Raw genomic sequence first — 54629 nt, forward strand, 5'->3', positions numbered from 1 at the left:
GGAGAGTAGGACGCCGCCGAACAATCATTGTGGGAAAGCCCCGCACCAGCCCTTCACGGGCATGGTGCGGGGCTTTTCTGCGTTCACCGGCCGAAAGCCGTCGTAGGACAGATATGGGCGTGCGGGTGCATCGGCGTGCGTGATTGGATCCGCTGTTATGGACAAACACGTGATACGGCCGGTGCGGAGCGACGAGTGGGAGAAGGCGAAGGAGCTGCGGCTCATCGCGCTCCGGGATCCGGCGGCTGCCGTTGCCTTCCTGGAGACGCTGGAGCAGGCCGAGGCGCAGCCGGATGAGTTCTGGCAGGGGCGGACGGAGCGGGCCAGTCGGGGACGGGGCGCGCGGCAGTTCGTCGCGGAAGCCGCTGACGGGCAGTGGGACGCGTCGGTGACGCTGCTGGTCGAGGGGGCCGGCGTGCCGGACTACTTCGGTCAGATGGTCGAGCAGGAGCAGGGCCACCTGGTGGGGGTCTTCGTGCGGGCCGAGCAGCGGGGGACCGGCTTGACGGAGGCGTTGTTCGAGGCCGCGCTGGAGTGGGCGTGGTCGTTGGAGGAGCCGGCGGTGGAGCGCGTACGTCTCTTCGTACACGAGGAGAACGCGCGGGCCGAAGCCTTCTACCGGCGGTTCGGCTTCCGGGAGAGCGGGCAGACCGTGCCCATGCCGGGGGACCCGGACGGGGCGAAGGAGCGGGAGTACGTGTTCGCGCGGCCCGAGCAGCGCTAGTGGTGCAGGCGGGAGCCGGCGGGGGTGAACTCGGCGGCCTCCGGCCAGCGGGCGCGGGCCTGTTCCCGGCTCCGGCAGAGGGCGAGGAGGGGGAGCGTGTCGTCCTGGAGCAGCTCGGGGAGCTGCGGGATGGGGGCGACCGCGGCGACGTCCTCGAGGATGAGGGTGAGTGGTGGGTCGAGCCGACCGTGGGATGACCTGGCGGCCATGCGACGGCCGTGCTCGACCACGCTCGCGGCGAGTGCGGTCAGCAGGGGCATCGCACCCGGGTGGGTACGGGGGTCTTCCAGGGGTTCACCCACCACATAGAGGGTTCCCCCCTCGGTGACGAACGATGCCAGGGTCAGCGTGTCTGTTCGATTGGGATTGCACGCTTCGCGGATGTGGACCGAGCTGAGGCAGGCGAGGGCACGGGCCGTCAGGTGCTGGGCCTGCTCGCGGCGTTCGGGGTGGGCGGTGAGGGAGCTTTCGAGTTCGCCTGCGGCGCCGGGTGTGGCCTGCGGGTGAGTGCGGAGGATGCGGACCGGGTCCTGGGCGCTGCTGCCCTGGGCCCAGCGGTGGAGCTGCTTGAAGGGGCGGTCGTCGAGGGCGGCGGCGTGGAGCCAGCTGCGGAGGAGGGTCTCAGCCGTGTCGGCGATGGCGGCGTCCATGCGGGCCTGGGGGCGTACGGGGGCCAGCAGGGCGGTGGCGCGGGCGGCGGCGGTGTCGCGGTCGGTGCAGCCGTCGGTGGGGTTCCAGTGCATGCGGGCCGGGGTGTCGCAGAGGTGTGAGGGGTCGTAGAGGAGGACCGGGCCGAGTTTGGCGCGGGCGTCCTTGGTGGCGGACCAGAAGGTGGGGGAGGAGGTGACGACGAGGGCCGCGCCTTCTGTTGCGGCGAGGAGGGTGGTTGCCGCGATGTGGCGGGTGGGGGGTGGGGCGTAGGTGAGGCGGGGGGTGGGTGCCGGTGCCGGTGCCGGTGCGGCGCCGTTGCTGGGGGCGCTGCCCCCAGGCCCCCGCGCCTCAAACGCCGGCGGGGCTGGAGGGGGCGCCTCAAACGCCGGCGGGGCTGAAGGGGGCGCCTCAAACGCCGGCGGGGCTGGAAGGGGCGGCGGGGTTGGAGTTCGCGGGTGGGCCGCGCGGCGGCGGGTGCGGGTGCGGGTGATGAGGCCCATGGTGAAGATCGTGAGGACCAGCAGGATCAGGAGCTGGCTGATGAAGAGGCCCCAGAAGAGGCCCCAGCCGGAGAGGGCTGTGGGGTCGGTGTCGGGCCAGGCCGCGGCGATGTCGTGGGGTTGCGTTATCAGGGCCCGGACGGCCGCCGGGGTACGGGTGAAGGTGACCGTGTCCGGCCAGGCGCCCTTCGCGAAGAGGGCTGCCAGGCCGGTGGTCGTCCAGATCAGGACGGCGAGGCCGAGGAGGAAGGCCAGGAGGCCGACCAGGACCCCGTCGGGGATGCCGCCGGGGCGTGCGGGCGGGTCCGTACGTCGTGGGTCGGGCATGCCTACGCCACCGTGGTCGCCGAGCCGGGGCCGCCGTTGCGATGGCGTTCCATGCGCAGGGCGCGCTGTTCCGCTTCGAGTTCGGCGGCCAGCAGGTCGTCGGGGAGCTGCGGGACGGAGGATTCCGTCATGGCGCGGTCGGTGTAGACCAGGGGGCGTTCGGCTTCTGTGATCAGGTGTTTGACGACCTGGACGTTGCCGTTGACGTCCCAGACGGCGATGCCGGGGGTGAGGGTCGGGATGATTTCCACGGCCCAGCGGGGCAGGCCGAGGACGCGGCCGGTGGCGCGTGCCTCGTCGGCCTTCTGGGCGTAGATGGTGCGGGTGGAGGCCATTTTGAGGATGGCCGCGGCCTCTCGGGCCGCGGCTCCGTCCACGACGTCCGAGAGGTGGTGGACGACGGCGACGAAGGACAGGCCGAGGCGGCGGCCGAACTTGAGGAGGCGCTGGAACAGCTGGGCCACGAAGGGGCTGTTGATGATGTGCCAGGCTTCCTCGACCAGGAAGATGCGCTTCTTGCGGTCCGGGCGGATCCAGGTGTGTTCCAGCCAGACGCCGACGATCGCCATCAGGATCGGCATCGCGATCGAGTTGCGGTCGATGTGCGACAGGTCGAAGACGATGAGCGGGGCGTCGAGGTCGATGCCGACGGTGGTGGGGCCGTCGAACATGCCGCGGAGGTCGCCGTCGACCAGGCGGTCGAGGACGAGGGCGACGTCGAGGCCCCAGGCGCGGACATCGTCTATGTCGACGTTCATCGCTTCGGCGGATTCGGGTTTGGGGTGGCGCAGCTGTTCCACGATGTCGGTGAGGACGGGCTGGCGGTCGACGATGGTTTCGACGACGTAGGCGTGAGCGACCTTCAAGGCGAAGCCGGAGCGTTCGTCCAGGCCGTGCCCCATGGCGACTTCGATGATGGTGCGGAGCAGCGCGAGCTGGCCGGTGGTGGTGATGGCCGGGTCGAGGGGGTTGAGGCGGATCCCGTCGTCGTTGGCGGCGATGGGGTCCAGGCGGATGGGGGTTATCCCCAGCTGCTGGGCGATGAGGTTCCATTCGCCGACGCCGTCTTCGCCCTGGGCGTCGAGGACGACGACCTGGCGGTCGCGGAAGCGGAGCTGGCGCAGGACGTAGGTCTTCTCCAGGGCGGACTTGCCGTTGCCGGATTCGCCGAGGACCAGCCAGTGGGGGGCGGGGAGCTGTTGCCCGTAGAGCTGGAAGGGGTCGTAGATGTAGCCCTTGCCGCTGTAGACCTCGCGGCCGATGATGACGCCGGAGTCGCCGAGGCCGGGGGCGGCGGTGGGCAGGTAGACGGCCTGCGCCTGGCCGGTGGAGGTGCGGACGGGCAGCCGGGTGGTTTCGACCTTGCCGAAGAGGAAGCTGGTGAAGGCGTCCGTCAGAGCGGACATGGGATCTCGCATGGGCGGCACTTCCCTCCAGCTAGCGTCGGATGCCGGTGGCGAACGGCAAGGTGTTGACGAAGGCGCGGTGGTGCTCGCGGTCGCACCATTCGAGTTTCAGGTAGGACTTGCCGGCCGAGGCGCGGATGGTCCGCTTGTCGCGGGCCAGGGCCTCGGGTGAACGCGAGGACACCGTGATGTACCCGACGAGGTTGACTCCTGCCGCACCGCTGGCCAGATCTTCACCCCTCTGGTCGAGCCGGCCGTGGGCGGCGATGTCGCGGGGGTCGACGGTGCGGTTCATCTTGGCGGCGCGGCTGGCGTCGGCCTCGTCGTTGGTCTTTTCGGTGAGCATGCGCTCGATGGCCACTTCGGTGGGCTCCAGGTCCATGGTGACGGCGACGGTGCGGATGACGTCGGGGGTGTGGACGAGGAGGGGGGCGAGGAAGTTGACGCCGACGGGGGTCATCGGCCATTCCTTCACCCAGGCGGTGGCGTGGCACCAGGGGGCGCGGGTGGAGGACTCGCGGGTCTTGGCCTGGAGGTAGGTGGGTTCGACGGCGTCGAGTTCGGCGGGCCAGGCGTTGCGCTTGGTCATGGCCTGGATGTGGTCGATGGGGTGGTCCGGGTCGTACATGGAGTGCACGAGGGAGGCGAGGCGGCCCTGGCCGAGGGGCTGGCGGACGCGGATGTCGGCTTCGGCGAGGCGGGCGCAGATGTCGGTGAGTTCGCGGGCCATGACGATGGCGAGTCCGGCGTCGCGGTCGAGTTTGCGGCCCTTGTGGGGGGTGGAGGCGCGGGCGATGGTGTGGGCCTCGGCGGCGAGTTCGCGCGTGTAGTGCATGCAGGCGACGAGGTAGGCGCGGTGCTGCTCGGAGGAGGTGGAGACCATCGACTGGAGCTGGTCGTAGGAGTCGCGCAGCCAGGCGGGGGCCTTGGTGTCGCCGCGCTGGGCGACGTCCTTGGCGTGGGCGTCGGGGTCGGCGGGGAGGGTGCGGGCGAGCATCTGGAGGCGGGTGACGAAGCCGTCGCCGTTGGCGACGTGCTTGAGGAGGGTGCCGAAGCGGTCGACGAGGGCTTCTTGGTCCTCGCTGTCGCGCAGGCCGACGCCGGGTCCTTCGATCTCGATGGCGGCAGTGACGGTCCTGCGGTCGGCGTGGAGGAGGACGGCGATCTCGTCGGGGCCGAAGGGTGCGGCGAGCCAGTTGATGCGGCCGATGCCGGGGGGCGGGCCGACTTCGACCTCGCGGCCGTCGGCGGCGCGGACGCCAGCTTCCATGGCGCCGGAGCGGTAGGCGGCGCCGCGGCGCAGGGTGCGCTTGTAGCTGCGGTTGATCTCGAACCACTTGTAGAAGGTGCGGCCCTTGTAGGGGACGTACACGGCGGCGAGCGCGAGCAGGGGGAAGCCGGCGAGGCTCACGATGCGCAGGGCGAGGTCGGGGACGAGCAGTCCGCTCATCATGCCGAAGAACGCGCCGACGATGATCAGGGCGATCTCGCCGGTTTCGCGGTTCTTGCCGACGATCGCGTTCGGCCTGGCGCGGCCGATGAGATACGTGCGGCGGGGCGCGACCGGGTGGAGCTGGTGGGACTGGGTCGTCAACGCCCGTCACCTCCTGTGTTCCTCGTACTCGATCCAGTGCGGGGCGCGGGTGCGGCGGAGGGGACAGTTCCGCCGCCGGATCCGCCGCCGGAGGTGGGGCGGCTGCTGTGGGCGGCCACGCCTCCGGAGATGGGGTTGGCGGGGCGGGGGGCGCCGCCGCCTTCGCCGCCGCCGGCGCGGTGGGCGCCGCGGCTGCTGTGGGTCTTGATGCCCTGGGAGACGAGGGAGGCCGGGGAGCTGATGACGGCGGCTGCCTGGGCGCCGTCGGTGGCCTTGCTGCGGTTGGAGCGGGCGGAGGCGATCTCGTCGCCGAAGCCGGGGACGAAGCGGTAGATCATGGCGGAGGCGAAGATCGCCAGGAGGATGATGGCGAGGCCGGAGACGACGGCGGAGAAGGCGTCGGGGCCCTTGTCGCCGGCCAGGGCCCCGGCGAGGCCGAGGACGATGACGATGACCGGTTTGACGAGGATGACGGCGATCATGATGCCGGCCCAGCGGCGGACGTGGCCCCACATGTTGCGGTCGACGAGGCCGGCGTAGACGACGGTGCCGAGGAGGGCGCCGACGTAGAGGAGCGCGGCGCGGATGACGAGCTCCAGCCACAGGACGCCGGCGGCGAGGACGGTGACGAGGGCGACGACGATCAGCATGATCGGGCCGCCGCCGATGTCGTCGCCCTTCTTGAGGGCTTCGGCGAAGGAGCCGAAGAAGACGTCGCCCTGGCTGCCGGTGGCGGTGGCGATGACTTGGGTGACGGCGTCGGTGGCGGAGACGACGGTGTAGAGGATGAGGGGGGTGAAGGCGGAGGCGAGGACGGTGAGCCAGAGGAAGCCGATGGCTTCGGACATGGCGGTGGTGAGGGGGACGCCGCGGATGGCGCGCTTGGCGACGGCGAGGAGCCACAGGACGAGGGTGAGGATGGTGCTGGCCGCGAAGACGACCGCGTACTGCTGGAGGAAGGCGGGGTTGGTGAAGTCGACGGTGGCGGTGCCCTTGATGGCTTGTCCGAGTTTGCCGATGATCCAGGCGGCGGCGTCGGCGCAGCCCTTGGCGAGGGAGGCGAGGGGGTTGATGGCGTCGGGGGTGTTGGTGGTGAGACCGGTGTTGGGGCTGCCGGTGGGGCTGCCGCCGACGCTGCGCTCGCAGGATTCCTTGAGCGGGCCGATGACCCCTTCGCACTTGCCGGCGCCGGGGGCGGACGTGCTCGGAGATGGGGACGGGGAGACCGGGGGGCTGGGTGCGGCGTAGGCGCGGGCGGAGAGCAGGACCAGGCCGACCTGGAGGGCCGCCGCCACGGCGCCGATACGGCGGGCCGCGTGTGCGCGGGCCGCGGAGCGGGTGCCGGCCGGGGCCGTCAGGGAGGTTCCGGTCGAGAGGGGGGCGCGGCTACCGGGCATAGGTGAACCCTCCGAACTCCTTGACGGCCTTGCTGATGTCGTCGGACGTGGAGGCGGGGACGTCGCCGGGGACGGGGGCGGGGCCGTCCTGCTGGGTGTCGGCGTTGACCTTCCAGTCCTCGCCGGCCCAGGTCAGCTCGAACGTCCAGGTCTTCCAGGTGGTGCGCACGGGGTCGGTCGACTTGGGGCCCGACATGCCGAGCAGGCCCGTGTACCAGACCGCGACTTTCGCGTTGGTGGCGCTGTAGCTCTCGACGCGGGTGCCGATGGGGACCGCGCGGGTGACGAAGGTGCTGCCCTGGGGCGGGTTGCCGTCGGCGTCGAGGCCCAGGCCGGCGAGGAGTGCGGGCGAGTAGGAGGTGTCCTGGGTGCCCTTGCGGGCGGCGGCCGCCGCCGGGGTGTAGACGGTGTCCATGATCGCGTGGCGGAGGTCCCGCTTGAGCATGGCGTCGGAGCCGAGGGCGACCGTGTAGTTGGCGGCCGCGGACTGGGCGCCCTGTTCGGTGTGGGCGAAGCCGCGGGGGATGCCGTTGGTCTTGGTGTCCACCGGTGGGGTGCCCGTGGGGCAGGTGGGAGTGGCGGCCGGGGCCTTGTCCGAGGAGGGGGGTGGGGTGGTGTCCCCCGACTGGTTCGCGAACGCGATGGCGGCGATGAGGAGGACCACGACGCCGACGACCGTGATCAGCCCGCGGGAGGCGCGGGGCGCGCGGCGGGGGGCGCCGTAGGGGTCGGAGGGGGCGTCCGGGAGGCGGGTACGGGTCTGGCCCGTGCCGCCGACCTCGCCGTGGCCGCCGCCACCGTACTGGTCGTCGCTGCTCATTCCGTGTCCGCCCCCTCCGCGTCGTACGACGGTAGCGCTCGTGGCCGCGTCGCCGCGGTGTGTTGATTCGCCATCAGGTACGACGGCCGGCGGGCGGCACGGCTAGACGGCCATTCCGTAGACGATCGTGAAGAGGGTGCCCAGGGAGCCGATGATGAAGACGCCCGTGAGTCCGGCCACGATCAGGCCCTTGCCCTGTTCCGCGCTGAACGTGTCGCGCAGGGCGGTCGCGCCGATGCGCTGTTTGGCCGCGCCCCAGATGGCGATGCCGAGGCAGAGGAGGATCGCGACGGCCATGACCACCTCGACCATGACCTTCGCTTCGTTGCCGAGACTGCCGAACGGCCCCCAGTTCGGGGCGATTCCGCCGATGATGGTGGTGATGTCGCCCTTTTCGGCTGCCAGGATCATGTAACTCACCGCCCCAGTATGGGTAGTTCCGGTAGCCCGTGCCCGACGGCAGGGGTTACGCACTATCTTCGCTGATGAAACCGGCCTCGTCGTCGACTTGGCGGCTCTCTTTACCCGATCTCCCGGCCGGCCCCGCCTCGTTGCCCTGACCTGGGCGGGGGCGGTGGGTATACGGAAGAACGTATGGTCACTCTGTGTATCACGAGGGGTGACGCCGGGCAATGATTGCCGTCCCGGCGTGCGGCGGACCCGATCGAGTGGCGGCCGTTCGGCGGAGCGGCGCGAGGGGGGCGCAGTGGGGCGCGGTGGGGGCGGCCGGCTCAGGCCCAGTGGGCGGGGCGGGTCAGGGACGGGGGGATGCGGGTGGCGGGGGAGCCGTGGGCGGCGTTGAGCTGGGGCTGGGTGAGGAAGAGTGCCTCGCGCAGGTCGGCGTCGCGGAGGTTGGCGTCGCGCAGGTCCGCGCCGATCAGGTCGGCCGTGCGGAGGTCGGCGCCGGTGAGGTCGGCGGCGATCAGGTAGGCGCCGCGCAGGTTGGCTCCGCGCAGGTCGGCGCCCTTGAGGCGGGCGCCCATCAGGTCGGCGCCGCGGTGGTTCTTCTTCCGGCCGGGGACGGTGGCCCGGACCAGTTCGCTCGTCTTGAGGAGCAGGGTGTTGATCTCCTGGCGCAGGGCGCCGACGTCGAAGGGGGCGAGGGCGTCCGCGTCGGCGAAGGTGGCGTCCGTGGTCGTGGCGAGCGCCGCGCGCAGCTCCTCGTGGAGGGGGGCGGCCGCCGGGAGGGCGAGGGCCTCGGTGAGGTAGCGGAGCAGTTCGTGCAGCTGCCGCATGACGGGGAAGACCTCGAACATCTGACGGGCGGTGCCGGGGTGGCTGCGCCAGTCGCGGCCGCCGAAGGTGACCTGGGAGACCTGCTGGCCCGCGCCGAAGCAGTCGAAGACCGTGCAGCCCTGGAAGCCCTTGTCGCGCAGCGCGGTGTGGATGCCGCAGCGGAAGTCCTGGCGGAGGTTCTTGCAGGGGGTGCCCGCCGCCTTGTTCACGGCGAAGTCGGTGGACTTGGCGAAGGGCAGGGCGACGCAGCAGAGCGCGAAGCAGTTGGCGCAGTCGGCGTGCAGGGCGGGGGCGGGGTTGGTCGACACCCTCCCATTGTCCCCGGTCGCGGGGTAGGGGTGGTGCCGGTGGTTACCTCTGGGTAGCGTGCGGGGCATGGGTGCTGCTGAGGGGTTCTTCGAGCGGGTCGGCGCCGGGCGTTTCGTGGCCACCGCCTTCACCCGCGGGCCGTGGGACGAGCGCTCCCAGCACGCCGGGCCGCCGGCCGCGCTGCTCGGGCGGGCCGTCGAGGAGCGGCCCGGGGCCCGGGCGGACATGCGGATCGCGCGGATCACGTACGAGATCCTGCGGCCGGTGCCGATCGGCGCGCTGGAGGTGACCACCAGCGTGGTGCGCGCGGGCCGCGGTACCGAAGTGGTGGAGGCCGCCCTCGCCCCGGCGGGGGCCGCGCCGGTGATGCTCGCGCGGGCGCTGCGGATCCGGGTGGCGCCGGAGGCGGTGCCGGCGGTGGCGCCGGGGCCGGAGCTGCCCCCGCCCGGCGAGGTGGCGGAGACTCCCTTCGAGCTGCCGTGGGAGACGGGCTACCACACGGCCATGGAGACCCGCTTCGCCGCCGGCGCGTTCGCCGAGCCGGGGCCGGGCACCTGCTGGATGCGCATGAGGGTGCCGCTGATCGCGGGGGAGGAGACCCGGCCGCTGGACCGGGTGCTGATCGCCGCCGACTCGGGCAACGGCATCAGCGCGGTGCTGGACTTCGGCAGCTACCTCTTCGTCAACGGTGACCTCAGCGTCCACTTGCACCGCCATCCGGTGGGCGAGTGGGCGTGCGTGGAGGCCCGTACGAGCGTGGACGCGGCCGGGATCGGGCTCGCCGACGCGCGGCTGCACGACGAGAAGGGGCCCATCGGGCGCAGCGCGCAGAGCCTGTTCGTGGCGCCGAGGTAGGCCGAGGCGGGGGGCCGGGCCGGCCCCTGCGCGGGGCGGGGGAGCCGGCGTATCCGGATGATTTCGGCCAGCACGTGGCCGGGAAGACCTGGAAGGCTTTTCCGCTCGCCGACGACCCCGGAGACTGGACGGGGAGTTCAGCGGTGTCGGGGGACGGTCCGAACGGGTACGCGAGCGTCCGCTGTTCCGGCTTCCGGGTGGGTTAGTCAGGTTGTCGGCGCGGGAGACGGGAATGACCCGTCGAAAACGGGTGGTGTGGGGGAGGGTTGACGGGTGCGCAGATTCTGGATGGCAGGCGGGATCGGAATCGGAGTGGCCCTGAGCTTCCTCGTGCTCCTCGTCGTGGGGACGTACTCCGCGGCGGCGGGCCTGGTGGGCGCGGGGGCGGGCGGCAGGGCGCTGGGGCTGGCGAAGGGCGCCGTGCCCGGGAAGTACCAGGCGCTGGTGCAGAAATGGGGCACGTTGTGCCCGGCGATCAGTCCGGCGCTGCTGGCGGCGCAGCTGTACTCGGAGAGCGGCTGGAACCCCAATGCGGTCAGTCCGGCGGACGCCCGGGGGATCGCGCAGTTCATTCCGGGGACCTGGGCGGGGCACGGGGTGGACGGTGACGGTGACGGTGACCGCGACATCTGGGACCCCAACGACGCCATTCCGTCGGCGGCTTCGTACGACTGCGAGCTCGCCAAGGACGTGGCCGGGGTGGGCGGCGACGCCACGGGGAACATGCTCGCGGCGTACAACGCGGGCTCGTACGCGGTCATCAAGTACGGCGGGGTGCCCCCGTACAAGGAAACGCAAGGGTACGTAAAGGCGATTACCACACTGGCGAAGAGCTTCGAGCGGCCGCTGGGCCGCGTCTCGCCGTCGCAACAGGCGTCCGGGGCGCTGTATTTCGCGCAGAAGCAGCTGGGGACGCCGTATCTGTGGGGTGGCAACGGGACGCCCGACCAGGACGGGCGGTTCGACTGCTCGGGGCTGACCAAGGCGGCGTACGAGTCGGTGGGCGTCGAGTTGCCCCGGGTGGCGAACGACCAGTACAACGCCGGTCCGCACCCCTCGCGGGCGGAGCTGCTCCCCGGTGATCTGGTCTTCTTCTCCGACGATCTGACGAACTCTCGGGACATCCGGCACGTAGGGATCTACGTGGGTGGCGGCTACATGATCAACGCCCCCTACACGGGCGCGGTGATCCGCTTCGACAAGATCGACACGCCTGACTACTTCGGTGCGACCAGGGTCACGAAGGACGGCGCGGAGGCGCTTCCGGAGCGGGCGGCGGATGTCCGCGCGGCGTCGTGACGGTGCGTTAAGCATGGGCCCTGAGCTGCGACGATCAGTCACTCTTGGATAACGTTGGAGTGATCATCCCGTGGAGAGTGGAACGTACGTGCCACGACGGGCGTTCCATGGGCACAGGAGTTGATCGGCGGAGGTTGACGGAGCGTGCGCCGGGTGCGTCCGCACGGACCTAGGCAAGGGCAAGGGACCGCATCACCATGGCTGGACTCACGACCGGTGGGCCGAACGTGGATGTAAGCCTGCTGTACGAGATCAACGGCCTGGCCCGGCGCGCGCCGGACTGGATCGACCGCGCGGTGAGCGTCGTCGGCGACTACGGGATCCCGCTGGCGCTGGTGCTGCTGGTCCTGTGGTGCTGGCGCGGGGTCCGGCGGCAGGACGAGGCGAGCGCGGCCGAATCGCTGGCCGCGCTGGTGTGGGCGCCGCTGGCGGCGGGGATCGCGCTGCTGGTGAACGTGCCGCTGCGGGAGCTCGTGGGGCGGCCGCGGCCGTACCTCCAGCACGAGGGGCTGGAAGTGGTGGGCGGGACGGGGGCCGGCGGGGGGTTCGGCGGGGCCTTGTTCTCGTTCGTCAGCGGGCACACGACGCTGGCGATGGCGCTGGGCGTGGGGATCTTCCTGGCGAACCGGCGGTTCGGGCTGATCGGGATCGGGCTGGCGCTGCTGGAAGGGCTGTGCCGGGTGTACATGGGCGTGCACTACCCGACGGACGTGGTGGGCGGGCTGGCGCTGGGGACGGCGGTGGTGCTGGTGCCGGCGCCGTTGGCGATGGCGGTGCTGGGGCCGGTGTTGCGGGGGCGCGGGCGGGGGCGGGTGGTGGCGCGGCCGGTGGTGGGGGCCGGGGTTGAGGCGGGGGTACGGGAGAAGGACCTGGCGGCGTAGGCCCTGGCGCGGCTTTCGGGGCCCCGGCCCTGGGTGGCGGGCGGTGGCGTCTGCGGCGCCGTTGCGCGGAGCGGTCCCGGCTGCGCCGGGCGTTCTGGGGCTCCGCCCCAGGGCCCGCGCCTCAAACGCCGGCGGGGCTGAAAAGACCGCCTCAAACGCCGGCGGGGCTGGGTTGGCCCCGGCGGGGCTGGAAAGACCGCCTCAGACGGCCCGCCTAGCCGGGGTGTGGGGGCCAGAGGGTGAGGGCGGTGGCCAGGAGGAGGCAGAGGGCGGCGGCCGTGAAGAGGAGGCGGATGGCCACGGGGCGGCGGCGGGTCATCGGTCTTCCGGGTCGTCGCGGCGGTAGCGGGAGCGGAGCCAGAGGCCCGTTGCTACGGCCGCGGCCGTGGTGACGGCGATGGCGAGGGCCACGTCGGCCGGGCCGTCCGCCGAGCCCGTCGGGCGGGCCCATGCCGTGGCCGGGGTCATGGCGACGAGCGCCACGGCCCAGACGAGCGCCGCCAAACGGAGTCCCCGTCGAGGTGCTGGCATGAGTCAAGGGCAACCGGTGCCGGGCGGCCCGGCCAGCCGGGGCCGTCCGAACGGGCGACGCGCCGGGCTACCCCGCCGCGTGCCGGGTGGCGTCCCTGCGGGCCAGGTCTCTGGAGCGGCGGGCCGGGCCGGTCCAGCCGCAGCTGCAGACGGCCAGGCAGAACGAGCCGCGTTCGGCGGTGCTCGTGGTGTGCGCGGGCTCCCCCGGGTCGCGGGGCAGCGGCACAGCGGTAAGCGGAGGAGTCAGGCTCGCTTCGGTGTGCGGGTCCACCCCACCACGGTACCCGGCCCGGCCCCGCTCCGGTAACGCCGCAGCCCGTGACGGGAAACCCCCGACCTCGTTAAACGGAACGGGTGGGGCCTCGGGCAAACAGCGGGCACACGTTGGGGGTTGGCAGGCGATGGTGGTGCACCAGCACAGGCGGCGACGAGGGCGCGCGGGTGAGGCGGCGCTTGCCGTCGGCGTCGCGGTGGCCGTGGCCGTGACGGCCGGCTGCGGCGGCCCCGCGAGCGGTGACGACCGGCCCCCGCAGGACCCGGCCGCGGTGGTCCGCGGCGCCGCCGACGCGCTCACCGGCGCGGGCAGCGCGCAGGCCCGTACGGCGATGGAGATGGCGACCGGCGGGACCCGGGTCACCATCCGCGGCGAGGGCGGGGTGGACTTCAAGAGCCGGATGGGCCAGCTGCTGGTGATGCTCCCGGCCGATGTGACCGGGAAGGCGGAGCACCGGCCCATCACCGAACTCCTCGTTCCCGGCGCGCTGTACATGAAGAACCGGGGGGCGGGAGTGCCCGCCGACAAGTGGGTGCGCGTGGACACGACGAGCCTCGCCGACGGGAACCTCGTCACCGGCGGTGCCACCGACCCGTTGGCCGCCGCCGAGCTGTTGCGGGGCGCGCAGCAGGTCACGTACGTCGGCGAGACCGACCTGGCGGGCACCAAGGTGCGGCACTACCAGGGCACCACCGATATCGGGCGGGCCGCGCGGAGCGCCTCGCCGGGGGTCAGGGGCGCATTGGAAGCGGCGGCGAAAGGGTTCAGCAAGGACACGGTCCCGTTCGACGCCTATCTGGACATGGAGGGGCGGCTGCGCAAGGTCCGGCACCGCTTCAGCTATGTCAACAATGGCGTGATCGATGTGTCGTCGACCACGCTGCTGTACGGGTTCGGGACGCCGGTGACCGTCAAATTGCCGCCAAGCGGGGACATTTACGCCGGGAAGATCGCCGAATAGCCGGGCCGTGCGGCATCGGCCGCGCGATCGGGCCATGGCCCGGTATCCGGAAATGGTCCATCCGGGTCATGCGCGCCGCGAGGGGCGCTCCCTACGCTGGGAAGCCGGGCGGCAAGAGAGCGGCAGAGAGAGGTGACACGCGTGACTCCCGTGTGCGGTACGACGGTGCAGGACCACGTGGCGCTTGCCGAGATCGAGCTGTGCGGTGAGCTGATCATCGCGGCCTCGACGGCGGGCGAGGAACGGCTGAGTCAGGACCGGATCGACGAAGTGCTGATGGGCATCGGGCTCTGAAGCCCTCCCCGGACAGGGGCCGGGTCCGGGGCCGGGCAGCGGCCGCGGCGGCGGTCGGCCGCCGGGGCCCTCGGGCCGCGCTCGGGTGCTCAGGTGCGCAGCAGCCGGGCGATCGCCTTGGTCGCTTCCTCGACCTTGGCGTCGATCTCGGTTCCGCCCTTGACGGCCGCGTCCGCGACGCAGTGCCGCAAGTGCTCCTCCAGCAGCTGGAGCGCGAACGACTGGAGCGCCTTGGTGCTCGCCGAGACCTGGGTGAGTATGTCGATGCAGTAGACGTCCTCGTCGACCAGGCGCTGGAGTCCGCGGATCTGTCCCTCGATCCGGCGCAGCCGCTTGAGGTGCTCGTCCTTCTGGTGGTGGTAGCCGTGGACGGGCGCCGCGGCGACCCCGCCGGCTCCGGGGCCTTCCGCCTCGATGGTCGTCATGCGTCCTCCCGTGGTCCGGACGAGGGATGTATACCCCTCATGGGTATAGGGTACTGGGCCGCGCCCGAGGGGCAGGGGTCCGTTCTCCCCACTGTGCCTGATGGAGGACACTGGGGAACCGCCGGTTAGCCGTGGCCGGGGGATGCGCCTAGCATCAGCCTGACCGAATCCAATGCAGCCCGAGGACCTCACGTGCGATTTCGTCTGACCCCCAGGGAGACGAGCTTCTACGACATGTTCGCCGCATCCGCGGACAACATCGTCACGGGCTCGAAACTCCTGATGGAACTGCTCGGAGCGGACTCCTCCGCCCGGGCCGAGATCGCGGAGCGGATGCGGGCTGCGGAACACGCCGGGGACGACGCGACCCACGCGATCTTCCACCAGCTGAACTCCTCCTTCATCACGCCGTTCGACCGCGAGGACATCTACAACCTCGCCTCGTGCCTCGACGACATCATGGACTTCATGGAAGAGGCGGTCGACCTGGTCGTCCTCTACAACGTGGAGGAGCTGCCCAAGGGCGTCGAGCAGCAGATCGAGGTACTGGCGCGGGCCGCGGAGCTGACCGCCGAGGCCATGCCGCACCTGCGGACCATGGAGAACCTGACCGAGTACTGGATCGAGGTCAACCGCCTCGAGAACCAGGCCGACCAGATCCACCGCAAGCTGCTCGCCCAGCTCTTCAACGGCAAGTACGACGCCATCGAGGTGCTGAAGCTCAAGCAGATCGTCGACGTGCTGGAAGAGGCCGCCGACGCGTTCGAGCACGTCGCGAACACGGTGGAGACCATCGCGGTCAAGGAGTCCTGAACCTCGTGGACACCTTCGCGCTGATCGTGACCATCGGTGTCGCGCTCGGCTTCACGTACACCAACGGCTTCCACGACTCGGCGAACGCGATCGCGACCTCGGTCTCGACGCGGGCGCTGACCCCGCGGGCCGCGCTCGCCATGGCCGCCGTGATGAACCTGGCCGGTGCCTTCCTGGGCAGCGGCGTGGCCAAGACGGTCAGCAAGGGGCTGATCGAGACGCCGCAGGGCAACCGGGGCATGTGGATCCTGTTCTCCGCGCTGGTCGGGGCGATCATCTGGAACCTCGTCACCTGGTACTTCGGCCTGCCGTCGTCCTCCTCGCACGCCCTCTTCGGCGGGATGGTCGGGGCGGCGCTGGCGGGCGGCATCGGCGTCATCTGGAGCGGGGTGCTGGACAAGATCGTCATCCCGATGTTCCTGTCACCGGTGGTCGGCCTCATCGTGGGTTACCTGGTGATGGTCGCGATCATGTGGATGTTCCGCCGCTCCAACCCGCACAAGGCCAAGCGCGGCTTCCGGATCGCGCAGACCGTCTCGGCGGCCGCGATGGCCCTCGGCCACGGTCTCCAGGACGCGCAGAAGACCATGGGCATCGTGGTCATGGCGCTGGTCATCGCCGATGTCCAGTCGGCGGGCGCCCCCATCCCGGTGTGGGTCAAGTTCGCGTGCGCGGTGATGCTGTCGCTCGGTACGTACGCGGGTGGCTGGCGCATCATGCGCACCCTCGGCCGCAAGATCATCGAGCTGGACCCGCCGCAGGGCTTCGCCGCCGAGACGACCGGCGCGTCGATCATGTACACGGCTTCGTACCTGTACCAGGCGCCGATCTCCACCACCCACGTGATCACCTCGGCGATCATGGGTGTGGGTGCGACCAAGCGGGTCAACGCGGTCCGCTGGGGCGTCGCGAAGAACATCATCCTCGGCTGGTTCATCACCATGCCGGCCGCGGCCATGGTCGCCGCGGTGTGCTTCTGGATCGTGGACCTGGCCATCATCGGCTGACGCCCCCGCCGGCCGGCCGGCGGGCGGTACGAAAGCGGGCCGGCTCCCCCCACCCAGGGGGAGCCGGCCCTTTCGCCTTGCGGTGGCACCGCCATGCAGCACCGCAGGACGCTCAGTACATCCGCGGGGGTCCGGGGCTAGCCGAAGCGGCCCGAGATGTAGTCCTCGGTGGCCTGCACGGACGGGTTGGAGAAGATCCGGTCCGTCTCGTCGATCTCGACGAGCTTGCCGGGCTGGCCGACCGCGGCGAGGTTGAAGAAGGCGGTGCGGTCGGAGACGCGGGCCGCCTGCTGCATGTTGTGGGTCACGATGACGATCGTGAACCGCTCCTTGAGCTCGCCGATCAGGTCCTCGATGGCGAGGGTGGAGATCGGGTCGAGCGCGGAGCAGGGCTCGTCCATCAGCAGGACCTGGGGCTCGACCGCGATGGCGCGGGCGATGCACAGACGCTGCTGCTGGCCGCCGGAGAGGCCGGAGCCGGGCTTGTTCAGGCGGTCCTTGACCTCGTTCCAGAGGTTGGCGCCCTTGAGGGAGCGCTCCACGATCTCGGCGAGCTCGGACTTCTTGAAGTTGCCGTTCAGCCGCAGGCCGGCCGCCACGTTGTCGAAGATCGACATGGTGGGGAAGGGGTTCGGGCGCTGGAACACCATGCCGACGGTGCGGCGGACGGCGACCGGGTCGACGCCCGGGCCGTACAGGTTCTCGTCGTCCAGCAGGACCTTGCCCTCGACCCGGCCGCCGGGGGTGACCTCGTGCATGCGGTTGAGGGTGCGCAGGAAGGTGGACTTGCCGCAGCCGGACGGGCCGATGAAGGCCGTCACGGAGCGCGGTTCCACGGTCATCGAGATGTCATCGATGGCCTTGTGGGTGCCATAGAAGGCGGAGAGGCCGCTGACGTCGATTCGCTTGGCCATGAGGGGTCACTTCGCTTTCATTCAGTCGCACGCGGCGGAGCCGCTGATGGGCTCGCCGGTCAGCGACCGGTCTTCGGGGCCTTCCAGCGGGCGATGCCGCGGGCCACCAGATTGAGGATCATGACGAAGGCGATCAGGACGAGGGCCGCGGCCCATGCCCGGTCGTAGGAGGCCTCACTGCCGACCTTGTACTGCTCCCAGATGTACAGGGGGAGCGAGGACTGAGCACCTTCGAAGGGGTTTCCGTTGATCAGCTGCGTGCCGAAGACCAGCAGCATGATCGGCGCGGTCTCACCGGCGATGCGGGCGACGGCCAGCGTCACGCCGGTGGCGATGCCGCCGATGGCGGTGGGGAGCACGACCTTGAGGATCGTGCGCCACTTCGGCACGCCGAGGGCCAGGGCGGCCTCGCGCAGCTCGTTCGGGACGAGCTTGAGCATCTCCTCGGTGGAGCGCACCACCACGGGCATCATCAGGATCGACAGGGCCATCGAACCGGCGAAGCCGGAGGGGCCGAAGCCGAGCATCAGGTTCCAGGTCGTGAGGATGAACAGGCCCGCGACGATGGAGGGGATGCCGGTCATGACGTCGACGAAGAAGGTCACGGCCTTGGCGAGCGAGCCCCGGCCGTACTCGACCAGGTAGACGGCGGTCAGCAGGCCGACGGGTGCGGCGATCGCGGTGGCCAGGGCCACCTGCTCGATGGTGCCGAGCAGCGCGTGGTAGACGCCGCCGCCCTTCTCGAAGCTGGTGATGCCGTTCATCGAGTGGCTGAGGAAGTCGCCGTCGAGGGCGTTCATGCCGCGGCTGATCGTGGTCCAGATCAGCGAGAGCAGCGGGATGACCGCGAGGACGAAGCAGACCCAGACGACGGAGGTCGCGACGCGGTCCTTGGCCTGGCGGCGGTTTTCGACGACCGCGCTGGCGACGTAGGTGATGGTGACGAACAGCAGGGCGGCGATCAGGCCCCACTGGATCTTGCTCTGGAGGCCGAAGACGGCGCCGATGCCGCAGCCGAGGGCGATCGAGACGACGGCGATGCCGGCCGGCGCCCAGCGGGGCAGGCCGCCGCGGGTCAGCCGGGAGGGTGCGACGGACTTGGGGGCCCGGGCGGGCCGCTGGTCCTGGATCGTGTGGCTCATCAGGCGTTCGCCCCCGAGTACTCCTTGCGGCGGGCGATGATCATGCGAGCCGCTCCGTTGACCAGCAGGGTGAGGAGGAAGAGGACCAGGCCCGAGGCGATCAGCGCGTCCCGGCCGAACTCGTTGGCCTCGTCGAACTTCGCGGCGATGTTCTGCGCGAAGGTGCCGCCACCCGGGTTCAGGATGTGGCCGGAGATCAGGAAGCTCGGGGAGAGGACGGTGGCGACGGCCATGGTCTCGCCGAGCGCGCGGCCGAGGCCGAGCATGGAGGCGGAGATGACGCCGGAGCGGCCGAAGGGCAGCACCGACATGCGGATGACCTCCCAGCGGGTCGCGCCGAGGGCCAGGGCGGCCTCTTCGTTCATGCGCGGGACCTGGAGGAAGACCTCGCGGCTGACGCTGGTCACGATCGGCAGGATCATGATCGCGAGCAGGATGCCGACGGTGAAGAGCGAGCGGGCGACGCCGACCTGGGTCTTGTCGAAGACGTAGGTCCAGCCCAGGTACTGGTCGAGCCAGAGGTTCAGGCCGCCGAGGTACGGGACGAGGAAGAGCGCGCCCCAGATGCCGTAGATGATCGACGGCACGGCGGCCAGCAGGTCGACCACGTAGGCGAGCGGGGCGGCCAGCTTGCGCGGCGCGTAGTGCGAGATGAAGAGGGCGATGCCGACGGCGATCGGAACCGCGATGGCCATCGCGATGATCGAGCTGACGACGGTGCCGAAGAGCAGGACGGCGATGCCGAAGACGGGCGGGTTGGCCGACGCGTTCCAGTCGAAGGTCGTGAGGAAGTTGCCCTCGTTTTTCGACAGCGCGAGCGAGGCGCGGTAGGTGAGGAAGACGGCGATCGACGCCATGATCACCAGGAGCAGGATGCCGGAGCCCTTGGAGAGCCCGGCGAAGATCTTGTCACCGGCGCGGCCGGTGGATCCTGCCTTCGAGGAGACCGGCGGAGCCGTGTCTATCGGGGTGGGTGTGGTGGAAGCCATGGTCTTTCCGGTCTGGACGGGGGCGAGCCCCCTGGCGGCGGTGCACCGGATCCCCCCGGGTGGAGGGGGGAGGGTCCTCGGGGCGCGGGTCCGGTCCGGACGGGGACCGGACACCGCACCCCGAGGCTCACTCGTTCAGGATCAGCCCAGCGACTTGATGACTTCGCGGACCTTGGTGTTGATCTCGGCCGGGATCGGCGCGTAGCCGTTCTCGGAGAGGACCTTCTGGCCCGCGTCCGAGGCGGTGTAGTTCAGGAAGGACTTGACGGTGGGCAGGGTCTCCGCCTTGTTGCCCTTGTCGCAGACGACCTCGTACGTGACCAGGACGATCGGGTACGCACCCTCGGCCTTGGTCGTGTAGTCGAGCTTAAGCGCCAGGTCGGAGCCGGTCCCGGCGATCTTGGCGGCGGCGATGGCCTTGGAGGCGCTGTCGGCGGACGCCTTCACCGGGGCGGAGGCGCCGGTGTTGATGTCGACGGTCTTGATGTTCTGCGAGGTCGCGTAGGAGAGCTCGAAGTAGCCGATCGCACCGTCGACGGCCTTGACCTGGGAGGCGACACCGGCGGAGCCGGACGCGGCCTGGCCACCGGGGGCCGGCCACTTCTTCGCGGGCTCGTAGTTCCACGCGTCGGGGGCGGTGGCCTTGAGGTACTTGCCGAGGTTCTCGGTGGTGCCGGAGTCCTCGGAGCGGTGGAAGGCCTGGATGGCGGTGGAGGGAAGCGTGACGCCCGGGTTCAGCTTCTTGATCGCGTCGTCGTCCCACTTCTTGATCTTGTCGTTGAAGATCGAGGCGAGGGTGGGGGCGTCGAGGTTCAGCTTGTCCACGCCGGCGACGTTGAAGCCGATGGCGATGGGGCCGCCGACCATGGGCAGGTTGATGCCCTGGCCGCCGGTGCAGACCTTCTTCGATTCCTCGACCTGATCGGGCTTGAGCGCGGAGTCCGAACCGGCGAAGCCGACGGTGCCCTGGTTGAAGGCGACGATGCCCTCACCGGAGGAGGACGACTTGTAGTTGACCTCGACACCGGAGCAGGCGGACATGTAGGCCTTGACCCACAGGTCGACGGCGTTCTTCTGCGCGGAGGAGCCGGAGGCGAGCAGCTTGCCCTTGGCGTCGTCGCACTTGATGTCGCCGGCGGCGGGGGCGGAGGCCTTGCCGCTCGCGGTCGAGTCGGCCTTGGTGTTGTTGTCCGAGCCGCACGCCGTGAGGACCAGGGCGCCGGACACGACGAGCGCCCCGAGGGCGGAGGCACGAAGCATGCTCTTGCGCTGAAGCTTCACTTTCGGGTGTTCCTTCCAGAAGCCGCCGGCCGCTTTCTGTATCGGGGCGGCGTGCGAAGAGGACTACAGGTGGGTGGTGCGGGCGCGGTCAGGGCCGGTCTCGCACCTTGTGGTACTGAAATTAGGCAGAACAGGTGAAGCGGTCGACGGGGGTTGGTGAACGGGGGGTGAACCGTGGCGGACGGCCCGGTGCGGATGGGGGGGTTTGTACCTGGACGTAACGGGACGTTATCCGCACGTTACGCCGCCGTGACCTTGTCCTGGCCGTCCGGGGTGGGGGTGGGGTGGCCGAATTTCGCCGCTGCCGGGTTCGGGTGCCGGGTGCGGCGCCGTTGCCGGGGGCCGGCCCCCGGACCCCCGCGCCTCAAACGCCGGCGGGGCTGGATTGTGCCGGGGCCCGGTGGCCGGGTGCGGCGCCGTTGCCCGGAGCCGGCCCCCGGGCCCCCGCGCCTCAAACGCCGGCGGGGCTGGATTGTGCCGGGTGCGGCGCCGTTGCCGGGGGCCGTCGCAGCGGGCCGAGGGGTGCGAGGGGCACGTTAGAGAGGAATTGCCGCCTCGAAGGAGTGGCGGGCCGCCTCCACCGCGTGGCGTTGGTCCGCGTGGAGGACGCCCAGGGCGTAGGCCGTCGCCGGGGCGATGCGGGGGGTGCGGGCCGCCGTCGCCGAGGCGGCCGCGGCTTCGGACGCCTCGCGGTGGCGGTCCAGGGCCTCGCCGGCCGCCGCCAGCAGGGTCACGTCGCCGCCCAGCGCCTCCCGCGCGTACCGGTGCACCCGCAGCAGCCGCCGTACCTCGTGCCAGGCCGCGTCGTCCTGCGCGGAGTACGGCGAGCGCCGGGGCGGCAGCGCCGCCACCGCCGTGTCCAGCCGGGTCCGCGCCACCTCCGCCAGCGGCACGAGTACGTCCTCGACCCGCCCCCGGGCCGCGACGGGGTCCAGCGCTACCTCCGAGGCGAGGACCGCCACCGCGTCCGCGACCGCGTGGAAGCGGGAGGAGCCCAGCGCGGACAGGGTCGCCGAGTGGGCCCGGGTCCGGGCCAGGGTGAGCTGGCGCTCCAGCAGCGCGCCCGCCCGCGCCGAGCCCACCGTCAGGGACCCGGCGCCGCCCCGCTGCGAGGGCACCTCGGAGGCGCCCGAGAGCCGGTGCAGGGCCTCCATCAGCCGGGACAGCCGGGCGGCGTACGCGTGCTCGTCGGCCAGGGTCGAGGACAGCCAGACCAGCTCGGTGCGCAGCCCGTCCGCCCAGGAGGACTCGGCCACGGCACGGAAGGTGCTCAGGGAGGAGGCGATGCGGCGCGCGGCCCCCCGCAGGCCGCGCGCCGCATCGCCCTCCCCGGCGGGATCGGCTCCGCTCGCCGCGCTCTCGTCGTGCAGGCGCAGCGCGCGCAGGAAGGCGGTGGCCTGGCAGCGCAGGTACGTGCCGAGCACGTCCCCCGCCGTTTCGGTCCCCGTCATAAGGTCATGGTTTGGCTGAGCCACGCCGGCGCCTCCGGGCGTCTATGAGCATCTCCTGTACGTGCCGCAGCGGCTGGCCCTCGGAGTCCGTGCTGTGCCGGGTCCATTCGCCGTCCGGGCCCAGGTGCCAGGAGGCGGTGTCGTCGGACATCCCGGTTTCCAGCAGCCGGTCCAGTGCCGCGCGGTGGGCCGGGTCGGCGACCCTGACCAGTGCCTCGATACGGCGGTCGAGGTTGCGGTGCATCATGTCGGCGCTGCCGATCCACACCTCGGGTTCGCCGCCGTTGCCGAAGGCGAAGACCCTGGAGTGTTCGAGGAAGCGGCCGAGGATCGAGCGGACCCTGATGTTCTCCGACAGCCCCGGTACCCCGGGTCGTACGGCGCAGATGCCGCGGACCCAGATGTCCACGGGGACGCCTGCCTGGGCGGCCCGGTAGAGGGCGTCGATGAGGGCCTCGTCGACGATCGAGTTCATCTTGAGCCGCACGTACGCGGGGCGGCCGGCCCGGTGGTGGTCGGCCTCCTTGTCGATGCGGGCGATGAGCCCGTCCCGCAGCGACTTCGGCGCGGTCAGCAGCCGGCGGTAGGTCTCGCGCCGGGAGTACCCGGACAGCCGGTTGAAGAGGTCGGAGAGGTCCGCGCCGACCTGTGGGTCGGCGGTGAGCAGGCCGAGGTCCTCGTAGAGCCGGGCGGTCTTGGGGTGGTAGTTGCCGGTGCCGACGTGCGAGTAGCGGCGCAGCTGGTCGCCTTCCTGGCGGACGACGAGCGACAGCTTGCAGTGGGTCTTGAGGCCGACCAGGCCGTAGACGACGTGGCAGCCGGACTCCTCCAGCTTGCGCGCCCACTTGATGTTGGCCTGTTCGTCGAAGCGGGCCTTGATCTCGACGAGGACGAGGACCTGCTTGCCGGATTCGGCGGCGTCTATGAGGGCGTCGACGATCGGGGAGTCGCCGGAGGTCCGGTACAGCGTCTGCTTGATCGCGAGGACGTCCGGGTCGGCGGCGGCCTGTTCCAGGAAGGCCTGTACGGAGGTGGAGAAGGAGTCGTACGGGTGGTGCAGCAGGACGTCCCGCTCGCGCAGCGCCGCGAAGATGTCGGGCGCGGACGCGGACTCCACCTCGGCGAGGTCGCGGTGGGTGCCGGCGATGAACTTCGGGTACTTGAGCTCGGGCCGGTCCAGGGAGGAGATCCCGAAGAGGGCGGTGAGGTCCAGCGGGCCGGGCAGCGGGTACACCTCGGCGGCGCTGACCTTCAGCTCCTGCACCAGCAGGTCCAGTACACCGGGGTCGATGGACTCCTCGACCTCCAGGCGCACGGGCGGGCCGAAGCGGCGCCGCATGAGTTCCTTCTCCAGGGCCTGGAGCAGGTTCTCGGCGTCGTCCTCCTCGACTTCGAGGTCCTCGTTGCGGGTGACGCGGAACATGTGGTGCGCGAGCACCTCCATGCCGGGGAACAGCTCCTCCAGGTGCGCGGCTATGACGTCCTCCAGCGGGACGTAGCGCTGCGGCGAGGCCTCCAGGAAGCGGGAGAGCAGCGGCGGGACCTTGACGCGCGCGAAGTGGCGGTGGCCGCTCACGGGGTTGCGTACGACGACGGCCAGGTTCAGGGAGAGGCCGGAGATGTACGGGAACGGGTGCGCGGGGTCCACGGCCAGCGGGGTCAGCACCGGGAAGATCTGGTTGCGGAACAGGGTGAAGAGGCGGGCCTGCTCCTTCTCGGTGAGGTCGGGCCACCGGATGAGGTGGATGCCCTCCTCTGCGAGCTGCGGGGCGATGTCCTGCTGGTAGCAGGCGGCGTGCCGGGCCATGAGCTCGCGCGAGCGGGTCCAGATCTGGTCGAGGACTTCGCGGGGCTGGAGGCCGGAGGCCGAACGGGTGGCGACGCCGGTCGCGATGCGGCGCTTGAGGCCGGCGACGCGGACCATGAAGAACTCGTCCAGGTTGCTGGCGAAGATCGCGAGGAAGTTCGCGCGTTCCAGCAGCGGGGTGGCCGGGTCCTCGGCGAGTTCCAGGACCCGCTCGTTGAAGGCGAGCCAGCTGCGTTCCCGGTCGAGGAACCGCCCGGCGGGCAGCTCGTCGCTGTCCTTGCCGTCGTAGGCGTCCGGGTCGGAGTCGAGATCGGGCGCGAGGTCCGGCGCGAGATCGACGTGGGGGCGGTGCGCGGCTATGGAGCCGATGTGCGCCTTCGCCGTGGGGGACGTGTGAGACGGGTGCTGGGCGGGGACCTCGGTGGGGCCCGCGCTGGGCTTGTGGCTCATGACTCCATTCTTCCGCGCAAGCGGAAGGACAGGCGCGTCGGACGGGTCGGCCGTCAGTCGGAGTCGGGGGTGCATGGTGGGAGACTGACAAGCGCTGCTTAATGCCCGGTGAATGGCGCATGGCTTCCAGGCTCCGCCTGGCGCACGAGTACGTCGCCGTCCGCGCCCGCGCCGTACGCGCGTGACGGCGCCCGCCGGCGCGCGGTGCCGGGCCCCGGCGCGCGGGGAGCCGTACCGCGCGCCGGTCGCGGGTCAGCTCTCGGTGCGGTACATCAGGTCCACCTCGTGGGTGGTGAAGCCGATGCCCTCGTAGACGGCCAGGGCCGCCGGGTTGTCGGCGTCGACGTAGAGCATGGCGGTGGGCAGGCCCGCTTCGGCGAGGTGGCGCAGGCCGATCGCGGTGAGTGCCTTGCCGAGGCCGCCGCCCTGGGCGCCGGGGCGGACGCCGACGACGTAGACCTCGCCGAGCCGCTCCTCGGCGTGCACCTTCGTCCAGTGGAAGCCGATCAGCTCGCCGTCGCGCTCGGCGAGGAAGAAGCCCTTGGGGTCGAACCAGGGCTGCGCCATCCGGTCGTCCAGGTCGCGCTGGGTCAGGGCGCCCTGCTCGGGGTGGTGGGCGAAGGCGGCCGCGTTGGCCGCGAGCCACGCCGCGTCGTCGGCGCCGGGGACGAAGGTGCGGACGGTGACGCCGGGCGGCAGGACCGGCTCGGGCAGCGGCGGTGCCTCGGGGCCGAGGGGGCGGCGCAGCTGGCGCAGCTCGCGGAAGAGGGTCAGGCCGAGTACCTGCGCGAGGTGGCGGGCGGCGGACTTGCCGCCGTGCGCCCACACCCGGATCCGCTTGCCGGAGGCGGCGAGCAGGGCCGAGCCGAGGGCCCGGCCGTGGCCGCGGCCGCGCAGCGAGGGGTCCACGACGAGTTCGGCGGCGGGGGCCTCCACCGGGTCGGTGTCCTCCAGTTGCCCGTACGCGGCGAGGCGTCCCTTGTCGGTGAGGAGGAAGTGCCGGATGCCCTCGCGGCGTCCGCCGCGGAGTTGGAGCCGGCCCTGTTCGGACACGGCGGTGGTGCCGTCGTTCCGCGCCGCTTCTGCGATCAGGGCCAGTACCGTGTCGGCCTGTTCCTCCGTCAGCTCGTCGAGGATCTCAATCTGGCGTCCCGGCTCAAGGGCCGCTGCTGCGTCAGTCATGACTCCACCGTACGACCGCAACCTGCCCGTAACCGATTAGGGCCTGACACGCTACGCGCGTTGACCTTAGGCTTCGGCGGACCTCCCAAGTTGTATCGCTGTCCACAAAGGGGACTAAATGTCAGCGACGCCACAACGGCACCGCCGCGCCCGCCGGTTGACCTTCGCCGCCCTCGCCCTGACGGCCGGGGCCGGTGCGCTGGTCGCCGCCGCACTTCCGGCCGGTGCCGCCAGTGGTGGCGGTGCGGCCAAGGGCCGTACCGTCGACGTGCAGATGCTGTCGTTCAACGACTTCCACGGCACGCTGGAGGCCCCGCAGGGCTCGTCCGGCACCGTGAGCGAACGCCAGGCCGACGGCACGACCAAGGCCATACCCGCAGGTGGCGTGGAGTACCTGGCGACCGCCCTGCGCGACGCCCGCAAGGGCCACGAGTACTCCGTCACCGCCGCGGCCGGCGACATGATCGGCGCCAGCCCGATGCTGTCCGGCATGTTCCACGACGAGCCGACCGTCGAGGCGCTGAACAAGCTGAAGCTGGACGTCACCAGCGTCGGCAACCACGAGTTCGACGAGGGCAAGACCGAGCTGCGCCGGATGGCGTACGGCGGCTGCCACCCCGTCGACGGCTGCTTCGAGTACGGCAAGACCTTCGGTGGATCGGAGTTCAAGTACCTCGCGGCCAATGTGACGGACGAGAAGACCCGGCGTCCGATGCTGTCGCCCACCTTCATCTGGAAGAAGGGGGACGTGAAGATCGGCTTCATCGGGGTGACCCTGGAGGGCACCCCGGACGTGGTGACCGCCGACGGGGTCAAGGGCCTCAAGTTCGGTGACGAGGTCGAGACGATCAACAAGTACGCCGACGAGCTGAACAAGCAGGGCGTGAAGTCGATCGTCGCGCTGATCCACGAGGGCGGGCTGCCCGCGAGCGGCGCGTACAACTACGACTGCAACGTGCCCGGTGCGGGCGCGGGCATCTCGGGTGCCATCGTCGACATCGCGAAGAACGTCGACCCGAAGGTCGACGCGCTGGTGACGGGCCACACGCACCAGGCGTACTCCTGCAACATCCCCGACCCGGCGGGCAACCCGCGCACGGTGACCTCGGCGGCCTCCTACGGCCGGCTGTTCACGGACACCACCCTCACCTACGACCGGCAGACCAAGGACATCGTCCGTACGCCGGTCAGCTCGCCGAAGCCGGTCCAGAAGGTCGTCGGCCGTGACCTGCCGAAGGCCGGGGACATGACCGAGCTGATCCAGCGCTGGAACGCGCTCGCGGCCCCGATCGCGAACCGCCCCGAGGGCTACATCTCGGCGGACGTGCCGGGCCGCGGTTCGGAGGCGCCGGAGAAGCCGCTCGGTGACCTGATCGCCGACGCGCAGCTGGAGGCGACCGCGCCGGCCGACAAGGGCGGGGCGCAGCTCGCGATCATGAACCCGGGCGGTATCCGCGCGGACCTCGCCTACAAGGCCGCCGGGAACGAGGGCGACGGCGTGGTGACGTACGGGGAGTCGTACACCGTCCAGCCGTTCACCAACATGATGAACGTGGTCGACCTGACCGGTGCTCAGCTGATCACCGCGCTCCAGCAACAGGTCTCCGGGCCGGTCAACGGGCCGAACCCGAAGATCCTCCAGGTCTCGAAGGGCTTCACGTACACGCTGGACATGACGAAGGCGGGCGCGGACCGCGTCGTCGTGGACTCGGTGCGGCTGAACGGCGCGGCGATCGACCCCGCCAAGACCTACCGGGTCGCGATGAACGAGTTCCTCGCGGGCGGCGGTGACGGCTTCACCGTCCTGAAGGAGCACAAGAACAAGCTGGTCGGCGCGTCCGACCTGGACTGCTTCAACGCGTACCTGAACAAGTCCTCGGCGGCGGCTCCGATCGCCCCGCCGGCCGCGGACCGGATCACCGTCGTCAAGTAGCGCGGCGGCGGGCAGGCAGTTCCGAGGGGCGGTGGGCCGGGCGGCCCGCCGCCCCTCGGGCGTGCGCGGTCAGAGGGTGGCCAGGAACTTCCCGACGGCCTCGTGGAACCCCCGCGGATCGGTGAAGGGCAGGAAGTGGTCGCCGTCCAGGGGCGCGTACGAGGTCCCGGGCCGCCGGGCGACCATGGCGTCGGCCTGCGCCCGCGGGAGCGACTGGCTGCGGGTGCCGTGGACGAGGAGGGCGGGGCAGTCGCTGGCGAGCCAGGCGTCCCAGTGGTCGCCGCGGCAGGACTCGACGGAGTCCAGCATGTCCTGCGGGTGGAAGGGGAGCCGCCAGCCGGCGCCGTCGGGCAGCGGCCGTAGCGCGGGCCCGACGAACTGGGCGCCCACCGGCCCGGCAGCTGCCAGCAGCTCCTCGCGGGTGGGGGCGGTGTACCGCATGCCGCGCAGGAAGGCCGTCCAGTCCCCCTCGGCCGGCTGGATCTCCACGGCGGAGTCCACGTTGACGAGGGCGGCGACCCGGCCGGGGTGGGCGGCGGCCAGGTGGTAGGCGTTGAGCCCGCCGAGGGAGTAGCCGAGGACGGCCACGGGCGCGTCGAGGCCGAGGTGGTCGAGCAGCGCCACGGCGTCGGCGACGTACCCGGCCCGGCGGTAGTCGGGGGCCCGGTCGGAGTCGCCGTGGCCGCGCTGGTCGGGGGCGATGACCCGCCAGGCCTCGCCCAGGGTGTCGGCGAGGCCGGTGAAGGCCATGCCCTCGGAGAGCCCGCCGTGGAGGGCGAGCAGCGGGCGGCCGGGGCCGCCGAAGTCCCGGTACGACAGGGTGCGGCCGTCGATGGTCAGCTCGTGGCGCATGTTCCGCTCTCCTCTGGGCGTCCTGCGGTGACGGGTACGAGCCTGCCAGCAGTTGGGCAATCGCGCAATACGTTCGTATGAGGCGGTCGCCCAAAACGCGGCGCGGATACGATCCCGCCATGGGAAATCGCGAGGACCTGCTGGCCGGAGCGCGCCGCTGCCTGGAGGAGAAGGGGTACCTGCGCACCACCGTGCGCGACATCGCCTCCGCCTCGCGGGTGAGCATGGCCGCGATCGGCTACCACTTCGGCTCGCGCGAGGCCCTGCTCAACCAGGCGCTGTTCGCGGCCATGGACGAGTGGTCGGCGGCGGCCGGCCGGCTCGCCGGGCAGGGGGACACCGCCGCGCAGCGCTATGCCGACATGTGGGACCGCAAGATCGCGGACTTCGGCGAGATGCGCTGGCTGTGGACGGCTTCCGTCGAGGCGTTCGTGCACGCGCAGTCCTCGCCCGAGCTGCTCGCGGTGCTGGCCGACGGCCAGCGCCGCTCGCGCCGGATGGTCGCCGCCCAGTGGCGGGGCGTACCCGAGGACGCGGTCGCGGAGGAGGACGTACGGGGCCTCGGGTCGGTGCACCTCGCCCTGCTGACCGGGGTGATGGTGCAGGTCCTCACCGATCCCGAGCAGGCGCCGAACGGCCGTGAGCTCGCCCAAGGCCTGCGCGCCATGGCCGAGTTGCTCGAAAGATGACCCGTACCGACGGGTAGTAATGGCCGCTGCCCCACGCCATACTCCGGTCCGACCACTGGACCGGACAAGGGGCGGACATGGCACTGGATCGGCGGGCATTTCTCATCGGGGCGCTGTCGGCGGGCGCGGGCACGGCGCTGACCCTGGGCACGGCCGCCCCGGCGGCCGCGCGGACGGCGGCCCCCGCCGCGCTCGGTACCCAGGACTGGATGGCCGGCCTCGCCGACTCCACTCCCCTCCAGCGGATGACGATCCCCGGCACCCACGACTCCGGGGCCCGCCAGGGCGGCCTCTACGTCGCCTGCCAGAACACCTCGATCGCCGAGCAGCTCGACTCCGGCATCCGGTTCCTCGACGTCCGCTGCCGGGTCACCGGCGGGTCCTTCGCGATCCACCACGGCTCCTTCTACCAGGGCCTGATGTTCGGCGACGTCCTCGTGGCCTGCTGGAACTTCCTCGCCGCGCACCCCTTGGAGACGGTCCTGATGCGGGTCAAGCAGGAGTACTCCAGCGACAGCGACGCGACCTTCCGCGCCGTCTTCGACGACTACCTCGACAACCGGGGCTGGAGACCGCTGTTCCGGATCACCGACACCCTGCCGGGCTCGCTCGGCCAGGCGCGCGGGAAGGTGGTGCTGCTCGCCGACAACGGCGGACTGCCCGGCCTGCGCTACGGCGACGGGAACGTCTTCGACATCCAGGACGACTACAACGCCGAGCCGTTCGCCAAACGCGGCAGGATCGAGGACCAGTTCCGCCGCTCCGTCCAGCAGCCCGGCAAGCTGTTCGTCAACTACACCAGCACCTCCGCCTACATGCCGCCGCGCTGGAACTCCGACCGGCTGAACCCGCAGGTCCACGCCTTCGTGGACGGCGCCGAGCTGGCCGGCCGCACCGGGCTCGGCATCGTCCCGATGGACTTCCCGGCGACCCGCTCCGGCCTGGTCGCCTCACTGATCCGGCACAACTGACGGCGACGGCCCGGCGGGCGGCGGGGTCGGTGCGGGCGGCGGGGTCGGCGCCCCCGGGATGCGCAGCACCGCCTCCGTGCCCGGGCCGCCGTCCGCCGGCGCCCGCAGCTCGGCGCTGCCGCCCGCGCGCTGCGCCGTACGGGCCACGATCGACAGGCCGAGCCCGCTGCCGGGCAGCGCGCGGGCCGAGGGGGAGCGCCAGAACCGCTCGAAGACGTACGGGAGGTCGTCGGCCGGGACCCCGGGCCCGTGGTCGCGTACGGTCAGCTCGCCGGCCCGCAGCGCCACGTCCACCTCGCCGCCCGGCGGGCTGAACTTCACGGCGTTGTCCAGCAGGTTGACCACCGCCCGCTCCAGCGCGGCCGCCTCGCCCCGGACGTACCAGGGCCGCAGGTCCGAGCCGAAGGCCAGCTCGGGACCGCGCAGCCGGGCCCGGGCCAGCGCGGTCTCGGCGATGTCGTGCAGGGCCACCACCTCCAGCCGGACGTGCGCGGCGGCGTCCGGCCGGGACAGCTCCTGGAGGTCCCCGATCAGCGCCGCCAGCTCCGTCATCTGCGCCTTGACCGAGGCCAGCAGCTCCTTGCGGTCCTGCGGCGGGATGGCCCGGCCGGTCTCCTCGCTGCGCACGAGCAGTTCGATGTTGGTCCGCAGCGAGGTCAGCGGGGTGCGCAGCTCGTGCCCGGCGTCCGCGATCAGCTGGGCCTGCCGGTCGCGGGAGGAGGCGAGGGCCGCCGTCATCGAGTTGAACGACCGCGACAGGCGGGCGATCTCGTCGTCCCCGTGGTCGGGGATCCGTACGGTCAGGTCCTCGGTGCGGGCGATGTGCTCGACCGCCCCGGTGAGTTCGTCGACCGGCCGCAGCCCCGTCCGGGCCACCCACAGCCCGGCCACGCCCGCGCCGACGACGCCGACGCCCGAGACGAACAGCAGCACCCAGGCGAGGGTGGACAGCGGCCTGTCGATGTCGGCGAGCGGCTTGGCGACCGAGATGGCGACGGTGCCGCCGACCGGCCCGCTGACGTTCACCGGCTGGGTGTAGACCCGTACCGGGACGCCCTCGGTGGTGCGGCCGTCGTACAGGACGGGTCCGCGCCGGCCCTGGGCGACCTGGAGGTCGTACTCGGTCACCGGGAGGGAGTTCTTGCCGTCCACCCAGCAGCGGCCGCCCGAGGGCAGCACGATCTGCACCTGCGCGCTCAGGTTGTTGACGATGGCGCCGGGCACCTTCTCGCGGCAGCCGACCTCGGAGAGCGTTTGGTTGGCCTGCGCGCTGGCGTTGGTGGACCGCAGCGAGCTGTTGAGCTGGTCGCCCAGCTGGGTACGGACCATGAACCAGCTGACGACGGCGACGGCCGCCACCGCGACCGCCACCGCCACGGTCACCAGCAGGGCCAGCCGCGAGCGCAGCGGCAGGGCACGGAACCGGGCGACCGGGCTCATTCGGGTCCGCTCTCGCCCGCGCGCAGCACGTAGCCCACCCCGCGCACGGTGTGCACCAGGCGGGGCTCGCCGCCCGCCTCGGTCTTGCGGCGCAGGTACATGACGTAGACGTCCAGGGAGTTCGAGCTGGGCTCGAAGTCGAAGCCCCAGACCGTCTTCAGGATCTGCTCCCGGGTCAGGACCTGGCGGGGGTGGGAGAGGAACATCTCCAGCAGCGTGAACTCGGTACGGGTCAGCTCCACGGGCCGGCCGGCCCGGGTGACCTCCCGGGTGGTCAGGTCCATGCGCAGGTCGCCGAAGGCCAGGCTGTGCTCGGGTGCCGCGCCGCCGGGTGCGGGGGCGGCGTAGCGGCTGCGGCGCAGCAGGGCGCGGACCCGGGCGAAGAGCTCGTCCAGCTCGAAGGGCTTGACGAGGTAGTCGTCGGCGCCCGCGTCGAGGCCGGTGACGCGGTCGCCGACGGTGTCGCGGGCGGTCAGCATCAGGATCGGGGTGGTGCTGCCGGAGGCGCGCAGCCGGCGGGCCGCGGTGAGACCGTCCATGCGGGGCATCTGGATGTCCAGGACGATCAGGTCCGGGGCGTACGCGGCAGCCTTGTCGAGGGCGTCGAGCCCGTCGACGGCGGTCTGCGCCGCGTACCCCTCGAAGGCGAGGCTGCGGCGCAGGGCCTCGCGGACGGCCGGCTCGTCATCGACGACGAGGACGCGCCGGGGGTCGCCTTCGGCGCTTCCGGCAGTCGTTGCAGCCATGGTCGGGGTCCCCCAGGGTGGTGGTCGGTCGTTCGGTGCGCGGCGGCTTCCCCAGGCTAGGCGGTGTCTGACGGATCAGGGTCGGACAGCCCGGGTCGGCTGGTGCCGTGGATTGCAAGGCGGAGGAGGGAGCCACCGCGGTGGGGGTACCTCTGGGAGTCCCCCCGGACGCAGTCTGGGGGAGGTAGCTGGGGGACATTGGTGACCGACGACAAGGCGGCTAGCCGCGGTGCCAGGCGGCCTGGGCCCGGCCGTGATCCGTCAGACACCCGCTCGGGCCGTCAGAAGGAGTTCAGGCCGCTGTCGCCGCTGCGGCCGCCGTCGTTGCTGCTGCCGCCGGTGTCGCTGCCGGTGCCGCCCTGGCGGAGCGAGGACAGCTCGGCCTTGACCGTGTTGACCGGGATGGCGAAACCGAGGCCGACGCTGCCGGCGCTGGAGCTGTCCGCGGAGGGGGAGTAGATCGCGGAGGGCATTCCGACGATCTCGCCGTTCATGTTGACGAGGGCTCCGCCGGAGTTGCCCGGGTTGAGGGAGGCGTCGGTCTGGATGGCCTTGTACGAGGTGGTGTTCTTGCCGGTGTCGCCGTTGAACTGCTGACCGTCGTAGGAGAAGGGCCAGCCGCCGCCGCCCTGGCGGCGCTGCGGGGACTGCTGCTGCTCGGACTTCGGGACGCTCACGTCGCGGTTCAGCGCCGAGACGATGCCGCTGGTGACGGTGCCGGTGAGGCGGTCGGGGGAGCCGATGGCGACGACCTGGTCGCCGACGCGCAGGTTGTCGGAGTTGCCGAGCTTGGCGGCCTTGAGGCCGGAGGCCCCCTGGAGCTTGATGAGGGCCAGGTCCTTGGCGGGGTCGGTGCCGAGGGTCTTGGCGGTGTACTTCTTGCCGTCGCTGGTCGTCACCTGGATCTCGGTGGCGCCGCTGACGACGTGGTTGTTGGTGACGATCTCGCCGTCGGCGCTGAGGACGATGCCGGAGCCGGTGCCCTGGCCGGAGCCGGTGCTGGTGTCGATCCGGACGACGGAGGGGCTGACCTGTTCGGCGACGCCGGCGACGGTGCCGGAGCTGGACTGCGAGACGTTGGTCCCGGCGAAGCCGCCGGTGCCGGTGCCGTGCTGGGCGAGCAGCTCCTCGACGCCGGCGGCGGTCCCGCCGCCGACGAGCGCGGCGGCGAGCGCGACGGCGGCGATGAGCGCGAGGGGGCGGCGGGCCGCCTTGGGCGGGGCGGGGGCGGGTGCCGGGGCCGCCGGGGGGTATGCGGGGGGCGGGGGGTACTCCTGGGGGTAATCGCCTTCGCGGCGGAAGCTGTCGGTCATGTCTCGGACTATGTCCCCGGTTCATGAGAGCACTCTGAGTCCCGGCTGAGAAGCCCGACAGAACCGCGTATGCCCTATATAAGGCCGGGTGCGCCGCCGCTGCCGGGGGCCGGCCCCGGGCCCCCTCGCCTCAATCGCCGGCGGGGCTTCGTTTGCGGCAGCCGGAAGACAGCCGGGGCCGGGCCCCCCCGGGCGGACGACGGACGGAGTCCGTCGCAGCGGGCCGAAGCCCGCGAGGCCCGCCAGGGTCGAGGGGCGCGTTAAGAAGGCGCGCGGCAGCCGCAGGAGCGGCGGATGACCAGGGCCGACGGGAACTGCTTCAGCCGCTCGCGGCGCGAGCCGGCCACCCGCAGGGCGTCGTCCAGGACGAGGTCCACCGCCGCGCGGGCCATCGCCGGTCGGTCCGAGGCGATCGTCGTCAGCGGCGGGTCCGTCAGCGCCGCTTCCTTCACGTCGTCGAAGCCGGCCACCGCCAGCTCCCCCGGCACGTCGATCCGCAGCTCCCGCGCCGCCCGCAGCACACCGATCGCCTGGTCGTCCGTCGCGCAGAAGATCGCCGGGGGCCGGTCCGGGCCGGACAGGACCTCCAGGGCGACCTTGTACGCGTCGTAGCGGTTGTACGGGGCTTCGAACAGCCGGCCCTCCACCGACCGCCCGGCCTCCAGCATCGCCCGGCGCCAGCCCTCGACGTGGTCCGCGACCGGGTCACCGACCGACGGGGTGTTCTCGACGCCGCCGATGCAGGCGACGTACGGGTGCCCGTGCTCCAGCAGGTGCCGCGTCGCGAGCTGCGCGCCGCCGATGTCGTCCGTGATGACCGCGACGTCGTCGATCGCCTCGGGCCGCTCGTGCAGCAGCACGATCCGGGCGTCCCACGCCTCGATCTCCGAGGCGGCACGCTCGCTCATGCCCTGACTGACCAGGATCAGGCCCGACACCCGCATGCCGAGGAAGGCCCGCAGGTAGTGGACCTCGCGCTCGTCCCGGTAGTCGGAGTTGCCGACCAGCACCATCTTCCCGCGCTCGGCGGCGGCCTGTTCGACCGCGTGCGCCATCTCGGCGAAGAACGGCTGCCGCGCGTCCGGCACGATCATGCCTATGAGGTCGGTCCGCCGCGACGCCATCGCCTGGGCCACCCGGTCGGGCCGGTACCCCAGGTCCTTGATCGCGGCGAGTACACGCTCGCGCGTGGCCGGGGCAACCGGCCGGGGTCCGTTATTGATGACGTAGCTCACGACGGCGGTAGAGGTACCCGCAAGTCGCGCCACGTCATCCCGCGTCACCTTGGCCACGCGCGGCAGTCTACGCGGGGTGACCTACCTCTGGGCAGGGCGTCCTGCCGACTGGGCGGTTACCGGTGTTTCCTCCATACGGGGGAGGGCCGCGGCGGCCTGGGCCGCCGCTTCCGCCGCCGCCCGTTCCACCTTCTCCGGCGTGACGAAGCGGTAGCCGACGTTGCGCACCGTACCGATCAGCGATTCGTGTTCGGGGCCGAGCTTGGCGCGCAGCCGGCGTACGTGGACGTCCACCGTCCGGGTGCCGCCGAAGTAGTCGTAACCCCATACCTCCTGGAGCAGCTGGGCGCGCGTGAAGACCCGGCCCGGGTGCTGGGCGAGGTACTTCAGCAGCTCGAACTCCTTGAAGGTGAGGTCCAGGACCCGGCCCTTGAGCTTGGCGGAGTACGTCGCCTCGTCGACCGACAGGTCACCGTTGCGGATCTCCATCGGGGAGTCGTCCGTGCCGAGCTGCTGGCGGCCGGTGGCCAGCCGCAGCCGGGCCTCGACCTCGGCCGGTCCGGCCGTGTCGAGGAGGACGTCGTCGATGCCCCAGTCGGCGGTGACCGCCGCCAGGCCGCCCTCGGTGACGACGAGGATCAGCGGACAGCCGGGCCCGGTGGAGCGCAGCAGCTGGCACAGCGACCGCACCTGCGGCAGGTCGCGGCGGCCGTCGATGAGGATCACGTCGGCGCCGGGCGTGTCCACGAGGGCCGGTCCCTCGGCGGGGGCGACCCGGACGTTGTGCAGCAGCAGCCCGAGGGCCGGCAGCACCTCGGTGGAGGGCTGCAGGGCGTTGGTGAGCAGCAGGAGCGAGCTCATGCCCGACCACCTGCCCGGGTCGGGTGGTCGTGCACGGCGTGCGCGTGTGTGCGCACGGATCGCTGGTCCATCACTCGGTTCCTCCTCGGTCCCGTCGAGGACTTTCGCGGCACTGCTTCGTACGACTTCGGTGGCGCCCGCCCGGTCCCCGCGCCCTGAGGCCCGGACGGCACCTGTTCTCGTTCCGTTCAACGTGCTGAAAGCACAAAAGGACCCGGGGGCTACGTTGCCCGGATCCTCTGCACCGCCAGGATAGCCCACCGGCCCTTTCCCGGCCGAGGTCTCATCAGAACCCGCTTCTGTGGTTCCCGCCACGCCGGGCAGCCGCCGGGAGGCGTCATCATGGAGGCCGACGGTAGAGAGCCGACGATGGGAGCAGCAGTGGCAACCGGAACCATCCGCTACTGGGCGGCGGCCAAGGCCGCCGCCGAGACGGCGGAGGAGCCGTACTCGGCGCGCACGCTGGCCGAGGCGCTCGACGGCGTGCGCGAACGCCACCCGGGTGAACTGACCCGGGTCCTGCTGCGCTGCTCCTTCCTCGTGAACGACGAGCCTGTGGGCAAGCGCCCGCACGATGCCGTCCTGCTGACGGAAGGGGGCACCGTGGAGGTGCTCCCGCCGTTCGCGGGCGGGTGAGCGGGAGCCGATGAGCAACTCCGACGAACGACAGCAGCCGCAGGGCGTCCCGCAGGACCCGTACGGGACCCAGACCTGGCAGTCCGACACCTGGGAGACCGGCTACCAGCCGGTGCAGCAGGTTCCGCAGCCGCCCGCTCCGCCGCTGGGCGCGGTGCCGGGGCAGCAGCAGCCGGCCGCGCCCGAGGGGTGGTTCCGCGACGAGGCCCCCGCCCAGCCGCCGGGCTTCGACGGCGGTGCCCCGTGGCCGCAGGCGACCGGCGCGGCCGAGACGGCGTACCTTCCGCCCTATCAGGAGCAGCCCCCGGTCCAGCAGCCACCGCGGCATTCGCAGCCGCAGCCGCAGCCGCAGCCGCAGCCGCAGCCGCAGCAGCCGCCGCAGCCGCAGCCGCAGCGGTCCGTGGCGCCCGAGGGGTGGTTCCGCGAGGAGCCCGCGGCCCAGGCAGCCGGGTCGGAGTGGGCCGCGCAGACCGCGTACCTGCCGCCGGTGCGGGAGGACGCCGTCCCGCAGGACTGGTTCCGTGAGGCGGCCCAGCCCCCCGCCCAGGGCGGGAACGGGAACTGGGGCGGGTCCGCGGGCTACTTCCCGCCCCAGGCGCCCGCCCCGCAGGCCGCGGACGCCGCGGCCACCGCCTACCTGCCGCCCGTCCGCGACGACGCGGCCGCCGCCACCGCCTACTTGCCGCCGGTCCGGAACGAGGACGCCGCCGCCACCGCCTATCTGCCCCCGGTGCCGAACGAGGACGCCGGGGCCACCGCCTATCTGCCGCCGATCACCGACGCCACGGCCCCGCCGGCCGGGGCCCACGCCGCGCCGCAGGCCCCCGCCGCGGCCGGTGAGGAGCCCGAGTACTCGCCGCCCACCCTGGCGGGGAACACGCTGCGCGCCGTCGACCCCGCGCAGGCCCGCGCCGAGGGCCGGTCGCCGATCATCGACCCCGGCCCGCAGTCGGCCGTACTGACCGCGGCCCTCGGGCTGCTGCTGGCCGCCGCCGCCGCGCTCGGCGACTTCGCGCTGCTCCTGCCGCTGATCGCCCTCCAGGGGCTCACCGCGGCCGGCTGGTTCCGCCTCAACGGCATGTGGCCCGCCCGCCAGGGCATCGCCCTCGCCTTCGCCGGAGCGGTCGTCGCCGACGCGGCGGTGCTCGCGGTGGCCGACACGTACGGTCCCGGCGCGATCATCGGCACCCTCGGTGCCTGGGTGCTGCTCACGCTGGTCCTCCAACTGCGCAGCCACGCCGACCCCGACGAGCGGATGTACGGCCTGATGGCCTCGGTGGCCTCCGCCGCGCTCGCCATCGTCTGCGCCGGGTACCTGGCCGCCGACCCGCACGCCGTGAGCGTCGGCGCGGCCGCCGTGGCGGTGGCCGTCTTCGCCCGCGCGCTGCCGCTGCCGACGCCGGCCTCCGTCGCCGTCTCGCTGGCCGCCGCGGCCGGCGCGGGCATCGCGGTCGGTTCGCTGAACGGTCTCGGGGCAGGCGGGGCACTGGTGGGTCTGGCCGCGGGTGGGTGCGCGCTCGTCGGCCTGCGGGTGGCCGCATACGACTACCCGTCCAAGTTCGTCCACATGACGGCCGGTGTCGCGCTGCCGCTCGCGGCCGCCGCCCCGGCGGTCTACCTGATGGGCCGGGTGGTCGGCTGACCGCCGTGCTGACGGCGGCCACATGTCCGGACATGGTCAACTAGAGCGCACGTACCGATCAGTAGGGGGAGGGGCACGTGCGTTTTCTACGCGCCGTCGTCATCATCGTTGTGATCCTGGGCGGGCTCTTCGTGGGTGCGGACCGCTGGGCGGTCGGCTACGCCGAGAACCGGCTCGCCGAACGCATACAGGCCCGGCAGGGGCTCGCGGGCAGTGCCGAGGTGGACATCCACGGGTTCCCGTTCCTGACGCAGGCGCTCAGCCACGACCTCGACCAGGTCGACCTGACGCTCAAGGGGGTCGAGGCCACCGCCGACGGCCGCAAGACCCGGCTGACCCGGCTCGACGCGGCCTTCCACGGGGTGAAGCTGAACGGGGACTACAGCGGCGGCACGGCCCGGCGCGCCGAGGGCACCGCGTTCGTCTCGTACGCGGACCTCACCGAGGCGTCGCAGACCGGCGTCACCGTCGCCTACGGCGGGCAGCCGGGGAAGGTGAAGGTCACCGCCCGGGTGGAGATCCTGGGCAAGGGCCTGACGCGCAGTGTCGTGTCGACCGTCACCCTCGCGGACGCCCCGTCCGGCAAGGGGAAGATCGTCCGGGTGCGCGCCGACGAGGTGCCGGGGGAGGGGATCCCCGGCCTGGAGCGCCTCGTACGGAAGCAGACCGACTTCGACCGCTCCGTCGACGGGGGCCTGCCGGCCGGGCTCCAGCTCTCCGCGCTGACCTCGGACGAGGCGGGCGTACACCTGTCGCTGACGGGCACGGACGTGGTGTTGGCCGGATCGTGAGACAACCCCGTCCGACCAGCAGAAGGCCGGACGGCCGCAGGGAGCCCCGGAGGCCGTGGAACGGCCTCCGGGGCTCTCTGTATCCCGCCATTCGGACGATCCTGTCTCGCGATATGACACAACGGTGACAGGGCGGCCGATTCGTCCCTACGATCCCTACCTATGAAGCATCAGCAGGCGGACCTCACGAAGCGGCGGGCAGTAGACCTGTGTCGCGTCGCCGCCATGCTCTGTCGCTCCATCTAGCGGTGTGAGCCCTTCCGCTCCACCGGCCGTCGACGGCCTTCCCCGCGTGACCGCCCCCGCGACCCGCCCCGCCGCCCCCTGACGCCTCCCCGCGCAGGGCTCCGCCGGCCGCCGTCCGGAGCGCCGCGCACGAGCACCACCCCGCAGCAGCACCAGCACCGTCCCGCCGCACACTGCCCCGGAGGAGAAACCATGAGCCGCAGCGACGTCCTCGTTGACGCCGACTGGGTCGAGGCCCACCTGAACGACGCCAACGTCGTCATCGTCGAGGTGGACGAGGACACGTCCGCCTACGACAAGAACCACATCACCAACGCCGTCCGGATCGACTGGAAGAGCGACCTCCAGGACCCGGTCCGCCGTGACTTCGTGGACCAGGAGGGCTTCGAGAAGCTGCTCTCCGCCAAGGGCATCTCCAACGACGACACCGTCGTCCTCTACGGCGGCAACAACAACTGGTTCGCGTCCTACGCCTACTGGTACTTCAAGCTCTACGGCCACCAGGACGTCCGCCTGCTCGACGGCGGCCGCAAGAAGTGGGAGCTCGACTCCCGCGACCTGGTCGACGGCAAGGACGTCCCGAACCGCCCGGCCACCCAGTACCGGGCCAAGCCCCAGGACGCCTCGATCCGCGCCTTCCGCGACGACGTCGTGGCCGCGATCGGCAACCAGAACCTGGTCGACGTCCGCTCGCCCGACGAGTTCTCCGGCAAGCTGCTCGCCCCGGCGCACCTCCCGCAGGAGCAGTCGCAGCGCCCCGGCCACGTGCCGAGCGCCCGCAACATCCCGTGGTCGAAGAACGCCAACGACGACGGCACCTTCAAGTCCGACGAAGAGCTGACCGCCCTCTACGAGGCCGAGCAGGTCGACCTGTCCAAGGACACCATCGCCTACTGCCGCATCGGTGAGCGCTCCGCGCTCACGTGGTTCGTGCTGCACGAGCTCCTGGGCCAGGAGAACGTCAAGAACTACGACGGCTCGTGGACCGAGTACGGCTCGCTGGTCGGCGTGCCGATCGAGCTCGGCGCGAACAAGTAACCAGCAGTCCGCGCGTCGCCGTACGCGGAACCAGCTCTCTCTAGGACAGGACAGAGAAACATGTGTGGAGCACAGATCGGCGGGCCCGACCTCGCCACGCTCAAGCCCGGTGAGACCGCCATCCAGGGCCAGGTGACCAAGGACGGCGAGCCCGTCAGCGGTTACGTCCGGCTGCTGGACTCGACCGGCGAGTTCACCGCCGAGGTTCCGACCTCGGCCACCGGCCAGTTCCGCTTCTACGCCGCCACCGGTTCCTGGACGCTGCGGGCGCTCGTCCCGGGTGCCCAGGCGGACCGTGCCGTCGTCGTCGCCGAGGCCGGCGGAGTGACGGACGTGGCGATCGCGGTCTGACCGCTGCTCCACGTACGACCGGCCGGAGGGCCGCACCCCAGGGGGTTGGACGCCACTGGAACGGGGTGCGGCCCTTCGCGCCGTCCGGGGGCCGCCCTACTCTGGAGGTATGTACGCCAAGAGGCGCCGCGTCTATTTCCTGATGATGGGCGGCTGTCTGTTCCTCTTCGTCTCCGCCTGGGCGTTCGTGCGCCTGTGGTCGGTGGAGGCGGCCGTCGCGCTGTGCGTCGTCGCCATGGTCATCCCGCCGGTCGCCGCGATGACCGCGAACCGGCGCGGCCCGGACGACCGCTGGTGGGACGACCCCTCGGGCGATCCCAAGTCCGACGAGTGGTGGGACGAACTGGACGGGAAGCGCCGCCGGCAGGACCCCCACGAGGAGCGGCGGGAAGAGTAGAACGTCCCGGTATCAAAATGTAATAAGGGTGCGTACAACTGGTCCCCGCCACAGGTTGTCTCCTCAGCGTGCGCCGGTATCCGACCGCCGCCTCACGTCCCGTGGGGGGACCACCCTTGGAACGAGAACAGACCCCGCCCGAGCCCCGGAGACGGGGAGGGCGGCGCGCCGCCCTGCTCGTCGCGGGCGCCCTCGTGCTCGGCGTCGTGGCCGGCACGGTGACCGGCTACGCCGTCCAGTACGGGCGCCCGCCCACGCCGCTCCCGCCGCTGGCCCGGCAGGACCTGGCGATGCCGGCCCCGGTCGCCGCGAACGACGCGACCACGGACCGGACGATCAACGCCAACCGGTGGGACAAGGCGGACGAGGACTTGGCGAAGAAGCTCCTGGACGCCCCGGCCGGGGCGCAGGACGCGCAGTCGGGGTACGAGTCGCCGGACGAATTCGCGGCGGAGTACTTCGAGAGCCCTGCCCGCTCCTTTCCCTCGCTGATCGCGGACCAGGCGCGCCGGATCGCCACCGCGCACTGGCAGCAGGGCAACGAGGTCATCGACATCCGGCTGATCCAGTTCCGGGACCGGGCCGGCGCCTCCAGCTGGAGCGGCCCCTTGGACTACATGGCCGATGACAAGCACGCGGGCAACAGCGGTTACACCCTGCCCGGAGTCCCCGCCGCATACGGCCACGCCTGGCTCGGCAACATCAAGAAGGAGCCCGGTTACCTTCCCGGCCGCCTGGGCCGGGCGGTCATCCGGCGCGGGGACATCGTCATGGACGTCGAGATCTGGGACGAGCGGGCCGACCTCTCCGAGGACGAGATCAACGCTCTCGCCAAGCGACAGTTGGAGCGGCTGTGAGCGAGCAGACCACCGAGGCCGTGACCGCAGCGGGCGCGGGTGCGGAACCTCCCGCCGCCGGGGGGCCTTCGCGCATGCGCCGCAAGACGGCCGTCCTGATCTCCGCCGGCCTGGGACTGGCCGTCCTCGCGGGCGGCGGCTTCCTGGCTTCGGCCCTGCTCGACGCGGCCGACCGTACCTCCCCGACGCGGTACTGGCGTCCGGACGGAGCCCTGGTGGACATCGACCGGAAGCCGGCTCCGACGGTGCCGGCCACGGCGCTGGCGGCCAAGTTGCTGCCGATGGACATCGGTGACCAGCCCGGGCCGGACGTGGACGGCGAGGGCAACGACTTCTACGTGTCGGGCGAACGCGCACTCCAGACGCTCAAGAGCTCCCGCTCCGGCCTCTCCGACGAAGAGCGTGCCGGATGGGACAAGGCCGTGGCCGGGCTGAAGCTCAAGGGCGTCGCCGGGCGCAGCTTCGCCACGTACCGGACGGGGGTGGTGAGCGAGATCGAACTGATGCAGGCCGATCCGCAGGCCGTCGCTTCCCTCGCGGAGTTCGAAAAGAGGATGCTCGATGTCCTGGAGAAGGCCGGCGGCGCGCGTCAGGCACCCGCCGTGGACGGTTTCCCACAGGCCAAGTGCGTGCTGTTGGACGTCGTCGACGACCGGGAGAACGAGAGCGGCGAGAAGAAGGAGAAGCTCGACTCCCTCGACTGCGTGGCCGCCCAGGGGGACGTGTTCGTGAGCTTCCGGACGTACGGGTCCCACATCGCCGTCAACAGCGCCGTCGACCTGTTCGAGAAGCAGCTGGGCCGTCTGAAGTCCCCCGGGGAGTCCGTGTGACCGAGCAACCGGCCACTGCCGCCGTCCCGCCGTCCGAGCCGCCCGCCGAGTCGGGCCCGGTCGTGCCGAAAGACCGCCGCAAGCTGTTCGCCTGCCTGCGCTGGACGGCCGCCGTACTCGTCTTCGCGGCGGCCGGCGCGGGAACCGCGTACGGGGTCATGCAGCCGCAGCGGACCGACCTTCCGGGCCTGTCGACCCGGTCCGACGGCCGCTGGGCGTACCCGGCACGGGCGAGGCCCACGCTGCCGCCGGGCGCTCCCCTGCCGGCCGGCCCGGACAACAAAGAGGCCACGCATTACGCGGACCTGAACGCCCTGCTGCTCGCGGCCCCCGCCGGGGCCCGGCCGGACAGCGCGTTCAAGGCGGACAAGGACGCGGTGGTCCCGGCCGACGCGTTCCTGGAGGAGTACCCGGCCGATGACCGGCCGAAGCTGAAGGAGTACGTCGAGTGGGAGGGGCTCCGCAAGATCATCGGCCGGGCCTGGATCATGCCCGACGGCACCCGGGCCCGCATCTACCTGCTGCGCTTCCACACCTCGCAATTCGCGGACCGGTTTCCCGGTTGCAAGCCGGACGTCCGGCTGACCGGGGCGGCCTCGTTCCTGACCGACCAGGAATGGAACCGGGCCGGCACGGAAACCGACGTCGATGCGGTGGTCGACGGCACCGACGCCCTGGTGTACGAGGAGCCCGAGCCCTTCGGGGAGGAGCAGACCCGGTTCGGCTGCCTCCAGGCGGGCGACGTGCAGGCCGTGATCATCCAGTCCCGCAAGGGCGGCGCGGCCATGGTCCCCTTCCACCAGACGGTGGTCCTGCAGAGCCAGCTGCTCGGCTGAGCGCCGGTACGGGCTACCTCACACAGTGCGCCGGTTCCCGGGCCAGTAGGCTTGGGGACCGGCCCCGTACCGCCCACAAAACTCCGAGGAGCACCCCGTGCTTGAGGCAGTCTTCACCTCCCTGCTCATCCTGGTCTGCGTCGGCGTCCTCGCCTTCACCGGCCTCGCCGTGAAGAAGCTGTACCAGGGCCAGCGCTGACCGACCCCGTCCCCGGAACCCCTCACACAGATCGTCTGAGCAGCCACCCATGATCCAGATCCCGTCCGACCTGAACCCGGGCCTCGTCCCCCTCGCCTTCCTCCTCGGTACCTGGGAGGGCGCGGGCGTCTTCGACTTCCCCGGTGAGGAGAAGTGCAACTTCGGCCAGGAAGTCGTCTTCGGCCACGACGGCCGGGACTTCCTGGAGTACCGCTCGCGCACCTGGGTGCTCGACGCCGAGGGCAACAAGGTGCGGCCGCTGGAGGCCGAGAGCGGCTACTGGCGCATCGACGCCGACCGCAAGGTGGAGATCGTCATGGTCCGCGACCAGGGCGTCGTCGAGGTCTGGTACGGCGAGCTCGCCGACCAGAAGCCGCAGATCGACGTGGTGACGGACGCCGTGGCCCGCACCGCGGCCTCCGGCCCGTACAGCGGCGGCAAGCGGCTCTACGGGTACGTGAAGAGCGACCTGATGTGGGTGGGCGAGAAGGCGACCCCGGAGGTCGAGCTGCGCCCGTACATGTCGGCCCAGCTCAAGAAGGTCGTCACGCCCGAGGAGGTCGCCGAGATGGCGCGCAACCTCCCCGACATGCCGGACGACGGCATCGCGTTCTTCCGCTGAGCGGACATCGCCGGAGCGTGCGAGAAGAGGGCCGCGGGCCGAGCCCGCGGCCCCTTCGCGCGCTTACACTGGCCGGGTGGTGAGCACCGAGAGCACCGAAGGCACCGACTGGAAGACCGATCTGCGGCGGCGCGGCTACCGGCTGACACCGCAGCGCCAGCTCGTGCTGGAAGCGGTCGACGCCCTGGAGCACGCCAGCCCGGACGAGATCCTCGCCCAGGTGCGCAAGACCGCCTCCGGGGTCAACATCTCCACCGTCTACCGCACGCTGGAGCTGCTCGAAGAGCTCGGTCTGGTCTCGCACGCCCACCTCGGGCACGGCGCCCCCACCTACCACCTCGCGGACCGGCACCACCACATCCACCTGGTCTGCCGCGACTGCACCGAGGTGATCGAGGCCGATGTGGACGTCGCGGCCGAGTTCACCGCGAAGCTCCGCACCACCTTCGGCTTCGAGACCGACATGAAGCACTTCGCGATCTTCGGGCTGTGCGCCGACTGCGCTGCCAAGCGCCGCTCCGGCTCCGCCTGAGGGGGCCGTACGCTTGGAGCCATGACCAGCAGCCCCTTGCTCCATCTCCCCGGCGCCGTACCGGCCGAAGGCCGCGACGAGGGCGTCGCCGCCCACTACGGAGAGCTGTACGGCGAACAGCGCGCCCTCGCGGACGGCCGGGGCTTCGTAGACCTCTCCCACCGCGGGGTCGTCACCGTCACCGGGCCGGACCGGCTGAGCTGGCTGCACCTGCTGCTCACCCAGCACGTCACCGACCTGCCGCCCGGGCAGGCCACCGAGGCGCTGATCCTCTCCGCCAACGGGCACATCGAGCACGCGCTGTACCTCGTCGACGACGGCGAGACGGTGTGGGCGCACGTCGAGCCCGGCACGCAGGAGGCGCTGCTCGGCTACCTGGAGTCGATGAAGTTCTTCTACCGCGTCGACGTCGCGGACCGGACGGCCGACTTCGCGGTCGTGCACCTGCCGGCCGGCTCCATCGCCGAGGTGCCCAAGGAGCTCGCCGTACGCGAGACCCCGCACGGGCGGGACGTGTTCCTGCCCCGCGCCGAGCTGGAGGACTTCGCCGCGTCGCACGGCCCGGCCGCCGGGCTGCTCGCGTACGAGGCGCTGCGCGTCGAGGCGCACCGGCCGCGGCTCGGCCAGGAGACCGACCACCGGACGATCCCGCACGAGCTGGGCTGGATCGGCACCGCCGTGCACCTCCAGAAGGGTTGTTACCGCGGCCAGGAGACGGTGGCCCGCGTCCACAACCTGGGCAAGCCCCCGCGGCGCCTCGTCTTCCTGCACCTGGACGGCTCCGAGGTGCTGCTCCCGGCGCACGGGACGCCCGTACGGCTCGCCGCGGACGGCGAGGAGGGCCGTCAGCTCGGCTTCGTGACCACCGCCGTCCGCCACCACGAGCTGGGGCCGATCGCGCTGGCGCTGGTCAAGCGGAACGTGCCGGTGGACGCGCCGCTGCTGGTCGGTACGACGGCCGCCGCCCAGGAGGTCGTCGTCGCGCCGTAGCCGTCCGGTCCTGTCGGAGCGGTCTAGATGTCGATGACGATGGTGAACGGGCCGTGGTTGGTGAGCGAGACCCGCATGTCCGCCCCGAACCGGCCCGTCTCCACCGTCGCGCCCAGCGCGCGCAGCTGCGCCACCACCTCGTCGACCAGCGGTTCGGCCACCGGCCCGGGCGCGGCCGCGTTCCAGGTGGGGCGGCGGCCCTTACGCGCGTCCCCGTAGAGCGTGAACTGGGAGATCACCAGCAGCGGGGCGTTCACGTCGCTGCAGGACTTCTCCGCCTCCAGGATCCGCACCGACCACAGCTTGCGGGCCAGCAGCGCCGCCTTCTCCGGCGTGTCGTCGTGCGTCACCCCCACCAGGACGCACAGCCCCTCGCCCACGATCTCCCCGACGGTCTCGCCGGCCACCACGACGCTCGCGCCGTCCACCCTCTGCACCACTGCTCGCATACCACCTGTGTACCAGGCGTGCACCCGTCCGGGGCCGATCGGGTGGCGTGGGACTGCGTCGGCACCGCGGTCAGTGGCACGATGCTGGAAGGCGGTGCCACCAGCACCGGTCGAGGGGACGGACACAACGCATGAACATCTCTGGTACCTCCGTACCTGTACCCGCCTCATCAGCGTCATCGGCGGCCCGGCCGCCCGTCCAGCGCAACGGCGACGACCCGGGACCGACCATCCCGGCCACCGCGCTCGGACTGCCGGAGCTGCGCGCGCTGCGGCGTGACGCGCAGCGCGACGAGGCCGATCTGAGCTACGTACGCAGACTCCTGCACGGCCGCATCGACATCCTGCGCGCCGAGCTGGCGCGGCGTACGGATCCCGAGGCGCCGGTGGTGGACCGGCTCTCGGAGATCCTGGCGGACGCCCCGTCCAGCCGCAGCGCCTCCGCCCGGCACGTCACGCTCGGCACCCCGCAGAGCGAGGAGTCCCGGCTGCTGGCGGCCGAAATGCTGTCGGACGTGGAGCTGTCGGACCTGGGCGCCCGCACGGACGCCGAGCTGCACGAGGCGATGGCCCGGCTGATCCGCTACGAGCAGCAGGTCTCGCGGCGCAGACAGCAGTTGCAGCGCATGGCGGACGACTCCATCGCCGAGATCACCCGGCGCTACCGGGAGGGCGAGGCGCAGGTGGACGACCTGCTGGCGTAGCGCGGCGCGCCGCTCGGGCAGGCGCGGCGGACCGCGCGGAAAATCAGGCGACCCCGGCCGGGCGGCCGGTTAGCGTGGGCGGCTATGAGCGCTGACATCCGGCCGATAGCCGAAGCCGAACTCCACGAGTGGCTCCAGACCGTGAACACCGGGTTCCTGTTGGCGGCCCGGGTGAGCGACTCGGACGTCGCCCAGCGCGCCAAGTACGGCGACCTCGCCCGCACCCAGGGCGGCTTCGACACCGGCACCGGCCGCTGCGTGGCCACCTTCCGCTCCTTCGCCCAGCAGCTGACGGTGCCCGGCGGGGCGGCCGTGCCCGCCAGCGCGGTCACGAACGTCACCGTGCTGGCGACGCACCGCCGCCAGGGCCTGCTGACCGGGATGATGGCCGCCGAGCTGGCGGCCGCCCGGGACCGGGGCGACGTCGTGGCGACCCTGATCGCGGCCGAGTTCCCGATCTACGGGCGCTACGGGTTCGGGCCCGCGACGCACAGCTGCGAGTGGGAGGTCGACGTACCGCGCAGCGGGCTCGCCCCGCACCGGTCCGGGCCCCTGGACGGTGGCCGGATCGACCTCGTGGACGGCGCCGAGGTGCGGCGGGTGGGGCCCGCGTTGCACGAGCGGCTGCGCGCGGCGACGCCCGGCGCGGTCGACCGGGGAACGCGCCGGTGGAACCTGTTCACCGGTCTCGAAACGACGTCGTTCGACCCGTACCGGGAGAAGTTCTTCGCCGTGTACCGGACGGCGGACGGCGAGGTGGCGGGGCTGGCCGGCTACCGCGTCGACGACCACTGGTCGGAGGCGAAGACCCCGCAGAACACCCTCCAGGTGCAGGACCTGATCGCGCTGACCCCGGCCGCGGAGCGGGCGCTGTGGCACTTCCTCTGCTCGATCGACTGGGTGCAGAAGGTGCGCACCGGCTACCGCGCCCCCGACGACCTGCTGACGCGGTTCCTGCCGGACCCGCGCGCCGCCCGCCTGGTCACCGCCGCGGACTTCCTGTGGGTGCGGGTGCTGGACGTCGTACGGGCGCTGGCGGCGCGCACCTACGCCGTGCCGGGGGTGCTCGTCCTGGAGGTGACCGACCCGGCGGGCCTGGCCGACGGGCGCTACCGGCTGGACGCGGGCACCGGCGAGTGCACCCGGACCCGGGAGCCGGCCGATCTGCGGCTGGACGTCTCCGCGCTCGGATCGCTGTACCTCGGCGACGAGTCGGCGGTCCGGCTGGCGGCGCTCGGCCTGGTCGCGGAGGAGCGGCCGGGGGCGGTGGCGCTGGCGGACGCGGTGTTCCGCACGGCCCGCCGGCCGTGGTGCCCGGACATGTTCTGACCGGCTCCCGGCGGGCACGGCCGGCAGGCGGCGCCCGTATCGTCGCCGACGACATCGGCACCGATGACTGAGGACTGGGGACTGGGTACGTGGCCACACTGGTGGAACTCCTGCGCGCGGCCGGCTGCGTGTTCGCGGAGGAGGAGGCGGAGCTGCTGACGGCGGCCGCCCGGGACGAGGGGCACCTGGCGGAGCTGCTGGCGCGCCGGGTGGCCGGCGAACCGCTGGAAACGGTCGTGGGCTGGGCCGAGTTCTGCGGGCTGCGCATGGAGGTGGGCGAGGGGGTCTTCGTACCGCGCCGGCGCAGCGAGTTCCTGGCGGGGCAGGCGGTGGCGCGGACCGGTCCGGGCGCGGTCGTCGTGGACCTGTGCTGCGGGGTGGGCGCGCTGGGGGCCGCGGTGGCCTCCCGGGTCCCGGGGGTCGAGCTGCACGCGGCGGACATCGACGCGGGGGCGCTGCTGTACGCGCGGCGCAACGTGGCGCCGTACGGGGGCCGGGTCCACCAGGGCGACCTGTACGCCGCGCTGCCCGCCGCGCTGCGGGGGCGGGTGGACGTGCTCGTGGTCAACGCCCCGTACGTACCGACCGAGGAGATCGCCTTCCTCCCGGCGGAGGCCCGCGACCACGAGCCGGCCGCCACGCTGGACGGCGGCCCGGACGGCGTGGCCGTCCACCGGCGGGTCGCGGCGGAGGCCGCCCGGTGGCTGGCCCCCGGCGGCCTCCTGCTGATCGAGACGAGCGCCCGCCAGTCCCCGCTGACGGCGTCGGCCCTGACCTCGGGCGGCCTCGCGGTGCGCGCGGTCACCTCGGACGAGTTCCACGCGACGGTGCTGATCGGCACCGCCCCGGCGGCCCTTTAGGCCGCGGCCGGCGCCTGGTTGATGCGTACGAGGTTGCCCGACGGGTCGCGGAACGCGCAGTCGCGCGGTCCCCAGGGCTGGTCGATGGGCTCCTGGAGCACCTCGGCACCGGACGCCCGGACCTTCTCGAACGTCGCGTCGAGGTCGTCGCTGCGGAAGACGACCATCGGCAGGACGCCCTTGGTGAGCAGCTCCTGGAGCGCGTCGCCGTCGGCCTGCGAACGGCCCGCGTGCGGGTCGGAGATGACGATTTCGAGGCCCGGCTGCGCGGGGCTGCCGAGGGTGACCCAGCGGTGGTCGCCCGAAGCGACGTCGTTGCGGACTTCGAGGCCGAGCGCGTCGCGGTAGAAGCCGAGCGCCTCGTCCACGTCGTTGACGGTGATGTGGCAGTACTGGAGAGAGATGTTCATGCCGCCCACGCTAGGGGGCGGCCGAAGGGCCCGCTTCTCGGATCCTGCTCGGAGTTTCCCGGGTGGGGCGCGTGTACACCTTGGCCAGGCAGGCGGGCATCGCCGACACCGCGCTGTGCTCCCGGCTGCGGTACGCGCTGGGGGTCTCGCCGACGATTTCGGTGAACCGCGAGCTGAACGAGCCGAGCGAGGTACAGCCGACGGTCATGCACGCGTCGGTGACGCTCATGCCGCCGCGCAGCAGCGCCATCGCCCGCTCGATCCGGCGGGTCATCAGGTAGCTGTACGGGGTCTCGCCGTAGGCCGCCCGGAACCGGCGGGAGAAGTGCGCCGGCGACATCAGTGCGTGCCGCGCCATGGTGGGCACGTCGAGCGGGCGGGCGTAGTCCCGGTCGATCAGGTCCCGCGCCCGGCGCAGGTGCGCGAGGTTGGCGAGTTCCTGGGGGTCCATCTCCCGAAGGTACCACTGGGAGCTATTGCAAGCGCCTGCTTGCAATAGTTAGCAGGCTGCGGCAGCATGGGGGCATGGCATCGCTCAACGTCGGAAACCTCGGCGAGTACCTCCGTGAGCAACGGCGGCAGGCGCAGCTCTCGCTGCGGCAGCTGGCCGAGGCGGCGGGGGTGTCGAATCCGTACCTGAGCCAGATCGAGCGCGGGCTGCGCAAGCCGAGCGCGGACATCCTCCAGCAGCTGGCCAAGGCGCTGCGGATCTCCGCGGAGACGCTGTACGTGCAGGCCGGGATCCTGGACGAGCGGGATCGCGACGAGGTGGAGACGCGGGCCGTCATCCTCGCCGACCCGTCGATAAACGAGCGGCAGAAGCAGGTGCTGCTGCAGATCTACGAGTCGTTCCGCAAGGAGAACGCCTCCGAGGCCGATCCGGCCGGTGCCGACGACGAGAAGCCCCACACGAACCGACTGTGATCCGGGAGGACCAAGCACATGGCCATCGCCGATGACCTGAAGAAGACCCTCACCGACCCGACCCCCCTCTACTTCGCCGCCGGCACCGCCGACCTCGCCGTGCAGCAGGCCAAGAAGGTGCCCGGTCTCATCGAGCAGCTGCGCGCCGAGGCCCCCGCGCGCATCGAGGCCGTCCGGAACACCGACACCAAGATCGTGCAGGAGAAGGCCAACAAGGCGCAGGAGGCCGTCGCCGCCAAGTTCGCCGAGGTCCTCGACGCGATCGACCCGAAGAAGCTGGGCGAGACCGCGCAGGACCTGGCGCTGCGCGGCGTGGGCGTGGCCGCCGAGTACGCGGTGCGGGCGAAGGAGACCTACGACAAGGTCGCCGAACACGGTGAGCAGGCCGTACGGGCCTGGCGCGGCGAGGTCTCCGAGGAGATCGTCGACATCGCCGCCGCCGTGGAGCCGGACGTCCCGGCGCAGGCCGGTTCCGAGTCCGGTTCCGAGTCCCCCTCCGCCTCCGCCTCCGCCGACGAGGAGAAGTCCGGCGTGCGCAAGCCCGGCGCCCGTAAGGCGCCGGCGAAGAAGACCGCCGCCACGTCCGGCGACGAGAGCTGATCGCGGGGCGAGTGGGGTGATGACGGACCGGGCACCTGGAAGGTGCCCGGTCCGTTGTCCGCTGTGAGGGCGGCTCTGCCAGTAGCGTGGAGGCAGGCGGTTTCGGGCGGTATCAGACGGCGTACGCGGGAAGAGGCGGTCGGGCGATGTTGATGAACGGTTTCGACAACGGGGTGCTCCCCCTGCTCGGCTTCGCCATCCTGGCGCTCGCCGTCGTGGCGTTCGTCCTCGCGCTGATCGCGCGCGAGGACGCCTACCGGGCCGCGGAGAAGCAGACCAAGACCTTCTGGCTGGTCATCCTCGGCATCACCGTCCTCGTGGACTTCTTCCTCGGGATGCTGTTCCTGGAGATCGCCGGACTGGTGGCCACCATCGTCTTCTTCGTCGACGTCCGGCCGGCCCTCAAGCAGGTCTCGGGCGGTGGCCGGCGCCGTGGCGGCAGCAGCAGCGACGGGCCGTACGGCCCGTACAACGGCGGCCGGTAGCCGGTAGCCGGTAGCCGGTAGCCGGTAGTCGGCGGCCTTTGGTCAGCCGCCGTCGCGCGAGAGCAGCACCACCGCGACGTCGTCGGTCAGCTCGCCGCCGTTGAGCCGGCGGGCCTCGGTGACGGATGCCTCCAGCAGGCTTTCGCCGCTCAGGCCGGCGTCGAGGTGCCGGTTGATCATCTCGATCATGCCGTCCTGGCCGAGGCGCTCCCTGCCCTCGCCGACGCGGCCCTCGATCAGGCCGTCGGTGTAGAGCATCAGGCTCCACGCGCCGCCCAGCTCCACCTGCCGGCGCGGCCAGCGGGCCTTGGGCAGCAGGCCGAGCGCCGGACCGCTGCTCTCGTACGGCAGCAGCCGGGCCGGGCCGCCCGCGCGGACGATCAGCGGCGCCGGGTGGCCGGCCAGGCACAGACCGGCGTGGCGGCCGTCGGGGGAGATGTCCACCGTGCACAGCGTCGCGAAGATCTCCTCGCAGGGGCGCTCCACCTCCAGCACCTGCTGGAGGGTGGCCAGCAGGTCGTCCCCGCACAGACCGGCCAGGGTCAGCGCGCGCCAGGCGATGCGCAGCTCCACGCCGAGGGCGGCCTCGTCGGGGCCGTGGCCGCAGACGTCGCCGATCATGGCGTGCACGGTGCCGTCGGGGGTGCGGACGGTGTCGTAGAAGTCCCCGCCGAGCAGGGCGCGGCTGCGGCCCGGGCGGTAGCGGGCGGCGAAGCGGAGGTCGGAGCCGTCGAGCAGCGGGTTGGGCAGCAGCCCGCGTTCCAGTCGGGCGTTCTCCTGGGCGCGCAGTTTCGATTCTGCAAGCTTGTACTGCGCGATGTCGGCCCGCTTGCGCTCCACGGCGTAGCGGATCGCGCGGCTGAGGAGACGGCCGTCGAGTTCGTCGCGGAAGAGGAAGTCCTGCGCTCCCACACGGACGGCTTCGGCGGCGCGCTCGGCGTCCGCCTCCGCGGTGAGGACGAGCACGGCGTGGCGCGGGGCGATGCGGAGCACCTCGCGGAGGGTGGCGAGCGGGTCGTCCTTGGCGCCGCCGGGCTGGGTCAGCGAGAGGTCGAGCAGGACGCAGTGCACGTCGGGCGTGAGGAGCCGGGCCGCCTCGGTGAGGTTGCGGGCGGTGCGGAGCCGGATGCGGTGGCCGTCGCCGTGCAGGATCTCCGGGACGGTGAGGTCGCCGGTGGGGTCGTCCTCGATGACCAGCAGGGTCAGGGAGGGCGCGGGGGCCGCCTGGGCCGCCGGGGCGGCGGGCGGGACCGGCTGGCCGGCCGGTGTGACAAGGGTGTCCCGCTGCCGCGGTACGGGTGCGGGCATCGTCTCCGGTTCCTTCGCTCCCCCCGAGGGTGCGCTCATGCGGTCGACCCTAGCGGGCCGGTGCGGGCGGGGGAACGGTGACGCGGAGAGGAGCCCGCGTCATATGCCGTTATCGCGCGGAAAGCCCGGACGCCGGGATGACCAACGTCACGACGCGGGCGGCGGGCGTCCCGCCCACCGAGACGCGCGCGGGCGGGCAGCCGCCGGCTCGGCGAGCGGCGGCCGGACCGTCACGCGCCGGCCCGGCGCGCCCGTCAGGCGTCCGGGCGGACGACCGCCTTGATCGGCATCGAGCCCGCGCCCGCCAGGGTGACGTTGCGGCCCGGGCGCGGGGCGTGGATGATCGCGCCGTCACCCACGTACAGGGCGACGTGGCTGGCGTCGTCGAAGTAGATGATCAGATCGCCCGGGCGCATGTCCTTGATCGCCACCTTCGGCAGCAGCCGCAGCTGCTCCTGCGAGGTCCGCGGGATGCCCCGGCCCGCCGCCAGCCATGCCTGCGAGGTCAGTCCGGAGCAGTCGTACGAGAGCGGTCCCACGGCGCCCCACACGTACGGCTTGCCGATCTGGGCGGTGGCGAACTGGATCGCCTTCTTCCCCGCCTCCGACGCCGTGCCGTTGATCTCCTTCAGGACGCCGGACGACAGCCAGGCCGTCTGCGCCTGGCGCTGCGCGTCCTGCTCCAGCTGGAGCAGCCGGGCCTTCTCCTCGGCCTCCAGCTTGCTCTCCAGCTCCTGCGCCGCCTTGATCTTCTCCTCGATCTGCTTCTTGGCGGTCTCCTGCTTGACCCGGTTCGCCTCCAGCGTCTGCCACAGCGCGCTCGCGTCCTTGGCGTACCGCTGGAGGTCGTTCTGCGTGCGGTTCAGCTCGGCGAGCAGGTCCGCGGTGGCCTTCTCGCCCTGGCGCAGCCGGTCCGCGCCGTCCAGGTACTGGCTCGGGCTGCCGCTCAGCGCGAGGCGCGCGCCCGGCGGCAGGCCGCTGGAGCGGTACTGCGCGCGGGCGGCGGCCCCCGCGCGGTCCTTCAGCGAGGCGATCCGCTCCCGGCCGGCCGCGATCAGCTTGGCGAGCTCAACGACCCGTTCGGACTGGGCCTTGGCCTCGCTCTCCGCCTGGTTGTAGGCGTCCGTGGCCGTTCCGGCCTGGCGGTACAGGTCGTCGATCTCCTTGCGGACCTGTTCCAGGGACTTGGTCCCGGGCTCCGGTGCGACGGGCGCGGTGGGTGCGCTGGGCGTCACCGGTGCACCCGGCGCCGCGGTCGCGGTCCCCGAAAGGCCGAGGACCGGCGCGCTCGCCAGTACCGCCATCGCGCACAGCAGCGTGAGAGCGGATGCGCCCCGCCGGCGCGCTCGCTTCACGGTCCCCATGGTTCCCCCCACGCGCCCCGCGTCAGACGGGACATCACTCGACATCACATCTGACTATTCATCAGTAACTTGTTGCCGCCTTCGGGATGGTGCCACGAGTGCGTGAATTCCGACACCCTCTGTGGATAACCCCGGCGCCACCTGCGATCGCCGCCGCCCCATCGCGCCGCGGCCCTCACGCCCCGCACGGCTCAACGGCCGGTCGCCAACACCGGTTCCCCGGCAGGCGATATTCACCCCGTCGGGCGCAACGCCTCCCAGTGCACCGTCAGTTCCCCCTGCCGCCACCGCACCGGACCGTCCACGAGCGGCCAGTCGACGGCCAGCGCGCGCGCCGTGCGGATCCAGCGCTGCCGGGCCCCGTACGAGGCGTACGGAGCGGCCGCCGCCCACGCGCGGTCGAAGTCGCGCAGGAAGGAGTGCACCGGCTCGCCCGGCACGTTCCGGTGGATCAGCGCCTTCGGCAGTCGCTCCGCCAGGTCCGAGGGGCGCTCCAGGGAGCCCAGCCGGGTCGCGAAGGTCACCGTGCGCGCCCCCTCCGGTCCGAGTGCGACCCATACGTGGCGCCGCCCGATCTCGTCGCACGTCCCCTCGACCAGCAGCCCGCCCGGGGCCAGCCGGGCGCACAGCCGCCGCCACACCGCCTCGACCTGCTCCTCGTCGTACTGG

The 54629-nt window shown here is 71.9% G+C and carries 59 protein-coding genes (1 of these 59 running past the window's edge); 30 read left to right on the forward strand and 29 right to left on the reverse strand.

Annotated features, from left to right (window positions below; genetic code table 11):
- The first annotated feature begins 157 nt into the window (after positions 1–157).
- Complete coding sequence (locus tag ACZ4M3_RS27595; protein WP_467737057.1) at positions 158–724, forward strand: GNAT family N-acetyltransferase; 567 nt, start codon at positions 158–160, stop codon at positions 722–724.
- Here the strand turns inward: ACZ4M3_RS27595 and ACZ4M3_RS27600 are convergent.
- The 7 genes from ACZ4M3_RS27600 to ACZ4M3_RS27630 form a co-directional block, all read right to left on the reverse strand.
- Positions 721–2202, reverse strand: coding sequence for a P-loop NTPase family protein (locus tag ACZ4M3_RS27600; protein WP_467737059.1), 1482 nt, complete (start codon positions 2200–2202; stop codon positions 721–723). The two genes, ACZ4M3_RS27595 and ACZ4M3_RS27600, sit on opposite strands and share 4 nt — an antisense overlap.
- Before the next feature lie 2 nt (positions 2203–2204).
- Positions 2205–3620: an ATP-binding protein gene (locus ACZ4M3_RS27605; RefSeq protein ID WP_467737061.1), complete on the reverse strand. Its 1416-nt coding sequence runs from the start codon at positions 3618–3620 to the stop codon at positions 2205–2207.
- 19 nt (positions 3621–3639) lie between these two features.
- The gene (locus ACZ4M3_RS27610) at positions 3640–5202 is read right to left on the reverse strand and encodes an SCO6880 family protein (protein WP_453356140.1); all 1563 of its coding nucleotides are present in this window, start codon (positions 5200–5202) and stop codon (positions 3640–3642) included.
- On the reverse strand, positions 5199–6599 hold the full coding sequence (locus tag ACZ4M3_RS27615; protein WP_467737063.1) for a hypothetical protein: 1401 nt from the start codon (positions 6597–6599) through the stop codon (positions 5199–5201). Before ACZ4M3_RS27615 ends, ACZ4M3_RS27610 begins: the two co-directional genes overlap by 4 nt.
- Positions 6589–7419: a DUF8175 domain-containg protein gene (locus tag ACZ4M3_RS27620; RefSeq protein ID WP_467737065.1), complete on the reverse strand. Its 831-nt coding sequence runs from the start codon at positions 7417–7419 to the stop codon at positions 6589–6591. Before ACZ4M3_RS27620 ends, ACZ4M3_RS27615 begins: the two co-directional genes overlap by 11 nt.
- 102 nt (positions 7420–7521) lie before the next feature.
- Positions 7522–7830: a hypothetical protein gene (locus tag ACZ4M3_RS27625; RefSeq protein ID WP_136213834.1), complete on the reverse strand. Its 309-nt coding sequence runs from the start codon at positions 7828–7830 to the stop codon at positions 7522–7524.
- Between the two features lie 320 nt (positions 7831–8150).
- Entirely contained in the window at positions 8151–8963 is an 813-nt protein-coding gene (locus tag ACZ4M3_RS27630; protein ID WP_467737067.1) for a pentapeptide repeat-containing protein, read from the reverse strand.
- Positions 8964–9030: 67 nt separating this feature from the next.
- Between ACZ4M3_RS27630 and ACZ4M3_RS27635 the strand changes: the two genes are divergently transcribed.
- From ACZ4M3_RS27635 to ACZ4M3_RS27645, 3 genes are all read left to right on the forward strand, one after another.
- Positions 9031–9819 (forward strand): thioesterase family protein, encoded by a 789-nt coding sequence (locus ACZ4M3_RS27635; protein WP_467737069.1) that lies wholly within the window; start codon positions 9031–9033, stop codon positions 9817–9819.
- A 288-nt stretch (positions 9820–10107) separates the two neighbouring features.
- Positions 10108–11118: a C40 family peptidase gene (locus tag ACZ4M3_RS27640; protein WP_467737549.1), complete on the forward strand. Its 1011-nt coding sequence runs from the start codon at positions 10108–10110 to the stop codon at positions 11116–11118.
- Positions 11119–11315: 197 nt separating this feature from the next.
- Positions 11316–11999, forward strand: a complete 684-nt coding sequence (locus ACZ4M3_RS27645; protein WP_467737071.1) for a phosphatase PAP2 family protein — start codon at positions 11316–11318, stop codon at positions 11997–11999.
- 315 nt (positions 12000–12314) lie between these two features.
- Here the strand turns inward: ACZ4M3_RS27645 and ACZ4M3_RS27650 are convergent, their stop codons facing one another.
- Positions 12315–12530 (reverse strand): hypothetical protein, encoded by a 216-nt coding sequence (locus tag ACZ4M3_RS27650; protein ID WP_467737073.1) that lies wholly within the window; start codon positions 12528–12530, stop codon positions 12315–12317.
- Between the two features lie 67 nt (positions 12531–12597).
- The gene (locus ACZ4M3_RS27655; protein ID WP_467737576.1) at positions 12598–12801 is read right to left on the reverse strand and encodes a hypothetical protein; all 204 of its coding nucleotides are present in this window, start codon (positions 12799–12801) and stop codon (positions 12598–12600) included.
- 130 nt (positions 12802–12931) lie between these two features.
- Between ACZ4M3_RS27655 and ACZ4M3_RS27660 the strand changes: the two genes are divergently transcribed.
- The gene (locus ACZ4M3_RS27660) at positions 12932–13765 is read left to right on the forward strand and encodes an SCO4651 family lipoprotein (protein ID WP_467737075.1); all 834 of its coding nucleotides are present in this window, start codon (positions 12932–12934) and stop codon (positions 13763–13765) included.
- 141 nt (positions 13766–13906) lie between these two features.
- On the forward strand, positions 13907–14059 hold the full coding sequence (locus ACZ4M3_RS27665) for a hypothetical protein (protein WP_467737578.1): 153 nt from the start codon (positions 13907–13909) through the stop codon (positions 14057–14059).
- Between the two features lie 89 nt (positions 14060–14148).
- Here ACZ4M3_RS27665 and ACZ4M3_RS27670 read toward each other — a convergent pair whose 3' ends face one another.
- Positions 14149–14484 (reverse strand): metal-sensitive transcriptional regulator, encoded by a 336-nt coding sequence (locus tag ACZ4M3_RS27670; RefSeq protein WP_329196972.1) that lies wholly within the window; start codon positions 14482–14484, stop codon positions 14149–14151.
- Between the two features lie 192 nt (positions 14485–14676).
- On the opposite strand from ACZ4M3_RS27670, the gene ACZ4M3_RS27675 reads away from it, so the two are divergent.
- Together ACZ4M3_RS27675 and ACZ4M3_RS27680 are read left to right on the forward strand one after the other, a co-directional pair.
- Positions 14677–15297, forward strand: a complete 621-nt coding sequence (locus ACZ4M3_RS27675; RefSeq protein WP_150519007.1) for a DUF47 domain-containing protein — start codon at positions 14677–14679, stop codon at positions 15295–15297.
- Between the two features lie 5 nt (positions 15298–15302).
- Positions 15303–16304, forward strand: a complete 1002-nt coding sequence (locus ACZ4M3_RS27680) for an inorganic phosphate transporter (protein WP_467737078.1) — start codon at positions 15303–15305, stop codon at positions 16302–16304.
- 137 nt (positions 16305–16441) lie between these two features.
- Here the strand turns inward: ACZ4M3_RS27680 and pstB are convergent, their stop codons facing one another.
- From pstB to mshD, 7 genes are all read right to left on the reverse strand, one after another.
- Positions 16442–17218, reverse strand: coding sequence for a phosphate ABC transporter ATP-binding protein PstB (gene pstB / locus ACZ4M3_RS27685; protein WP_467737080.1), 777 nt, complete (start codon positions 17216–17218; stop codon positions 16442–16444).
- 59 nt (positions 17219–17277) lie between these two features.
- Positions 17278–18360 carry a phosphate ABC transporter permease PstA gene (gene pstA / locus ACZ4M3_RS27690; protein ID WP_467737082.1) on the reverse strand — a complete coding sequence of 361 codons (1083 nt, stop codon included), beginning with the start codon at positions 18358–18360 and terminating at the stop codon, positions 17278–17280.
- Positions 18360–19349 (reverse strand): phosphate ABC transporter permease subunit PstC, encoded by a 990-nt coding sequence (pstC, locus tag ACZ4M3_RS27695; protein WP_467737084.1) that lies wholly within the window; start codon positions 19347–19349, stop codon positions 18360–18362. The genes pstA and pstC overlap by 1 nt, the downstream gene beginning before the upstream one ends.
- 141 nt (positions 19350–19490) lie before the next feature.
- Positions 19491–20630 carry a phosphate ABC transporter substrate-binding protein PstS gene (pstS, locus tag ACZ4M3_RS27700; protein ID WP_467737086.1) on the reverse strand — a complete coding sequence of 380 codons (1140 nt, stop codon included), beginning with the start codon at positions 20628–20630 and terminating at the stop codon, positions 19491–19493.
- A 536-nt stretch (positions 20631–21166) separates the two neighbouring features.
- Entirely contained in the window at positions 21167–22081 is a 915-nt protein-coding gene (locus ACZ4M3_RS27705) for a CHAD domain-containing protein (RefSeq protein WP_467737088.1), read from the reverse strand.
- A 4-nt stretch (positions 22082–22085) separates the two neighbouring features.
- The gene (locus tag ACZ4M3_RS27710; protein ID WP_467737090.1) at positions 22086–24338 is read right to left on the reverse strand and encodes an RNA degradosome polyphosphate kinase; all 2253 of its coding nucleotides are present in this window, start codon (positions 24336–24338) and stop codon (positions 22086–22088) included.
- Between the two features lie 252 nt (positions 24339–24590).
- Positions 24591–25520: a mycothiol synthase gene (gene mshD / locus ACZ4M3_RS27715; RefSeq protein WP_467737092.1), complete on the reverse strand. Its 930-nt coding sequence runs from the start codon at positions 25518–25520 to the stop codon at positions 24591–24593.
- A 118-nt stretch (positions 25521–25638) separates the two neighbouring features.
- Between mshD and ACZ4M3_RS27720 the strand changes: the two genes are divergently transcribed.
- Positions 25639–27453, forward strand: coding sequence for a bifunctional metallophosphatase/5'-nucleotidase (locus tag ACZ4M3_RS27720; protein ID WP_467737094.1), 1815 nt, complete (start codon positions 25639–25641; stop codon positions 27451–27453).
- Positions 27454–27522: 69 nt separating this feature from the next.
- Here ACZ4M3_RS27720 and ACZ4M3_RS27725 read toward each other — a convergent pair whose 3' ends face one another.
- Positions 27523–28305, reverse strand: a complete 783-nt coding sequence (locus ACZ4M3_RS27725; RefSeq protein ID WP_467737096.1) for an alpha/beta fold hydrolase — start codon at positions 28303–28305, stop codon at positions 27523–27525.
- 119 nt (positions 28306–28424) lie between these two features.
- On the opposite strand from ACZ4M3_RS27725, the gene ACZ4M3_RS27730 reads away from it, so the two are divergent.
- A complete protein-coding gene (locus ACZ4M3_RS27730; RefSeq protein ID WP_467737098.1) occupies positions 28425–28994 on the forward strand; it encodes a TetR/AcrR family transcriptional regulator in 570 nt (189 codons plus the stop codon).
- 77 nt (positions 28995–29071) lie between these two features.
- Positions 29072–29965 (forward strand): phosphatidylinositol-specific phospholipase C, encoded by an 894-nt coding sequence (locus tag ACZ4M3_RS27735; protein WP_467737100.1) that lies wholly within the window; start codon positions 29072–29074, stop codon positions 29963–29965.
- Here ACZ4M3_RS27735 and ACZ4M3_RS27740 read toward each other — a convergent pair.
- The 5 genes from ACZ4M3_RS27740 to ACZ4M3_RS27760 form a co-directional block, all read right to left on the reverse strand.
- Complete coding sequence (locus ACZ4M3_RS27740) at positions 29945–31405, reverse strand: sensor histidine kinase (protein WP_467737102.1); 1461 nt, start codon at positions 31403–31405, stop codon at positions 29945–29947. The genes ACZ4M3_RS27735 and ACZ4M3_RS27740 overlap by 21 nt on opposite strands.
- Positions 31402–32151, reverse strand: coding sequence for a response regulator transcription factor (locus ACZ4M3_RS27745; protein ID WP_467737104.1), 750 nt, complete (start codon positions 32149–32151; stop codon positions 31402–31404). The genes ACZ4M3_RS27740 and ACZ4M3_RS27745 overlap by 4 nt, the downstream gene beginning before the upstream one ends.
- 281 nt (positions 32152–32432) lie before the next feature.
- Positions 32433–33464: a S1C family serine protease gene (locus ACZ4M3_RS27750; protein WP_467737106.1), complete on the reverse strand. Its 1032-nt coding sequence runs from the start codon at positions 33462–33464 to the stop codon at positions 32433–32435.
- A gap of 260 nt (positions 33465–33724) precedes the next feature.
- On the reverse strand, positions 33725–34756 hold the full coding sequence (locus ACZ4M3_RS27755) for a LacI family DNA-binding transcriptional regulator (RefSeq protein WP_467737108.1): 1032 nt from the start codon (positions 34754–34756) through the stop codon (positions 33725–33727).
- 24 nt (positions 34757–34780) lie between these two features.
- On the reverse strand, positions 34781–35560 hold the full coding sequence (locus ACZ4M3_RS27760) for a response regulator transcription factor (RefSeq protein WP_467737110.1): 780 nt from the start codon (positions 35558–35560) through the stop codon (positions 34781–34783).
- 381 nt (positions 35561–35941) lie between these two features.
- Between ACZ4M3_RS27760 and ACZ4M3_RS27765 the strand changes: the two genes are divergently transcribed.
- The 13 genes from ACZ4M3_RS27765 to ygfZ all read left to right on the forward strand — a co-directional run bounded on the left by ACZ4M3_RS27765 (position 35942) and on the right by ygfZ (position 45527).
- Complete coding sequence (locus tag ACZ4M3_RS27765) at positions 35942–36196, forward strand: MoaD/ThiS family protein (RefSeq protein WP_453409149.1); 255 nt, start codon at positions 35942–35944, stop codon at positions 36194–36196.
- 10 nt (positions 36197–36206) lie between these two features.
- Positions 36207–37838, forward strand: coding sequence for a hypothetical protein (locus ACZ4M3_RS27770; protein ID WP_467737112.1), 1632 nt, complete (start codon positions 36207–36209; stop codon positions 37836–37838).
- A gap of 77 nt (positions 37839–37915) precedes the next feature.
- On the forward strand, positions 37916–38629 hold the full coding sequence (locus ACZ4M3_RS27775; protein WP_467737114.1) for an LmeA family phospholipid-binding protein: 714 nt from the start codon (positions 37916–37918) through the stop codon (positions 38627–38629).
- A 162-nt stretch (positions 38630–38791) separates the two neighbouring features.
- Positions 38792–38875: a putative leader peptide gene (locus ACZ4M3_RS27780; protein ID WP_359921537.1), complete on the forward strand. Its 84-nt coding sequence runs from the start codon at positions 38792–38794 to the stop codon at positions 38873–38875.
- 192 nt (positions 38876–39067) lie between these two features.
- A complete protein-coding gene (locus ACZ4M3_RS27785) occupies positions 39068–39913 on the forward strand; it encodes a sulfurtransferase (RefSeq protein ID WP_467737116.1) in 846 nt (281 codons plus the stop codon).
- A gap of 60 nt (positions 39914–39973) precedes the next feature.
- Complete coding sequence (locus ACZ4M3_RS27790; protein WP_030030422.1) at positions 39974–40264, forward strand: DUF1416 domain-containing protein; 291 nt, start codon at positions 39974–39976, stop codon at positions 40262–40264.
- A 109-nt stretch (positions 40265–40373) separates the two neighbouring features.
- The gene (locus ACZ4M3_RS27795; RefSeq protein WP_467737119.1) at positions 40374–40661 is read left to right on the forward strand and encodes a DUF3099 domain-containing protein; all 288 of its coding nucleotides are present in this window, start codon (positions 40374–40376) and stop codon (positions 40659–40661) included.
- Positions 40662–40777: 116 nt separating this feature from the next.
- Positions 40778–41518 (forward strand): hypothetical protein, encoded by a 741-nt coding sequence (locus tag ACZ4M3_RS27800; protein ID WP_467737121.1) that lies wholly within the window; start codon positions 40778–40780, stop codon positions 41516–41518.
- On the forward strand, positions 41515–42348 hold the full coding sequence (locus tag ACZ4M3_RS27805; protein WP_467737123.1) for a hypothetical protein: 834 nt from the start codon (positions 41515–41517) through the stop codon (positions 42346–42348). Before ACZ4M3_RS27800 ends, ACZ4M3_RS27805 begins: the two co-directional genes overlap by 4 nt.
- Positions 42345–43184, forward strand: coding sequence for a hypothetical protein (locus ACZ4M3_RS27810; protein ID WP_467737125.1), 840 nt, complete (start codon positions 42345–42347; stop codon positions 43182–43184). Before ACZ4M3_RS27805 ends, ACZ4M3_RS27810 begins: the two co-directional genes overlap by 4 nt.
- Positions 43185–43432: 248 nt before the next feature.
- On the forward strand, positions 43433–44005 hold the full coding sequence (locus ACZ4M3_RS27815; protein ID WP_467737127.1) for a heme-binding beta-barrel domain-containing protein: 573 nt from the start codon (positions 43433–43435) through the stop codon (positions 44003–44005).
- A 76-nt stretch (positions 44006–44081) separates the two neighbouring features.
- Complete coding sequence (locus tag ACZ4M3_RS27820; RefSeq protein WP_467737129.1) at positions 44082–44537, forward strand: Fur family transcriptional regulator; 456 nt, start codon at positions 44082–44084, stop codon at positions 44535–44537.
- Between the two features lie 21 nt (positions 44538–44558).
- Complete coding sequence (ygfZ, locus tag ACZ4M3_RS27825) at positions 44559–45527, forward strand: CAF17-like 4Fe-4S cluster assembly/insertion protein YgfZ (protein WP_467737131.1); 969 nt, start codon at positions 44559–44561, stop codon at positions 45525–45527.
- Between the two features lie 23 nt (positions 45528–45550).
- Here the strand turns inward: ygfZ and dtd are convergent, their stop codons facing one another.
- Complete coding sequence (dtd, locus tag ACZ4M3_RS27830) at positions 45551–45976, reverse strand: D-aminoacyl-tRNA deacylase (RefSeq protein ID WP_136213713.1); 426 nt, start codon at positions 45974–45976, stop codon at positions 45551–45553.
- Positions 45977–46107: 131 nt separating this feature from the next.
- On the opposite strand from dtd, the gene ACZ4M3_RS27835 reads away from it, so the two are divergent.
- The 3 genes from ACZ4M3_RS27835 to ACZ4M3_RS27845 all read left to right on the forward strand — a co-directional run bounded on the left by ACZ4M3_RS27835 (position 46108) and on the right by ACZ4M3_RS27845 (position 48869).
- A complete protein-coding gene (locus ACZ4M3_RS27835) occupies positions 46108–46680 on the forward strand; it encodes an RsiG family protein (RefSeq protein ID WP_467737133.1) in 573 nt (190 codons plus the stop codon).
- Between the two features lie 84 nt (positions 46681–46764).
- On the forward strand, positions 46765–48009 hold the full coding sequence (locus ACZ4M3_RS27840) for a GNAT family N-acetyltransferase (protein WP_467737135.1): 1245 nt from the start codon (positions 46765–46767) through the stop codon (positions 48007–48009).
- 89 nt (positions 48010–48098) lie between these two features.
- Positions 48099–48869: a putative protein N(5)-glutamine methyltransferase gene (locus ACZ4M3_RS27845; RefSeq protein WP_467737137.1), complete on the forward strand. Its 771-nt coding sequence runs from the start codon at positions 48099–48101 to the stop codon at positions 48867–48869.
- Here ACZ4M3_RS27845 and ACZ4M3_RS27850 read toward each other — a convergent pair.
- Both ACZ4M3_RS27850 and ACZ4M3_RS27855 read right to left on the reverse strand, forming a co-directional pair.
- Entirely contained in the window at positions 48866–49279 is a 414-nt protein-coding gene (locus tag ACZ4M3_RS27850; protein WP_467737139.1) for a VOC family protein, read from the reverse strand. The genes ACZ4M3_RS27845 and ACZ4M3_RS27850 overlap by 4 nt on opposite strands.
- Positions 49280–49289: 10 nt before the next feature.
- A complete protein-coding gene (locus ACZ4M3_RS27855; protein WP_467737141.1) occupies positions 49290–49730 on the reverse strand; it encodes a helix-turn-helix transcriptional regulator in 441 nt (146 codons plus the stop codon).
- Positions 49731–49804: 74 nt separating this feature from the next.
- Here ACZ4M3_RS27855 and ACZ4M3_RS27860 point away from each other — a divergent pair, with 74 nt between their 5' ends.
- From ACZ4M3_RS27860 to ACZ4M3_RS27870, 3 genes are all read left to right on the forward strand, one after another.
- The gene (locus ACZ4M3_RS27860; RefSeq protein WP_467737143.1) at positions 49805–50203 is read left to right on the forward strand and encodes a helix-turn-helix domain-containing protein; all 399 of its coding nucleotides are present in this window, start codon (positions 49805–49807) and stop codon (positions 50201–50203) included.
- Between the two features lie 18 nt (positions 50204–50221).
- Entirely contained in the window at positions 50222–50803 is a 582-nt protein-coding gene (locus tag ACZ4M3_RS27865) for a hypothetical protein (RefSeq protein ID WP_467737145.1), read from the forward strand.
- Between the two features lie 146 nt (positions 50804–50949).
- Positions 50950–51288 (forward strand): DUF2516 family protein, encoded by a 339-nt coding sequence (locus ACZ4M3_RS27870; RefSeq protein ID WP_467737147.1) that lies wholly within the window; start codon positions 50950–50952, stop codon positions 51286–51288.
- A 42-nt stretch (positions 51289–51330) separates the two neighbouring features.
- On the opposite strand, the gene ACZ4M3_RS27875 is transcribed toward ACZ4M3_RS27870, so the two are convergent.
- From ACZ4M3_RS27875 to ACZ4M3_RS27885, 3 genes are all read right to left on the reverse strand, one after another.
- A complete protein-coding gene (locus ACZ4M3_RS27875) occupies positions 51331–52596 on the reverse strand; it encodes a PP2C family protein-serine/threonine phosphatase (RefSeq protein WP_467737552.1) in 1266 nt (421 codons plus the stop codon).
- Positions 52597–52850: 254 nt separating this feature from the next.
- Positions 52851–53960: a C40 family peptidase gene (locus tag ACZ4M3_RS27880; RefSeq protein ID WP_467737149.1), complete on the reverse strand. Its 1110-nt coding sequence runs from the start codon at positions 53958–53960 to the stop codon at positions 52851–52853.
- A gap of 233 nt (positions 53961–54193) precedes the next feature.
- Positions 54194–54629, reverse strand: partial view of a class I SAM-dependent methyltransferase gene (locus tag ACZ4M3_RS27885; RefSeq protein ID WP_467737151.1) — the 3' portion only. 377 nt of this gene lie beyond the right edge of the window; the window shows 436 of its 813 coding nt (coding positions 378–813); its start codon lies beyond the right edge, outside the window — the gene reads right to left on this strand; it ends in the stop codon at positions 54194–54196.

This window comes from Streptomyces sp. NPDC026522 (assembly GCF_055567555.1).

Coding starts and splice junctions, on each gene's coding strand:
- ACZ4M3_RS27595 (WP_467737057.1), top strand. CDS start 158: ATGGACAAACACGTGATACGGCCGGTGCGGAGCGACGAGTGGGAGAAG.
- ACZ4M3_RS27600 (WP_467737059.1), bottom strand. CDS start 2,202: ATGCCCGACCCACGACGTACGGACCCGCCCGCACGCCCCGGCGGCATC.
- ACZ4M3_RS27605 (WP_467737061.1), bottom strand. CDS start 3,620: ATGCGAGATCCCATGTCCGCTCTGACGGACGCCTTCACCAGCTTCCTC.
- ACZ4M3_RS27615 (WP_467737063.1), bottom strand. CDS start 6,599: ATGCCCGGTAGCCGCGCCCCCCTCTCGACCGGAACCTCCCTGACGGCC.
- ACZ4M3_RS27620 (WP_467737065.1), bottom strand. CDS start 7,419: ATGAGCAGCGACGACCAGTACGGTGGCGGCGGCCACGGCGAGGTCGGC.
- ACZ4M3_RS27625 (WP_136213834.1), bottom strand. CDS start 7,830: ATGATCCTGGCAGCCGAAAAGGGCGACATCACCACCATCATCGGCGGA.
- ACZ4M3_RS27635 (WP_467737069.1), top strand. CDS start 9,031: ATGGGTGCTGCTGAGGGGTTCTTCGAGCGGGTCGGCGCCGGGCGTTTC.
- ACZ4M3_RS27640 (WP_467737549.1), top strand. CDS start 10,108: ATGGCAGGCGGGATCGGAATCGGAGTGGCCCTGAGCTTCCTCGTGCTC.
- ACZ4M3_RS27645 (WP_467737071.1), top strand. CDS start 11,316: ATGGCTGGACTCACGACCGGTGGGCCGAACGTGGATGTAAGCCTGCTG.
- ACZ4M3_RS27650 (WP_467737073.1), bottom strand. CDS start 12,530: ATGCCAGCACCTCGACGGGGACTCCGTTTGGCGGCGCTCGTCTGGGCC.
- ACZ4M3_RS27660 (WP_467737075.1), top strand. CDS start 12,932: ATGGTGGTGCACCAGCACAGGCGGCGACGAGGGCGCGCGGGTGAGGCG.
- ACZ4M3_RS27670 (WP_329196972.1), bottom strand. CDS start 14,484: ATGACGACCATCGAGGCGGAAGGCCCCGGAGCCGGCGGGGTCGCCGCG.
- pstB (WP_467737080.1), bottom strand. CDS start 17,218: ATGGCCAAGCGAATCGACGTCAGCGGCCTCTCCGCCTTCTATGGCACC.
- pstA (WP_467737082.1), bottom strand. CDS start 18,360: ATGAGCCACACGATCCAGGACCAGCGGCCCGCCCGGGCCCCCAAGTCC.
- pstC (WP_467737084.1), bottom strand. CDS start 19,349: ATGGCTTCCACCACACCCACCCCGATAGACACGGCTCCGCCGGTCTCC.
- ACZ4M3_RS27705 (WP_467737088.1), bottom strand. CDS start 22,081: ATGACGGGGACCGAAACGGCGGGGGACGTGCTCGGCACGTACCTGCGC.
- ACZ4M3_RS27710 (WP_467737090.1), bottom strand. CDS start 24,338: ATGAGCCACAAGCCCAGCGCGGGCCCCACCGAGGTCCCCGCCCAGCAC.
- mshD (WP_467737092.1), bottom strand. CDS start 25,520: ATGACTGACGCAGCAGCGGCCCTTGAGCCGGGACGCCAGATTGAGATC.
- ACZ4M3_RS27720 (WP_467737094.1), top strand. CDS start 25,639: ATGTCAGCGACGCCACAACGGCACCGCCGCGCCCGCCGGTTGACCTTC.
- ACZ4M3_RS27725 (WP_467737096.1), bottom strand. CDS start 28,305: ATGCGCCACGAGCTGACCATCGACGGCCGCACCCTGTCGTACCGGGAC.
- ACZ4M3_RS27730 (WP_467737098.1), top strand. CDS start 28,425: ATGGGAAATCGCGAGGACCTGCTGGCCGGAGCGCGCCGCTGCCTGGAG.
- ACZ4M3_RS27735 (WP_467737100.1), top strand. CDS start 29,072: ATGGCACTGGATCGGCGGGCATTTCTCATCGGGGCGCTGTCGGCGGGC.
- ACZ4M3_RS27740 (WP_467737102.1), bottom strand. CDS start 31,405: ATGAGCCCGGTCGCCCGGTTCCGTGCCCTGCCGCTGCGCTCGCGGCTG.
- ACZ4M3_RS27745 (WP_467737104.1), bottom strand. CDS start 32,151: ATGGCTGCAACGACTGCCGGAAGCGCCGAAGGCGACCCCCGGCGCGTC.
- ACZ4M3_RS27750 (WP_467737106.1), bottom strand. CDS start 33,464: ATGACCGACAGCTTCCGCCGCGAAGGCGATTACCCCCAGGAGTACCCC.
- ACZ4M3_RS27760 (WP_467737110.1), bottom strand. CDS start 35,560: ATGAGCTCGCTCCTGCTGCTCACCAACGCCCTGCAGCCCTCCACCGAG.
- ACZ4M3_RS27770 (WP_467737112.1), top strand. CDS start 36,207: ATGAGCAACTCCGACGAACGACAGCAGCCGCAGGGCGTCCCGCAGGAC.
- ACZ4M3_RS27780 (WP_359921537.1), top strand. CDS start 38,792: ATGAAGCATCAGCAGGCGGACCTCACGAAGCGGCGGGCAGTAGACCTG.
- ACZ4M3_RS27785 (WP_467737116.1), top strand. CDS start 39,068: ATGAGCCGCAGCGACGTCCTCGTTGACGCCGACTGGGTCGAGGCCCAC.
- ACZ4M3_RS27790 (WP_030030422.1), top strand. CDS start 39,974: ATGTGTGGAGCACAGATCGGCGGGCCCGACCTCGCCACGCTCAAGCCC.
- ACZ4M3_RS27795 (WP_467737119.1), top strand. CDS start 40,374: ATGTACGCCAAGAGGCGCCGCGTCTATTTCCTGATGATGGGCGGCTGT.
- ACZ4M3_RS27815 (WP_467737127.1), top strand. CDS start 43,433: ATGATCCAGATCCCGTCCGACCTGAACCCGGGCCTCGTCCCCCTCGCC.
- ygfZ (WP_467737131.1), top strand. CDS start 44,559: ATGACCAGCAGCCCCTTGCTCCATCTCCCCGGCGCCGTACCGGCCGAA.
- dtd (WP_136213713.1), bottom strand. CDS start 45,976: ATGCGAGCAGTGGTGCAGAGGGTGGACGGCGCGAGCGTCGTGGTGGCC.
- ACZ4M3_RS27835 (WP_467737133.1), top strand. CDS start 46,108: ATGAACATCTCTGGTACCTCCGTACCTGTACCCGCCTCATCAGCGTCA.
- ACZ4M3_RS27840 (WP_467737135.1), top strand. CDS start 46,765: ATGAGCGCTGACATCCGGCCGATAGCCGAAGCCGAACTCCACGAGTGG.
- ACZ4M3_RS27850 (WP_467737139.1), bottom strand. CDS start 49,279: ATGAACATCTCTCTCCAGTACTGCCACATCACCGTCAACGACGTGGAC.
- ACZ4M3_RS27855 (WP_467737141.1), bottom strand. CDS start 49,730: ATGGACCCCCAGGAACTCGCCAACCTCGCGCACCTGCGCCGGGCGCGG.
- ACZ4M3_RS27860 (WP_467737143.1), top strand. CDS start 49,805: ATGGCATCGCTCAACGTCGGAAACCTCGGCGAGTACCTCCGTGAGCAA.
- ACZ4M3_RS27865 (WP_467737145.1), top strand. CDS start 50,222: ATGGCCATCGCCGATGACCTGAAGAAGACCCTCACCGACCCGACCCCC.
- ACZ4M3_RS27870 (WP_467737147.1), top strand. CDS start 50,950: ATGTTGATGAACGGTTTCGACAACGGGGTGCTCCCCCTGCTCGGCTTC.
- ACZ4M3_RS27875 (WP_467737552.1), bottom strand. CDS start 52,596: ATGCCCGCACCCGTACCGCGGCAGCGGGACACCCTTGTCACACCGGCC.
- ACZ4M3_RS27880 (WP_467737149.1), bottom strand. CDS start 53,960: ATGGGGACCGTGAAGCGAGCGCGCCGGCGGGGCGCATCCGCTCTCACG.